Genomic DNA, 57,671 nt, shown 5'->3' on the forward strand with positions numbered 1-57,671 from the left:
GGCGGATACCCTGGAAATGATTTGATCACGCAGGCTTGCGGCTAGAGGGTCCCGCGGGAATTGCCCCGATGAACGATCCGATGTTGGAAGGAAACTTTCCAGATCCGGATGGCGGATGACAATGTTGCTTGCATCGATCCCTGCAATCGCTTCCTCGAATCAAGGCTAAGCCGTTGCTTTTGCTGTCGTTCCCTCCGATGGCCCGACCCTTGCTAACCGGTTGTTACGCAACGCTCGGCAATCAAGAACGAGGAGGCGTGCGATGGAAACGCCGAAGGTCCTGATCATCGGGATCGGAAATCTGCTGTGGGCCGATGAGGGCTTTGGTGTGCGGGCCGTCGAGGCCATGCACCGCCATTATGAGTGGCCCGGGAATGTCCGCCTGATGGATGGCGGCACGCAGGGCCTCTATCTCGTGCAGCATGTGCGCGAGGCCGATATCCTGATCGTGTTTGATGCGGTCGATTACGGCCTGCCGCCCGGTACGATCAAGCTGGTCGAGGGCGACGAGGTGCCCAAGTTTCTCGGCGCAAAAAAGATCAGCCTGCACCAGACCGGATTTCAGGAAGTACTGGCCACGGCCGAACTTCTCGGCGGCGCGACGCAGCACCTGTATCTGATCGGCGTGCAGCCGGTGGAACTCGACGACTTCGGCGGCTCGCTGCGCGACGAGATGAAGGCGCGTATCGGTCCGGCGATCCAGCACGCGATCGATTTCCTCGCCCGCTTCGGGATCGGCGGCCGTCTGCGCGACGTTCCGCTGCCGGAGACGGAGACGCTCGCCTGCGAACACATGGTGATGTCGCGCTATGAGGCGCAGCGGCCTTCCGCCGAGGATGCCTGTCGCTTCGGCGATCCGCGCGTGCTGGTCATGACGGAACAGACCGATGCTGCCGATCAACAGCCGCCGCAAATGCAGGGAGCGCGGTGATGTGCATCGGCGTGCCCATGAAAGTGATCAGGCCGGGATCCGGATACGCCGTCTGCGAAGCCGCGGGCGAGAGCCGCGAGGTCGACATGCGCCTTGTCGGCGACCAGCCGGAAGGGACCTGGGTTCTGGTTTTTCTCGACGCCGCGCGGGAGGTGGTGACATCAGAACAGGCGTCGCTCATCGGCAATGCGCTCGCTGCGCTCAGGCTGGCTCTCGCCGGGAACACCGAAGGCATCGACGAACTCTTTCCCGACCTTGCCGGCCGCGAGCCCGAACTTCCGCCCCATCTCCAAATTCACCTGCCGTCATCCTGAAAGGATATTGCCGATGTCGACGCCCCTCATTGACGCGCTGGTTGAAAGGCACGGGTTCAGCCTGGTCGGCGAGGCAAATGTGGACGCCTTTCTCGATGCCCACGAGCATTCCCTGCTGTTCTTTCCCGGCGATGCCGACCGCCTGGTCGAGAGCAACGATGCCGCCGTCATCGTTGCGGAGTTGATGAAGCCGTTCGACGGGCGCCTGGCGCCGGCATTGGTCGAGAAGGCCTCAGAGCGTGCGCTGCAGCGGCGCTTCCGCTTCAAGACCTTTCCGGCTTTCGTGTTTCTGCGGCGGCGCGGCTATCTCGGTGCGATCACCCGGCTGCTCGACTGGCAGGATTACTTTACCGAGATCGAGGCCATTCTGGCGTGCAGCCCCAGCGAGCCGCCGCCCTTCAATCTGCCCGAGAGTATCGCCGCGCATCTGAGGGCAACCGGACCGGACAGCCACGATCATTCGGGAGAAGTCGCATGAGCGGGATCAACATGGGGATCGTCGGACCCGGAACCCAGCCGGCCGACGCGGACGGCGCCGAACTCGCCTACATGGAAATGCCGAAGGCGATGCGGACTTACGCCATGCCCGCAGTGCCGGAGCCGGACGAAGTCGAGGACATCGATTCGGCGCTCGCCCTTCTGGCCGAAGTCCGCGATACGCTCGCCGAAGGGAAAAGCGCGAGCTTCGACCTCGGCGGCCTCGACAGGCAAAACCGGGCTTTCGTCGATCAGGTCCTCGGCGACGGCGAGGTCAGCATCGTCGCGGGCAGTACCATCCAGGCGCAGGAATCGGTTCTGGCTGGCGTGTGGCGCGTTCATGAGCTGGATGAGGTGGGCCGTCTGCAGAGGGACACGATCGAGGTCGGCGGCTTTCCCCGCTGCGTGCTGCTGTCAGCTCAGGATGTCACGGCGCCCGCCTTGAGGTCTCACGACGGACCGCTGCCCGCCATGGTCTACAATGCGCCGGCCTTGGTCACGGAAATGACCGACAAATTGGCCGCCTGGCGGCCGGGCGTCGACGCCCATGTCATCAATCTGAGCCTGCTGCCGCTCAGCGACGAGGACGTCAGCTACCTCGATGCGCGGCTCGGACCGGGCTCGGTGACGATCCTGTCGCGCGGCTACGGCAATTGCCGCATTTCATCGACGGCAACGCGCAATGGCTGGTATGTGCGCTACTTCAACTCCCGCGAGGCGGTCATCCTGAACACGATCGAGATCACCGAGATCCCGAGCGTGGCCTGCGCGGCGCCGGAGGATCTCGAGGACAGTGCGCAGCGGCTGAGTGAGATTCTGGACGTCTACCAGTGAGCGATCATTTTTTCGCAGGCTCGTTCGGCGGCGATAACGCCAAGATCGACGACGCCACGCGGCTGGAGTGCAAGATCTGCTGGTACGTTTACGATCCGGCGGAGGGAGACACCTATTGGCAGATCCCGGCCGGTACACCCTTCACCGAGTTGCCGGAGCACTGGACATGTCCCAACTGCGACGGCGCCAAGGACGGCTTTCTGGTACTCGACGATGAAGCGCATGGCTGACCTCAGGCTCGATCCCAGGCCGACGGACGCGGAGCTGCACGCGGTCGCCGCCGGGCTTGAGGCTGCCTTCGAACGGGTGCATCGCGAGCGGATGCATGACGTGCCAATTCTCAACGCCGCGCTTGGAATCAAGGCCGTCGGGACGCGCGCGGTGGAGGCTGGCTGGCTGTCGGCGCTGGTAACGCCGTGGTTCATCAATATGATGCTGCTGCCGCGCACGCCCGAACAGGCGCAAAACTACTGCACCCTGCAACTCGGCAGCACTGTCGCCCACAGCTTTCCCGCCGGATGTTTCGAATTCATCCTCGGCGAGGAGGGCGATCTGGGGCGCTATCAGATGTGCTCGCTGTTTTCGCCGGTGCTGGAGTTCGAAAGCCACGGTGCGGCCGTGATCACCGCGGAATCCGCGATCGCGGTGTTGTTCGACGCCGGTCTGGCGCCAGATGCGCCCCGGGCCACCGATGCCGGGTCGCCGGAACAGGCCGCTGCAGCGCGCTCCCGTCCCGGCGGGGAGGCGATCGAGGCTGGGAAGCTGTCGCGGCGCGGTCTATTGTTCGGCCGCAATCCTGAATCCGAGGTTGTCGAGCCATGACGATTGCGGGGCGCCTGGATATCAATCTCACGTGCCGGTCGGGCTCGTCGGCCTCGGCCCGAATTGCCTCGCGCCGCCCGCACGGGGTGACGCGGATGTTCCGCGGCCGCCGGCCGGCCGAAGTCACCAGCCTGGTGCCACTGGTGTTCAGCGTTTGCGGCATGGCGCAGGGCACGGCGGCGGCGACGGCGTGCGAGCGCGCGCTCGGCATCGCAACATCATTCGAAACCAGGCGGATACGCGACATTCTCATGCTGGCGGAAACCGCCCGTGAACATCTGTTGCGGGTGGTGATGGATTGGCCGCGCTGCATGGCGATGGCGACCGATTCGGCAATGTTGCGCCGGGTGATGGGGCTCGACCAGCGGTTCCGGCGGGCGTTGACGAGTGGCGGAAGGGTGTTTGAGCCCGGCAGCATGGCCACCTGCGATATCGCAGCGGTCGAAAGCGCAGTCGACGATCTCTGCGATCTCCTGGAGATAGCGGTATTAGGCGAACCGGCGGAGACCTGGCTCGCGCGGAGCACGTTGGCGGATATCGAAGACTGGGCGCAGGCGGGAATGTTACCCGCCCAGCTTCTGTTGCAGCAAATCCTCCGCTCCGACGCCCTGCAGGTAGGTTCGGTTTCCATTGATGCCGTGCCGGACATCGATGACGTGGAGCTCGCCGGCGCACTGTTTGGCGAAGACGCCGAACGCTTCATTGCGTTGCCGACCTGGGAGGGACGCCCGCGGGAGACCACGGCGCTGTCGCGGCAGGCCCGGCATCCGCTGATCCAGGCGCTTGGCTATGGCTGCGGACATGGCATCGGCGCGCGTCTCGTCGCGCGCCTCGTCGAGCTCGCGGGCCTCCCGGATCGGATGACCGTCCTGATCGAGGGGGAAAACACCGGGAGCGAAGGCGACGAGGCGGACGACGCATGCGGGGAGGGGGTCGGTATTGCGCGCAGCGAAGCGGCGCGCGGCCGGCTGATCCACGGAGTGGAGATCCAGCACGGTGTAGTGCAGCGCTATCTGATCGTGGCCCCGACCGAATGGAACTTTCACCCCGAGGGCGCTGCGGCGCAGGCCCTCGCGCTGATCGCGGGCAGCGGGCGCAGCGATGCGCGCGGCCTGGCGGATTTGATGATCACGGCATTCGACCCTTGCGTCGAATACAGTCTTGCGGTGCACTGATGCATGAGATGGCGCTGGCCGAAAGCATTCTGACCACGCTGCAGGAGCAGGCCCGCCGGCAGGATTACACGCGCGTCAGGACCGTCTGGCTGGAAATCGGCCCGCTGGCCAGCGTCGAGGAGCAATCGCTGCGGTTTTCGTTCGACGTCGTGGTCAAGGGAACGCTGGCGGACGGCGCGCGGCTGGAAATCGAGACAAGTCCCGCACAGGCCTGGTGTCTGCCGTGTTGCAAGAGTGTGGCGGTCGCCAGGCGTTTCGACGCCTGCCCCGAATGCGGAGGCCATCAATTGCAGATGACCTCGGGGGATGAACTGAGGATCAAGGAGCTGGAGGTCGACTGATGTGTACAGTTTGCGGATGCGCGACGGGCGAAACCACCATCGAAGGCGCGGCGAAGGCCAAGCCTCACCGGCACACCCATGCCGATGGCACCGTGCATAGCCACGAGCACCATGATGGGCACAGCCACGATGATGGTCACGGGCATCACCATCACGATGGTCCTCATCATGATCATCATCACGAACATCAGCATCACCATCACCATCACGGGCCCGCGGTGATCGATTTCGGCGCCGGCCCGGCCCGCGCCCACGCGCCCGGTCTCAGCCAGACCCGTATGGTGCAAATCGAACAGGATATCCTGGCGAAGAACGATGCCTATGCCGCCGCCAATCGGGCCCGCTTCGACGCTGGCGGTATCCTGGCTCTCAACGTCGTTTCCAGTCCGGGCTCCGGCAAGACCACGCTGCTCGTCGCCACGCTCGAACTGCTAAAGACTCAAGCGCCCGTCGCAGTGATCGAAGGCGACCAGCAGACCAGCAACGATGCCGAACGCATCCGCGCGACGGGCGTTCCGGCACTCCAGATCAACACCGGCAAGGGCTGTCATCTCGACGCCCACATGGTCGGTCATGCCGTCGAGACCTTGCAGCCCGCCAACGGCGCGGTGCTGTTCATCGAAAACGTCGGCAATCTGGTTTGTCCGGCGGCCTTCGGTCTCGGGGAAGCGCACCGCGTCGTCGTGCTGTCCGTGACCGAGGGCGAGGACAAGCCGCTGAAATATCCCGACATGTTCGCATCCGCCGACCTGATGCTGCTGTCGAAGGTCGATCTGCTGCCGCATCTCGATTTCGACGCCAAGGCCTGCGTAGCCAACGCCCGCAAGGTCAACCCGCGGATCAAGGTCATCGAGGTCTCGGCCAGGACCGGGACGGGCATGGCGGCGTGGATCGCGTGGCTGCAGGCCGCGCGCACGCTCGCCTTCCCCAATGGTGAGGTCAAGGCAGCGGCACTATAGGGAGTTTGACGCATGTGCCTGGCATTGCCCGCCGAGATCGTATCGATCGACGAGAGCCGCGAGATGGCGGTCGTCGCCCTTGGGCCGGTAAAGAAGGAAATCTCCGTCGCGCTGCTCGACGAGGTTTCGGTCGGCGACTTCGTGCTGGTCCATGTCGGGTTCGCATTGCATCGATTGTCGCCGGAAGAGGCCGATCGCACGCTTGCCCTGATGCGGGAAGCGGGCGAGAATCCGGAAGCCGAGTTCGCCGAAGGGAGCGCGCCATGAAATATGTCGATGAGTTCCGCGCCGGCGATCTCGCGCAGGGACTGGCCGCGGCCATCGCCCGTGAGGCCGATCCGTCACACACCTACAATGTCATGGAATTTTGCGGCGGGCATACCCATGCAATCTTTCGCTACGGTGTGCAGGATCTGATGCCGGCCAATCTGCGCTTCGTGCATGGTCCGGGCTGTCCGGTCTGCGTGCTGCCGATCGGCCGCGTCGACAACGCCCTCGAACTCGCCGGCGATCCGAGGGTGACGCTGTGTACCTATGGCGACATGATGCGGGTGCCGGCCACCGGGCGGCGCAGCCTGCTCAAGGCCAAAGCCGAAGGCGCCGACGTCCGGATGATCTATTCGACGCAGGATGCGCTACGCATCGCGGTCGAAAATCCCGATCGCGAAGTGGTTCTGTTCGCCATCGGATTTGAGACGACGACGCCGCCGACGGCTGTCGTGCTGAAGCAGGCCGCCGCGGCCGGCCTGAAGAACTTCTCGGTGTTCTGCAACCACGTGCTGACGCCAGCGGCGATCACGCATATCCTCGAAAGCCCCGAGGTGCGCGAAATCGGCACGGTGGCAATCGACGGTTTCCTCGGACCTTCGCATGTCAGCTCCGTGATCGGCAGTCAGCCCTACGAGTTCTTCGCGCAGGAGTATCAGCGTCCGGTGGTGATCGCCGGATTCGAGCCGCTCGACGTGATGCAGGCGACGTTGATGATCATCCGCCAGCTCAATGACGGCCGGCACGAGGTCGAGAATCAGTATGCCCGTGTCGTCACGCGCGAAGGCAACCGCAAGGCGCAGGCGCTGGTCGCCGAGGTCTTCGAGCTGCGGTCTTCGTTCGAGTGGCGCGGGCTTGGACTTGTACCCTACAGCGCGTTGCGCATCCGGCCGCAGTTTGCCGCATTCGACGCCGAGCTGCGGTTCGGCGTCGAGACCAAACCCGCCCGCGATGCCAAGAGCTGCGAGTGCCCGTCGATCCTGCGCGGCGCCAAGAAGCCCACTGACTGCAAGCTGTTCGGTACGGTCTGCGCGCCGGAGAGCCCGATCGGCTCGTGCATGGTCTCCTCCGAAGGAGCGTGTGCCGCCTATTGGACCTATGGCCGCTTCCGTCAACAGACCCGGCCGGCCGCACGCTCCACGGAGGCCGCCGCATGACCGCGCATGATGCTCGCTTTGTCGGGGGCGCGATCCCGCTCTCAGGATCCGTCGATATGATGCACGGCAGCGGCGGCCGGGCCACGGCCGAACTGGTGCAGGCCTTGTTCGTGCGACACTTCGACAACCCGATGCTTCGCGCCGGCAACGACCAGGCGGCGTTTCAGCCGCCTGCCGGCCGTCTGGTCATCAGTACCGACGGGCACGTGGTCTCGCCGATCTTCTTCCCCGGTGGAGATATCGGCTCGCTCGCCGTGCATGGCACCATCAACGACGTCGCCATGGCCGGCGCCCGTCCGCTCTATCTGTCCGCGGCATTCATCCTGGAGCAGGGCTTTCCGCTTGCCGATCTCGAGCGCATCGTCGTCTCCATGGCGGCGGCGTCGCGGCTCGCTGGCGTGCCGATCGTCACCGGTGACACCAAGGTGGTCGAGCGGGGCAAGGGCGACGGGGTGTTCATCACCACGACCGGGGTCGGCGTCGTTCCCGAAGGCGTCGATGTTTCGGGCGACAAGGCGCGACCGGGCGACGTCATCCTGCTCAATGGCAGCATCGGCGATCATGGCGTCGCCATCCTGTCGAAGCGCGAGAACCTGGCCTTCGAGACCGAAATCGTGTCGGACAGCGCCGCGCTGCATGGTCTCGTTGCCGACATGGTGGCGGCCGTGCCGGGCATCCGGGTGCTGCGCGACCCGACGCGGGGTGGGCTCGCCTCCACACTGAACGAGATCGCCCAGCAATCGCGCGTCGGATTGCGGCTCGACGAGGCGGCGATCCCGATGAAAGCCGACGTGCGGGCCGCATGCGAGCTGCTCGGCCTCGATCCGCTTTATATTGCCAACGAAGGCAAGCTCATCGCAATCTGCGCGCCGGCCGACGCCGATCGCCTGCTGGCCGTCATGCGCGCCCATCCTCTCGGGCAAGAGGCGGCGAAGATCGGCGAGGCCGTCGCCGACGATCTCGCTTTCGTCCAGATGCGGACTGCGTTCGGCGGCGAACGTAATGTCGACTGGCTCGCCGGCGAACAACTGCCAAGGATATGTTGACGCCATGCGCATCCTGCTCCTCACCCATGCTTTCAACAGCCTCGCGCAGCGGCTGTTCGTCGAGCTGCGGGAGCGGGGGCATGACGTCACGGTCGAGCTCGACATCAACGACGCCGTGACGCGCGAGGCCGTCGAGCTCGCCGGTCCCGATCTCGTCATCGCGCCGTTCCTGAAGCGGGCGATCGCCGAGAGTGTGTGGCGTCAGGTGCCGTGCTTCATCGTCCATCCGGGTATCAGGGGCGATCGCGGGCCCTCGTCGCTCGACTGGGCGATCCTCGACGCGGAGACCAGTTGGGGCGTCACGGTGTTGCAGGCCGAAGCGGAGATGGACGCTGGCCCCGTGTGGGCCTGGCGCGAGCTCCCGATGCGGGACGCAGCCAAGTCGAGCCTCTATCGCAACGAAGTGACGGAGGCGGCGGTTGCGGCCGTGCTCGAGGCGGTCGATCGCTTCGTGAAGGGCGGATTCACGTCGCAGCGCGTCGACCCCACGGCAGCAGGGGTACGCGGCCGCCAGCGCCCCGCAATGAGTCAGGCCGATCGCGCCATCGACTGGTCCTCCGATACGACGGCTCGCGTGCTGGCGAAGATCCGTAGCGGCGACGGCAATCCCGGCGTCCGGGACCGGCTGTTCGACCGCATTGTCCATCTCTACAACGCCAAGGCCGCGACGGGTTTGGGCGGGCCGCCCGGTTCGGTCGTGGCGCGGTCGGGTCCTGCCGTCGCGCGCGCGACGATCGACGGAGCGGTGTGGATCGGCCACCTTCGGGAGCCGGCCGGCGAACATCGTTTCAAGCTGCCCGCAACCCACGTGCTGGCGCGTGAGGTCGCAGGATTGCCCGCTGTCCCGGTTGATACGCCGGCCGGCTTCGGCGAGATCGCCTACCGTGAGGCCGGCGCTGTCGGCATGCTTCATTTCGACTTCTACAACGGGGCCATGGGCACCGAGGCGACTAGGCGCCTGCTGGCCGCCTATCTCATGGCGACCAGACGTCCTACCAAAGTCATCGTGCTGCTCGGCGGTACGGAGTTCTGGTCCAACGGCATGGACCTCAACCTGATCGAGGCGGCGCGCAGTCCGGCGGACGAGTCGTGGGCCAATATCAACGCGCTTGACGATCTGGCCGAGGCCATCGTGCGCACCCGGAGCCATCTGACCGTCGCCGCACTCGGCGGCAATGCCGGCGCCGGCGGCGTGTTTCTCGCGCGCACCGCCGATCTTGTATGGCTGCGCGACGGCGTGGTGCTCAATCCGCACTACAAGGACATGGGCAATCTGTTCGGGTCGGAATTGTGGACCTATCTCTTGCCGCGAAGGGCCGGGCTCGCCGCCGCCCGAAACGTAACCGAAGCGCGTTTGCCGATCGGGGTGTCCGAAGCGGTCGCGCTGGGTCTGGCCGATGACAGTATTGCGGCGGCGCGAGCGTCGTTCACCCGCGCGGTGATGGCGCGTGCCGAGGCGCTCGCCGCTGCGCCCGACTGGTCGGCTCGCATCGCCGGCAAGGTCCGCCTCCGTGACGCCGACGAGGCCGACAAGCCGCTCGCACTCTATCGCGCCGAGGAGCTCGAGCACATGCGCCGCAATTTCTACGGCTTCGATCCGAGCTACCATGTGGCGCGATCGAATTTCGTGCGCAAGGTTGCGAAATCCCGGACGCCGATAACCATCGCGCGTCATCGCGATCGACGATGTCTGTTCCCTCGGAGGATGGCGTCATGACCCAATTACCAACCGTCCTCGTCGTCGATGACGAGTTGCGCAGCGTCGAGGCATTGCAGCGCATCCTCGAGGAGGACTTCGACATCCGCACGGCGGTCACCGTTCATGACGCCGAGACCATCCTGGAAAACGAAATCGTCGAGGTCGTGCTGTGCGACCAGCGTATGCCGGATATGACGGGTGTGGAGTTTCTCAAATCCGTCCGCGCGCGCTGGCCGGACGCCGTGCGCATGATCATCTCCGGCTATACCGACGCCGACGACATCATCAGCGGCATCAACGATGCCGGTATCTACCAGTACGTAACAAAACCCTGGCAACCCGAGGCCCTGATCCTCACCATCCAGAATGCCGTTCGTCTGTACCGCCTGCAGCGCGAGAACGAACTGCTTGCCGTCGAATTGAAGATGTCGGCGACACGGGCGGAGAGAGTCGTCGCCTCTCGCCGGCAAGAGCTGAAAGCGCAGTATCATAGCGACGATGGTATCGTCCGGGCCGCCGACAGTCCGTTGAACGAGGTTTGCGAGCGGTTGTTGCGCGTCGCGCCCTTCGACGTCTCGGTGCTGGTGTCCGGCGAATCGGGTACCGGCAAGGAACTGGTCGCCCGCGCCCTGCACTACAACAGCCTGCGCTGGAACAAGCCGTTTGTCGTCGAGAACTGCGCCGCCATGCCGGATGAATTGCTCGAAAGCGAGCTGTTCGGTCACAAGCGTGGTGCGTTCACCGGTGCCGTCGAAGATCATACCGGGCTGTTCGAGCGCGCCGACGGCGGCACCGTGTTTCTCGACGAGATCGGTGAGATCTCGCCGGCGTTCCAGGCCAAGCTGCTGCGCGTGCTGCAGGAGGGCGAGATCCGCCCCGTCGGCCGCGGCGCGTCGCGCAAGGTCGATGTTCGTGTGATCGCCGCCACCAATCGTGTCCTGGAGCAGGAAGTGCGTGAGGGACGCTTTCGTGAGGACCTCTATTATCGTCTTGCGGCTGTCACCATTCATGTTCCGGCACTGCGCGACCGCCCGATGGACATCCCGATCATAGCGCGCATGCTGCTCGAGAAGGCACAGAAGCAATTTGGCAAGCACGTCGAGGGCCTCACCGATGAGGCGCTCGCCTGCATGGAGGCCTATCATTGGCCGGGGAATGTCCGGGAACTGCAGAACGAGATCCAGCATCTGCTGGTCATGGGGCCGGAGAACGGGCCGCTCGGTGCGGAGCTGCTATCCCGCAGGATACTGCGCGCGGCTCCCGAGGATGAGGCGGAGGATGTCGCGATGCTGGTTGGCCTCGATGGTCCCCTGAAAGAGCGCATCGAGCAACTCGAGGCCCGCATACTGAAGGAAACGCTGATCCGCCACAAATGGAACAAAAGCCGGGCAGCCAAGGAACTCGGCTTGTCTCGCGTCGGGCTTCGGGCCAAGCTCGAGCGTTACGGGCTGGAGAAGATCGAACCGATCGATCCGCGCTCCCGCAGCAAGGCGGCCTCCTGAGTGGCAGAGGAGTATCGGGACTTGTCCGTGTTGACGCCGCATGACAAGGACGGCCCGTCCGGGCTGATCGAGCGGGCCGGCGTGGCCGAGGCCATTGCGCTGTCGCCGGCGTCCGAGGACGCCTGGATCGACGTGATCCGCAAGATGGACGAGGTCTATTCCGAGCTCGTTCAATCCCAGGTCGAACTGGAGCAGAAAAACGCCGAGCTGGAGGAGGCGCGCCAGTTCATCGACAGCGTGGTCGCTGCCATGACCGACGTGCTGATCGTCTGCGACCGGGCGGGCCGCATCGAACAGGTCAATCGGGCGCTCGAGCGGCTCACAGGGCAAAGCGGCAAGTCGCTCACCGGGCAGCCGCTGGAGGTGCTGTTGGCTCCCGGCCAGGAGCCGCTGTTCGACGAGCTGCGCTCGAAGCTGCATGGCGGTGTGGGCCTCGGAGATTGCGAGGTTTCGTTCATCGACAGCACCGGGACGCCCACGCTGCTGTCGATGAGCTGCTCGTCACGATGCGATCACAAGGGGCGCTTCGTCGGTCTCGTGCTGATCGGCCGTCCGGTCGGCGAGCTGCGTCGCGCCTATACCGAACTCGCCGCCGCTCATCAGGATCTGCGTCAGGCGCAGAAGCAGCTGGTGTTCTCCGAGAAGATGGCTGCACTTGGCCGTCTCGTCGCCGGCGTCGCCCACGAACTCAACAATCCGATCAGTTTCGTGTTCGGCAATATGCATGCGCTGAAGCGTTATGGCGGGCGGCTCACCAAATATCTTCAGGCGATCGACCGGGGCGAAAGCCCGGACCAACTGCTCAAGTTGCGCAGTTCCCTGAAGATCGACCGCATCCTGCTCGACGTCGGCCCGCTCGTGGAAGGCACCCTCGAGGGCGCCGAACGCGTGAGCGAAATCGTCCAGGATCTGCGCCGATTCTCCAGTTCCCAGACTGAGCCGCTGGAGAACTTCAATGTCAGCCGCGTGGTTCGCACGGCGATCAGCTGGGTGGTGAAGACGACGCGGATCAAGCCGGAGGTCGTGCTCGATTTGCCTGACCGGCTCGAGGTCGTCAGCCGGCGCGGGCCGGTTCATCAGATCATGGTCAACCTCGTGCAAAACGCCATCGACGTCATGGCCGAACAGCCGGTACCGAAGCTGGTGGTCAGTGGCGCTCGCGAGGGCCAATGGGTGGTGGTGCGCGTGCGCGACTTTGGTCCCGGCATGTCGGCCGTCGTGATGAAGCGGCTGTTCGAGCCGTTCTTCACGACGAAGCCGATCGGCAAGGGAACCGGGCTTGGCCTTTATGTCAGCTATGGCCTCGCGGAGGAGTTGGGCGGGCAACTCGACGGCGCCAATCACGAGGACGGCGGCGCAGTCTTCACCTTGCGTTTGCCGGCGCAGGAGGTGCCCGATGCAGAACCTTCCTGGTAAGCCTCGCCGCCTGAACCTTTTGTGGTTGCAATCGGGCGGCTGCGGCGGCTGTACGCTCTCGCTGATCGGTGCGGAGTCCCCCGACCTGCTGACCGCGCTGGATATCGCCGGCATCGATCTGGCGTGGCACCCCTCGCTCAGCGAGGCTACCGGATTCGAACTGCACGAACTCCTCGCGCGCCTGATTTCGGGTGAGGAGCCGCTCGACATCCTCTGCCTCGAAGGTTCGGTAATCCGTGGCCCGCGCGGGACCGGGCGCTTTCACATGCTCTCGGGCAGCGAGCGTCCGATGAAGGATCTGATAGCCGATCTGGCGCCGCTGGCGAACCACGTCGTCGCTGTCGGAACGTGTGCGGCCTTCGGCGGCATCACGGCGGCGGGCGACAATCCTTCGGACGCCTGTGGGCTTGTCTACGACGGGCGCGAGCCTGGCGGGCTGCTCGGACCGCGCTTCCGTGCCCGATCCGGACTGCCGGTGATCAATGTTTCCGGCTGCCCCGTTCATCCGGGGTGGGTCGTCGAAACCTTCCTGCAACTGGCGGGTGGCACATTGACGGAAGCCGACCTCGACGGCATCGGCCGGCCGCGCTTCTATGCCGATCATCTCGTCCATCACGGCTGCACCCGCAACGAATTCTATGAGTTCAAGGCGAGCGCGCGAAATCTGAGCGAGATGGGATGCATGATGGAGCATCTCGGCTGCATGGGCACCCAGGTTCACGCCGACTGCAATATCCGGCTCTGGAACGGAGAGGGCTCGTGCACGCGCGGCGGCTATCCCTGCATCAGTTGCACGGAGCCCGGATTCGAGGAACTGGATCATCCCTTTACGCTAACGCCGAAGCGCGCCGGTATCCCGGTCGGTCTTCCGACCGACATGCCCAAAGCGTGGTTCGTGGCGCTGGCCTCCCTCTCCAAGGCCGCAACGCCGGAACGGCTCCGGAAGAATGCCGTCGCCGATCACATCGTGGTGCCGCCGGTGGGGCGCCAGGGAAAACACCAGAAATGACGCGCCGGGTCGTGGGGCCGTTCAACAGGGTTGAGGGCGATCTCGAGATCAAACTCGATATCGATGGGGGAGCGGTGCGCGCGGCCTTCATCAACTCTCCGCTGTTTCGCGGGTTCGAACAGATCCTGGTCGGCAAGAGCCCGAGCGATGCTCTGGTCTATACGCCGCGAATTTGCGGTATCTGCTCGGTATCGCAGTCGATGGCGGCGGCCAGCGCGCTGGCGGCGATGCAAGGGGTCGCGATACCGGACAATGGCGCACTGGTCCAGAACCTGGTGATGGCGGCCGAAAATACCGCCGATCACCTGACGCATTTCTACTTGTTCTTCATGCCGGATTTCGCGCGGGCGGTGTATCGGGCCGAGCCGTGGTTCGGCGCTGCCGAGGCCAGGTTCAAGGCGGTCAGCGGCACGGCGGCGCGCGAGGTTCTTCCGGCGCGTGCGGAGTTTCTGCATTTGATGGGGATACTTGCCGGACGCTGGCCGCATACGCTGGGGCTTCAGCCCGGTGGAACGACGCGGGCGGTCGGGGGCAGCGAGCAGGTGCGCCTCTTGGCTACCGTTGCGTCCCTGCGCAGGTTTCTCGAAACCTCGCTATTCGCCGATACGCTGGAGCAGGTAACTGCGCTCGACAGCGAAGCAGCTCTCGATGCGTGGATGGACGCGGCTCCGTCCGAGCGGGGCGACCTCCGCCATTTTCTGGTCGTGTCGAAGGTGATGGGGCTCGACAAGCTTGGACGCGGCACTGGGCGCTATCTGAGCTACGGCGCCTATGGCATGAACGGCGGACATGCTTTCAGACGTGGCATTGTCGAGGCGGGGCGTCCCCGTGCGTTTCGTTCCGCGGAGATTGCGGAGGATCATGCCTCGTCATGGCTGGCGCGGCCTGCGGCTCCCGCTCATCCCTCCCATGGTCTCACCTTGCCGGAGCCCGATGCGCCGGGCGGCTACACCTGGTGCAAGGCGCCGCGATTGGCCGGTTCCGTGGTCGAGGTCGGTGCCCTGGCCCGCCAGATCGTCGACGGTCATCCGCTGATCGTCGATCTCGTCGCCAGGGGCGGCGGCAATGCCCGCACCCGCATCATTGCCCGCATGCTGGAGATCGCCCGGATCGTGCCGCTGATGGAAGCGTGGGTGCGCACGATCCGTCCACGCGAGCCATTCTGCGCCCATGCCGCGATGCCGCCGGATGGCGAATGCGAAGGGCTGGTCGAGGCGGCGCGGGGCGCGCTTGGCCACTGGATGGAAGTGCGCGACGGGCGCATCGCCAATTACCAGATCGTCGCGCCGACCACCTGGAATTTTTCGCCCCGCGACGAAAACGGGGTTCCCGGCGTCTGCGAACAGGCTCTGGTCGACGCTCCGGTGCGCGAGGGCGAGATCGAACCGGTCGCCGTGCAGCATATCGTGCGCTCGTTCGATCCATGCATGGTCTGCACGGTGCATTGAATGGCGCGGGCCCGACCAGTATCGACGACGCAAGCGGGTGTCTCCTACCGCGTGCGCGGTCTGGTGCAGGGTGTCGGATTCCGCCCTGCGGTCTGGCGGCTCGCCACGTCGTTCGGGCTTCGTGGCGAGGTGCTGAACGACGGGGAGGGCGTGTTGATCCGCGCGTGGGGCCCGCCGGACGCGCTCGATGGCTTTTCGCGCTCGCTGCGTCGGGATGTGCCGCGGCTGGCGCGCATCGACGATATCGTGCGCCAGCCGTTGCCGGGCGGCCCGGAAGGCAACGATTTCCGTATTGTCGGGAGCAACACAGGCCCGGTCCGCACCGGCGTCGTTGCCGATGCGGCGACCTGTCCCGATTGCCTTGCGGAAGTATTCGATCCCGCCGGCCGGCGCTATCGCTACCCTTTCACCAATTGTACTCACTGCGGTCCGCGGCTTTCGATCATCCGCGCGATTCCCTACGATCGCGCCACCACGTCGATGGCCGCCTTTGCCATGTGTCCGACCTGTCTGGCCGAGTACGAAGATCCGGACGACCGGCGCTTCCACGCCCAGCCGAATGCCTGTCCCGATTGCGGTCCGCGCGTCTGGCTTGCGGATGCGAAAGGCAACGAACTGCCATCGGCCGGCGATGCCATTCGGACGACGGCTGCCGCCATTCGCGACGGGCGCATCGTCGCCGTCAAGGGCATTGGCGGTTTTCACCTGGCCTGCGATGCCACCAATGAGGATGCTGTTGCGAGGCTGAGGGCCCGCAAGCGCCGCTATGCGAAGCCATTCGCATTGATGGCGCGCGACATCGATATGGTCTCGCAATATGCCCGCATCGCGGACCACGACCGTGCCGTGCTAGCGAGTGCCGCGGCGCCGATTGTCATCCTCGATGCACACGATGGTATGGGCCGGCTCGCTCCGTCGATCGCGCCCGATCAGTCGAGTCTCGGATTCATGCTCGCCTATACGCCGTTGCATCACTTGCTGATGTCGGATCTCTGCGCGCCGATCGTGCTCACCTCCGGCAATCGCAGCGACGAGCCGCAGGTGATCGCCAACGACGAAGCACTCGCGAGCCTCGCCGGCATCGCCGATCTCTGGCTCCTGAACGACCGCGATATCGTCAGCCGTCTTGACGATTCCGTCGTGCGGTCGATGTCCTCTGCACCTCGATTGTTGCGCCGCGCCCGTGGTTACGCGCCAGAACCCATTCAGCTCGGCGATGGGTTCGCCGATGCGCCGTCGGTGATGGCGATGGGTGCGGAACTCAAATCGACGATCTGCCTCGTTCGCGAGGGCCGTGCGATCGTCTCCCAGCATATCGGCGACCTTGAGGACGCGGCCACGCATGCCGACTATCGCAAGGTGCTGGCGCATTATCGCGAACTACATTGCTTTTCGCCGGCGCTCGTCGCCGTGGATGCTCACCCGGGTTATCTCTCGACGCAATGGGGTGAGGCATGTGCGCGCCAGGATGGCGATTTACTGGTCCGCATCCCCCACCACCATGCCCACGTCGCAAGTTGCCTCGCCGAGCACCGCGTCGCGCTCGATGCGCCGCCCGCGCTGGCGATCATCCTCGATGGCCTTGGGCTCGGCGAGGACGGGACGCTGTGGGGCGGCGAGATCATGCTTGCCGACTACGTCTCAGCCCAGCGCCTGGCGAGTTTCATGCCGGTGCCGCTGCTCGGTGGTGCGCGCGCCATGCGTGAGCCATGGCGCAATGCTTTTACACATCTCTCACAGTTCATCGGCTGGGACGATGTTTGCAGTCGATATCCCGATCTAGCCATCACGCGGCAGCTCTCGGCAAAACCCGTCGCGACTTTGCAGGCCATGATGGACAGTGGTCTAAACGCACCGCCGGCCTCCTCGGCAGGGCGGCTGTTCGATGCGGTCGCGGCCGTACTCGGAATCGCGCCCGAAACCTGCTCCTACGAGGGCCAGGCAGCGATCGGGCTGGAGGCGCTCGCGGCGACGGAAGAACGTGAACCCGGCGACGAATATGTCGGCCAGATTGCCAATAGCCAAATCGAACTGATTTCGTGGACGGCGATGTGGCGCAACCTGCTCGCCGACCTGGCGCGGGGCGTCGAGACGCCGCGCATCGCCGCGCGGTTTCACGCGGGGCTTGCGCTGACCCTTTCATCCATGGCAGCGCGCCTTGCAGGCGTTCGCGGCATCGACACCATCGTCCTGGGCGGGGGAGTCTTCCAGAACCGTCTGTTGCTCGAAGCCGTAACGTCCAATCTCGAGGCGGGTGGTCTGAGGGTGCTGAGCCCCCGGCTTCTGCCCGCCAACGACGGCGGCATCTCGCTGGGACAGGGTGCAATCGCTGCGGCACGTGCGCTTTGCCGCTAACTGGCGGGTCACTTGGGCAGGGAAACATGGTCACGCGCGGGATTTCGGGCCAACCGCGGATGAGTCGCAGGGCAACTCCGTCACACCATCAGATCGTGCATCGCATGAGTAGCGCCAGCGCTCGCCGCCCGCCCCGGAACGAGATTGAAATGGTCAGCTGAGTGTGGCTCCAGCAGAGACGCCTCAATCGCTTGTGCTCCGTCTGACGCCGCATGGTATCCGCGGGTTCCTGCAGCATCTTCGCGATGGCTGATCGGCGAAGCGGCAAGATCCACATCGGCGAGATCGACGAGGTCTGAACCGTCCAAATCGGAAATTGCGTCATTGAAGTGGAATGAGTCTCCAAGACCGAGCGTGCCGGCTGCCCTCGCGCCAAACACCACATCGGCGGTTGAGGGGGCCTCGAAATCCAGTACGCTGGCGCCATGCATGGCGGCTGCGCCGTGTCCGCTTGCTTCGCCCAGTGGCGTCTCAGTGCGGTCGCCGCTCAACGGGACCGCCGAATTCGCGATCGAACTCGCAAGCATTAGCCCGTGATTCCCCGACGCTCCCAGGACTGCCGGGCGATGCAGGACGTCTGAGTCGGTATCGATCGTATGGACATGAGTGTTGGTGGCATGAATCGCGCGGTCGTTTGTCGGGATCAATCCGTCGTCGCTCAAATGGTCGCCTTGGGAATTCGTATGATCTTCGTTGTTCGACGTGGCGACGGAATGCGTGCCGGAATGGCTGTTCCAGTTGTGGTGCGATTGTGCGATCCAGCCAACTCCATCCGACGCCATGCCGTGCGCGTTGCGGTTCAACTCGGCAGCGTCGGCGATCGTCGTCGTACCGGCGATGTCGAGCACCGGCGCGTGATCGAACGCGAAGTCATTCTCCGTCGCCGCTGTAACGTGAACGCGCTCCAGTACGATTGATCGTCCATTTGCCGGAGTGATGGTGGTGTTACCGCTGGCATCGTCGGTCGCGTGCACCCGGGCTTCGGCGAAGCTGGCAGATATGGCGTAGCCGATCAATCCAATCGGGTCTTGATCGACATCGAAGCCGTAGCTAACGGCGGTTGTTTGCAACGACCAGCTCTGGTCGGTAAGGAGCGCGTCGTCATTGCCGGTCCAGTCGGACGGAATGTCGGCGCTGGTCATCGTGACGGCAGCCCCGTCGTTTTCTGCCGTTACGACCAATTCAAGATTGATCGGCTCGCCTGTTACCTCGGCCGACGCCGTCGGCGCCACGAAGACAAAATCCGACGACTCAACGGTAACGATCCCCTGCAAATGGATTTCCAGCAGAGCAGAGCTGCCGATACTCAGGGTTTGATCTGTCGGATTGACGTACACGATAGTCTGATTGCTCGTACTGTCATAGAGCCATGCGATGGTGTGGGCCGGTACGGAGGTGCTCGTCGAGGTCAATGCCAAGACAGCGAAGGCAAGCCCACCGAGCGCGGTTAAGTCGATCCTGTCAGATCCCGATTTGAAATCGGAGATGGTGTCGAACCGGGCCGCGTTGGAATCCGCTACGGACAAATAGACGAAGCGGTCGTCTCCATTGCTGCCTGTGAGATTGTCCGCCCCATATCCACCGACGATGATATCGCACCCGTTATTGCCGTTGATCGTGTCGCGTCCTGACCCGCCATAGATCGTGTCATCCCCGTCATTGCCTTTCAACGTATCGTTGCCGGACCCTCCGTAGAGAAGGTCACATTTGCCGGTGCCGTTGATGGTGTCATTACCGGCGCCCGCATAGACTATTTGGCCGTCGTTACCGCCTCCCGCGATGGTTTCACCTCCGGGAGTTCCATAGACGTGCGGCGGATCGGATATTACCTCCTTCCCGGTGGCCAACCAGTCGAAATCATTGGGGTCAGCGTCGCTGCTACCGTTGATGGTGATCGTTACCACCTGAGCGGTGCCGTCCACGGTCGTGACGGTGAAGGTGTCGGTCAGCGTGGCGCAGACATCGAGCGCTTGCACCGCGCTGTTGGCGTCGTCGAGCGTGTAGATCCACAGGCCAGCCGCCGTCATCGTAAAGGTGCCGTAGCCGCCGGTGCTTGCTTTCGGCGATGTAACCGCCGTGAAGGTGTTGGCTGTATTGTCGACGTCGGTATCAGTGAGTGTGCCGGTGGCGGTCGGCGTGCCGCACGTAGCACCGCCGGCCTCGATCACCGAGCCGGTCGTGGTGCCGGAAATGACGGCCGCATCGTTGCTGCCGTTGATGGTGATAAGCACCACCTGGGCGGTGCCGTCTACGGTGGTCACTGTGAAGGTGTCGGTCAGCGTGTCGCCGATATTGAGCGCCTGCACCGCGCAGTTGGCGTCATCGAGCGTGTAGGTCCACACGCCAGCCGCCGTCATCGTGAAGGTGCCGTAGCCGTCCGCGCTCGCCCTCGGCGATGTAACCGCCGTGAAGGCATTGGCTGTATTGTCGACGTCGGTGTCAGTGAGTGTGCCGGTCGCGGTTGTCGTGCCGCATGTCGCATCGCCAGCCTCGATCACCGAGCCGGCCATAGTGCCGGAAATGATGGCCGCATCGTTGCTGCCCTCGATGGTGATCACCACTACCTGGGCAGTGCCATCTACGGTGGTCACCGTAAAGGAGTCGGTCAGCGTGTCGCCGACATTGAGCGCCTGCACCGCGCCGTTGGCTTCGTTGAGCGTGTAGGTCCACAGGCCAGCCGCCGTCATCGTGAAGGTGCCGTAGCCGCCGGCGCTCGCGGCTGGCGCGCTAACCGCCGTGAAGGTATTGGGCGCATTGTCGACATCGATGTCGGTGAGCGTGCCGGTCGCGGTCGGTGTGCCGGGCGTGGCATGCGCGGCGCCACCGGCCTCGATCACTGCGCCGGTCGCGGTACCGGAGATGATGGCCGCATCGTTGGTGCCGTTGATGGCGATCGTGAAGGTCTGATCGGACGAGAGCGTGCCGTCCGACACCGTGACAATGAAACTCATGGTCGTGGGCGTCGTCAGCGCATTGATCGCGCCACTGTCCGGAACGAGAGTATAGGCTCCGGTCATGCTGTTGACGTAAAGCGTTCCGTAGGGACCGGTATTCGATACATCATATGTCACCCCACCCAGCACTGTAGTGCCGGAGGTCCCCCCGCTGATGCCGTAAATCAGTGTGGCGTCGCTATTGGGACTGCTGGCAACGAAAGTGCCGCTCGTCGCAGCGAAGACGTCAAATGCCACGGTGTCGATTTCGGTCGGCCCCGTCAAAGCAGTCAGTGTCGGCGGCGGGGGCGGCAGACGTCCGAAAATGATCTCGGGAACCGAGGCGAAGACCCACGGGAGCGGCGGGAGCGAATTTTGCGCCGGGGAGGAGCCGTCAGTCTGAATGAAATTGATTGGCTGCAGCGGCAGCGGATTGACGAAAGGGGGTGTGCTCGACCCGGTCGACCCCGGTCCTTTCGCGAAGGTGGCGAGCACTTCCTGCTGGGCCGCCTGCAATTCCGCCATTCGCGTGGCAGAATTTGTGATTTGGTTCACGCTGATTGTGGAACCCTGCGGGCGCAGGACGATTGTTGCACCAGGATCCTCAACGAAGAAGTGTCGCGGGATTGCCTCCTTGGTTACGAGCTCGAATGCGCCGTGCTCCAGATCCTTGTATGTTATGATGTCGTCATCCAGGAATGTGACGTTCGGGTCCGCGGCCTGAACTTCCTTCATCATTGAGAAGGTCAGCGCTGTGAGCGTCAGTATGCCGATCCCACCGGTATGGGCGCGGCCCCGAATGCTTCCAAAAGGGGTGTCGACCTTGAGGCAACCGGTCTTTGCTAGCTGGCCGGCAATGAAGGCGAAGGCTCCTCTGGCCACCCCGAACAGGGCCGAATGCGAAGTGCCGGTGGAGTCGCAGACGAATTCGTTCAGCACCACGCGAGTGCTGCAGGATAGGGTGAACACGGTGCCGTCGATGAAGCGAATTCCGATCCGCCCGCCGGCTGCAGTCTCGATCACGTCACCCTGGTAAACGGGATCGCCAACCATGACCTGAACGGCAATGCCGCTCGCACGTCTGAGGGTGCCACGGCCGATCGCCGTCTGAATATTGCCGATGACTTGGGGAAGGAGGGCCACAACGGCCTTACCTTCGTCCCCGGACTCGAGGCTGGACACAACAAGCATTGGCTTCGACCTCGCCTGCCGAGTACTCAGGTCTAGCGTGATGCCACAGTCTTTTGGTCTAGCTTTGCCCGCGCCAGGACGTCTAAATACTTGGCGCTGCCAGGCTAGCCGGCCGCAACGTCCTGATCCAAATAGTCCTGATCCAAATAATCCAATCCGATCAGAAAGGCGGCGCGTTCAACGCGATGTCGAGGTAGCAGGAATTACCATCGTCCCGTCGTGAGGCGCAGTACTTTCCTGTCAGAAATCGCTGGAGTTCATAAATATGTGAATGTGACGTTCTTCGGTGCTAGTGCGCCAGCCTCGCGAAAAAGGATTGTGTAGTCAATTTGCGATTTAGGGGTACTCAATTTGCGCCGCGTTTTCGTCCGTAACCGAGGGGCGTCAGTTTGCAATAGCTACTCATCTGTGTTTTGTAGTCCACGGTTCGCAGAACCAAATGGGCAGCCATGCTGACACGATCTTCTCAGAGAGGGGGGATCATGTGCACCACACATCCGATTGCCGTATTGGTGACGAGTTTCGTTCTGGCGGTAGCCGGTTTTTTCCCGGCTCCGGCTCAAGCGCAGCGCGCTTCCGCCGAACCCGCTGTGCAGGATCTTGCGTTGAAACCCATTGGAAGAGTTGTTGCCGCCACGGGCGCGGTGACAATTGAGCGTGCGAGTGCGAGGGTCATTCAGGCAAGTACCGCCAGTCAAGCCGGTCAGGCGAAGGCTGGTGATCTCGTCTATCTGGGCGACGTGGTCGCGACCGGCGCTGACGGCCGGGTCGGCATCAATTTCACCGATGGCTCTTCGTTCAATCTGTCGAACAGTGCTCGCATGGCTTTGGACGAGTTCGTGTACGACCCAAACGGGAAGTCGAACTCGACCTTGTTAAGTCTGACCAAGGGAACGCTTACTTTTGTTGCCGGAAAGATAGCCACGACTGGCGATATGAAGATCGATACCCCTGTCGCGACTGTGGGGGTTCGAGGTACTACGCCACACGTCGAAATTTTGGACGATGGGACGGTCAAATTTTCTACTCTTATCGAGGAAGGCAAGAGCAAGCTCACGAAAAGGCCCGGGACGCGTCCCGCGGCGCAGCAACCCGAGCAGAAGCCCGATCCCAAATCAAACTTGAACATCTGTCGGGGGTGCTAGGGCTGCCGTGGGACGCAAGCCGTTCTCGGTAGGGGCAATTTGTCAGTCAAAAAAATCCGGACTTGCAATGCTCAACCCGCCAGAGATCAACGACCGCAATTCCCCAATTCCAAAATCGGAAGCCTGATATGGAATTTTGTGCAAGCGGACGCATCATCCACAGCACGGCGCCCATACTCATCCTGCTGCTGCTCGGGCAGCCGGCGGCGGCGCAGAACGCGAAGAAGAATGACAATCTCGAGAACGTTGCGCTGTGCAATGGCTCGGATCGTACGTCGCTCGAGTCACGGATTAGTGCTTGCACGGCGCTCATTGATTCGGGTCAAGCCACGACGGCTGCCTTGGCTATCGCCCACAACAATCGTGGCAATGCCTATGTCACGAAGGGAGACCACGACCGCGCTATCCAGGATTTCGATCGATCGATCAAGCTCAATCCAGCTTACGCCAAGCCCTTCAACAACCGCGCTGCAGCTTACGTGAGTAAAGGCGAATACGACCTCGCGATCAAATCTCTCGATGAGGCGATCGGGCTCTATCCCGACTATGGCAGAGCTCTTGCCAACCGTGCCGGCATCTACCTGAAGAAGAACGAGTACGATCGTGCGGCGCGAGATTATGACGAGGCCATTCGCCTCGCGCCTGATCTGGAAGCCGTATGGAGCGGACGCTGTTGGACCCGCGCTATCCTCGGTGCGTTGCAGGCGGCGCTGGAGGACTGCAATAGGGCGCTTCAGTCGGGGCCGGACAACGCCGAGACGTATGACTCGCGTGGGCTGATCCGCCTGAAGATGGGTCAATTCGACGCGGCTATCGATGACTATGATTCTGCGCTGCGATCCGACCCGAAGCTCGCGAGCGCGCTCTATGGACGTGGGCTGGCCAAGCTCAAGAGGAGCGACAAGGTAGGCAGCGAAACCGATATCTCAGCGGCAAAGACAATTCAGGCCAGAATCGGCGATGACTTTATGCGCTATGGGGTACAGTGAGAAGACCGAACGCAGAGGTTCGGATGCAGCCACATCCGGCTAGAGTCGGGTCCGGGAGTGCCCCGCTCGACATCCCGCACCACGTCTACTCAAGCCGCTGCCGTTCAATTCCGACAACGAAACCAGCGCCAATGCGTCCGTCAGATATCTGCGGAGACCGCGGCTTGTCGCGCCTGTTCGGCAAGCTGTGGCGCAGTCAATAGGTCCTTGAGCCACGTCTCGCCGCGGAATTTACGGTACTGCTCTGCCCGCAGCTGATCCGCCAGGCGTCCGGCCGGCAGCACAACGTCGTCATAGGTGATCACGGCGTCCTTGGCGATGCCGCGCTTCAACCGGCAACCCTGCACCAGGCCTTCCGGCAAGTAGCGGCCGGCGCTCATCTCATCGGCATTCACGGCCTCCCCATATGTCATGTACATGCCGTAGTCGTCGAGCACCTCGCCGGCCTTGAGATCGCGCTTGGCGACAGCGCAGACTTCGACCACGGGACCGCCGAGCGGCCTGGTGGTGGGATCGCGGAACAATACAGCGCGTGCAATCGCGTTCGGCGCTTCAAAATGCACCAGATGATAGGGGATGAAGAACGAATAGAGCGGCCCTGATCCCATCTTGTACAGGCTTAGATAGTGCCGCTGCTTGGGGTCGGGATGCTCAGCCAGGCAATAGACCTTGGTCAGCGGCGTCCCCACCACGTAGTCGATCGCGCCGCCAAGCTTGCGCAGTTCTTCGACGTCGTATAACTCGCCGATCTTGAGCACGTCGCCCGTGTATTGCAGGCCGCGCGACATGCCGCGCGAGCGCACCTTGAATCCCGTCGCGTTGGCTACGATGCTCTGCTCGAAGCTGATCTTGGAGCCATCGGCGAAGCTGGTCACCATCGCGGCGTTCTGTCCCCAACGCTCGGCAAAGCCCTGTTGCGTGGTCGGGTTACGGTAAGGATCCTGAAGGCCCTTCACGTTCCCCATCAGGCGCGGCGTGAGGCCAAGGCCTTTGACCCAGCGATAAAGGTTCATCTGCACGCCAGGCTCGTCGCCCTCACACCCGGTGAGGATCACGCCATGCTGGTCGGCATAGGTCTGAAGGATCGGGCCGATAGTGGCATCGAGCTCGGCGTTCATCAGCACGACGTCCTTCCGGTACCTGAAGGCCTCAAGCACGACGTGGGCGCCGTATTCGACCGAACCGGTAACATCGACGAGCACGTCGATATGCGGGGAGCGTGCGAGGAGCATCGGGTCCCCGGTTGCGATCGGCCGCGCGCGTGCGGCGGCATTGTCGAATTTGGACTGCGATTCGGTGACGACCGTATCCTCGCGGCCCGCATACTTGAACACCGCGACGGCCCTCTCGGGACGCCGGTTGGATATCGCGACGACCCGCATTCCGGGTGTGCTGTTGACGATCTGATTGGTCAGGCCCTGGCACATGAATCCGGCGCCGACGATGCCGACGCGGATGGGCCTGTTCTGATCTGCGCGAGCCTTCAATGCCGTATCGACGATCCACATGTCCGTTCTCCGCCGCGCTCAACCCGCCCGCCAGGCTCCTCTGCAAGAATCGTCATGCAGCCGCCATTGCGAGCGACATCCGGCGCTTCACTTCGTCTTCGATCTCATACAACGGGCGGAACGCCTGATCCTTCGATGAGATCACCGAGACCGGTAGCGGCCATTTGAGCCCCAGCCGTGGATCGTCGTGACGGAGGCCGCTTTCGGCGCTCGGTGTGTAGAACTCACCCACTTGGTAACTTGTGTCCGTGTTGTCGCACAGCGCCTGATAGCCGTGCGCGAAACGCTCCGGCACGTAAAGCGCGCTCATATTGTCCGCGTTGAGTTCGACGGAGACGTGCTCGAGGTAGGTCGGGCTCTCGGGCCGTAGATCGACAATGATGTCGAGGATAGCGCCGCGCGTGCATCGCACTAGCTTGCTCTCGGCGGCCGGTGGATACTGGAAATGCATGCCGCGTAGCGTGCCTTTCTTTGCGTTCGAGGCGATGTTCGCCTGCGCGATCACGGGTCTCAGCCCATGGTCGCGGAACTCGTTCTGACAGAAGGCACGCGCGAAGAAACCTCGTTCGTCCGTCTTGCGGTCGAGATCGATAATAAAGGCGGATCCAAGCTTCGTTTCGGTGAAGATCATCGTTCGCCTCCGGTCTACCCCTTGACGGCAGAAAGCGTCCGGGCCGCTCCCGGCTCGGCGGCCCGGCGATGTCTGAGGTCGTCAGCGAGAATGCCGTCGGCGATCAGCTTCTGGATGTGGCCAATGCGCTGGTAACGCGGTCCCTCGAACTCCTCAAGCGTCAGTTTCGACTGGCGAAAAGCATTGTAGAGTTGCTCGGCACCGCGCCGCGCATCCCATTGCGGCCTGAACGCGGGCAGCACGCGTGCGATCTTATCGAAGTTGACGCGATAGGAGCGCGTGTCGGGGCTCGCATCAGGAGCGATCTCGAGTCGGCAGCGCGGAACCACATCGGCGACGATCGCGGCGATATCACGGATGCGGTAATTATGCGCAGTCTGGCCGACGTTGAAGGCTTGATTGAAGACGATGTCCATTGGTGCTTCGAGCGCCGCGACGAAGGCGCGCGAGATGTCTTCAATGTGAACGATCGGCCTCCAGGGCGACCCGTCCGACTTCAGATAGATGAGACCCGTGGTGACCGCCCATGCCACCAAATTATTGAGCACGATATCGAAACGGATGCGTGGCGAGACGCCGTAGGCGGTCGCCGGGCGCATGTAGGTCGGGCAGAAGCCGTTGCCGGCGAGAGCGGAAATGTCGTGTTCCGACCGGACTTTGGATTCGCCGTACGCTGTAACCGGGTTCAGCGCCCCGGTTTCATCGAGCATAGCCTCGCCGGCCCGCCCGTAATTGCTGCATGAGGAAGCCAGCAGGAACCGCTTGACGCCCGCCTCCTTGGCAAGGACGGCGAGGCGCACGCTGCCGCGGTGATTGATCTCGTAGGTGAGGGTGGGGCGGAAGTTTCCGAGGGGGTCGTTCGACAGGGCCGCCAGATGAATGATGGCGTCGAGCCCTTCGAGATCTTCGCGCGCGACGTCGCGGATGTCCTTGCGGATATGCGGCACTGGCGCGATGTTGCCTCCAGCGCCAAATGTGCAGCGCTCATAGAGATTGCTGTCGAGCCCGATCACTTCGTGGCCCGACCGCAGCAGCATCGGGACCATCACGGTTCCGATGTAGCCCAAATGTCCTGTCACCATTACACGCATGACTGTTCACCCCGTTCAGTGCACCACCATCTTCCTTGCGTGGAAGGCTTCCGCGAAGCCGTCCGGCGCCCGGCATTCCGCGCCGCGCAGCCGCGCCAGGCCCATGAAGGTTTGCGCGTCGAACCAGTCCTTTGAGCGCTGCGTGCCGAAATGGTCGAAAAGCAGCTTCGCCTTGCGCTCCATCAGTGTCTTGCTGGCCGGGATGAAGACGTTTGGCTGGCTCAGATCGCCGTCCCATTTCGGGATCTCGTATTCTAGGATTGCGTGGTCGCGAAACGTGTTCCACGTCAACATCGATACCTCGCGATGATCCTGGTGCGCATCGTTACGTGAGTGGCACAGGATCACGTCGGGCGATGTGCGTCGTTTCAACGCCTCGAACCAGGTCTTGATGTCGGCTCCCTGGTAAGGGAAGAAGCCATCCTTGAACTCCGCCAGCTCGATGACCGACCGCGCGGCGTCTGCAAGAAATGCTTCGGCGGATGCACGCGCCTCGTCGGCACGTGGGCCGCAGGCGCTCAGCACCGCCCAGTGCACGTCCAGACGCACGCCGCGCCCGATCCAGCCCAGGATCGTTGCGCCAGCGCCGATCTCGATGTCGTCCGAATGCGCGCCAATGCAAAGAATCGAGAGGCGCTCACCCGAACCTGCAAGCTCAACGAGCTTCATCCAATTTTCCTTTCGGTCTCGACTGAGCCGGCCCGGGAGGCCGGATTGAGGAGCCAAGGCATCGTGCCCTTCTCGACGAGATCCTCGAGTATCTGCTTGTCCTTCAGCGTATCCATCGGACGCCAGAAGCCTTCGTGCTGGAAGGCCATGAGCTGATCAGCTTCAATCAGGCGTCTGAACGGTGCCTCGACGAGTTCATCGCCCTCGCGCATGTAGTCGAATATTTCCTTGCGGAAGACGAAGAAGCCGCCGTTGATCCAGAGATTGGCCTCCTGGCTGGCGCGGATGCGCTCGACCTTGCCGCCAGGCCGCATGTCGACCAGATGCAGGCTGAACGACGGCCGCACTGCGGTAAAGCACGCGATCTTTCCGCTCGCGCGGAAGGCCTTGACCATTTCAGCCAGATTGACGTTGGAAAGGCCGTCGCTGTAGTTGGCGAGGAACATGTCCTCGCCCGCGACGTGTTCGCGTACGGCCCACAGCCGCTCGCCGATATTGCGCCAGATGCCGGTGTCGATCATTGCAATGCGCCAGTCCTGCTGCGGATCGCCCAGAATCTCGACCTGGTTGCCAAAACCCTTGACGACGCAGTCGGCGTAGGTCTGCGGCTTGTAGTTCAGGAAGTATTCTTTGATGACGTTTGCCTTGTAGCCAAGGCACAGGACGAAGTCGTTGTGGCCGAACTGGCTGTAGTAGTGCATCAGGTGCCAGAGGATCGGCTTGTCCCCGATCGGAATCATTGGCTTCGGGATGCTTTCGGAGACGTCTCGAATGCGCGTGCCGAGACCGCCGCAGAACAGAACTGTCTTCATCTCAGCGGCCTCATGTTCGGGTGTGTCGCCTGTCAGCTTGCAGCCATTTCAACTTAACGCCGCATCGCGGGCAAAGAAGCCTGTCGGTCGCGGTGTGCGGAGTCAACGAACCGTCGGGGGTACCCCCTTGGGGGCCGTTACCTCGCCGGCGCAACGGGGAGCCGGGCGCCGCGCCTTTCGAGGTAGCCACTTTGCCGCGCAAACGTCGCCCAAAGCGCTGCCCGCTGCGCGTTTCAATCAGATATTGAATTAATGATGAACACACCGCTCAAGTTCATTCATGAGAAACGGCCTGATTTTCGGTTCGCGCGCTCGGATTATCGTGCCCACTATGAAGATTTGGTCGCCCGCATACCGCCGGCGATTGTGCGGGACGGAAGGATCATCGTATCGTTGGTCGCGGTCGCTCTCGTGCTCGCGTGCATCGCCATACCGCTGATGCCGCGCAAGTACTCGGCGGAGGCTCTCATCTATCCGAATTTGATCTCCCGTGAGCAAGAGAAAGTCGTAGCCCTGGCCAACGTCGACGGCGCGGCCCTTGTCACCGGTGAGGCTCGTCTGATCCGCTCTGATGCGATCCTGCGGGCGGTGGCAAAGCGACTCGGGCAGGATCCCAAGGCCAGCACGCCGCGCTCGTGGGCGACGCGGGGCCTTGACTGGTTTCGGGCTGCGTTTCTACCGGAAACCCGTAACCAGTCGCCATTCGATCGCACGGTCGCGATGTTGCGCAACAAAGTGGTGGTGACGAACGATACACGTTCATACCTCATCTCCCTTTCCTTCACGGCGTCCTCCGCCGACGAGGCCGCGCAGGTCGTCAACGCCTTCGTCACCGAGTACCTCCGCGATAAGATCAGGCAACGCGGGCTGAACAAAGTAAACTCTGCCGAGGCCGAACTGCGACAGCAACTGGCGGTTTACGGCGAGAAGCATCCGAAGACCCTGCACGCCGTGGCCGAGCTTGACGCGGAGCGCGCCTCGTTGAAGGCTGCGATGAACCTGCAGGATGGCGATAAAGTGGAGGTCGCCAACGACCAGAGCGTCAAGCTGGCGGTGCCAAATCATACGCCGACGAGTCCCAAGGGATTGGTGATCCTCGGACTGTCGTTGCTGTCGGCCTTGCTGGCCGGGATCGGCCTGGCCATTTGGCGCGATCGCAGGGAAACGGAACGGAAGTACACGGCATCGCGGCCTCCAACGAGGCGCGCTCCGCGTCAAGTGCGGCCACGGCCTGCAAGGTATTTGGATAACCCGCAGGAAGGCGATCGGGAGGAGGTCGCCAACGACCAGAGCGTCAAGCGGGCGGTACCAGATCATCTCGGCTACCAGCCGCATTCACAATAGCACGGACGTCATCCTGCCTCCCGCGAGGGACCGAGTCTGTCGAAGGCATTCCATGGGCGCCAAACTTCTCATCCAGAGAGCATTATGGACGCTCGTCGATCAGGGCGTAGTGAGCTTCGGTAATTTCCTGCTCAACGTGCTGCTTGCGCGCACGCTCAGCGAAGAGGATTATGGGAAGTTCGCGCTCTTCCTCGGCTCCATCTTCATTCTGCGGACGATCGATTATTCCCTCCTCTCCTATCCCCTGTCGGTGCGCCTGTGTGTCGCCGGCGACGAGGAGCGCGCCAGGCTGCTCGGGAACACGATCCTGCTCACCGCGGCCCTAAGTCTCGTGCTGGTCGTGGTCATGGCGCTTGGAACCACGGTGCTGGAGGTCGACAATATCGTGTTGCCGGCGTGCCTCTGCTATTTGTGCTGGCAGGCGCAGGAGACATCGCGGCGATGTTTGCTTGCCGATTTCCGCTACCGTGCGGCGGTGGCCGGCGACGGTATCGCTTATGTCGGCCAGGCCATGCTGATCTCCCTCCTGGCCTGGTTAGATACCATCTCGCTCCCGGCCGCGCTCTACCTGATGTCGGCGACCTTCGGCATCGGGACCATAATGCATGCGTCGAAGCTGCGATATGATTGGCCGAATGTCGCCGAAGCGCGGTTACTGGCCCGTGAATACTTTTCGGTCGGAAAGTGGTCACTCGTCAACTACCAGCTGGTGCTCGCTCGCGTCCAGCTCCTTCCGTGGATGCTGGCGGGCCTTGCGGGTACGGCGGCCACCGCATCGCTTCAGGCCGGCCTGAACATCGCAAATATGATGAACCCGATTATCTTCGGGATCGGCAACGCCATTCCGCAGGTCGCCGCTCACGCCTATCGCACCGGGGGCGCGATCGGCGCGTCGCGCGCGGCCTGTGGCTACGTCCTCGTCGGTTTGAGCCCGATCCTGTTGATTACTGCCGCAGGCATCCTGATGCCGCAGTTGCTTCTGCGGGCGGTCTATGGACCGTCATCGCCCTACCTCGCTGTCGCCGCGGCACTGCAGCTCCTCGTGATCGCCGGCGCGCTCGACTACATCGCGGAAATGATCAGCAAGACGCTGCTCGGCGTTGAAGCCGGTAGGCTCGCCTCTCTGGTCAATGTTGCTGCCGTCGGCGTAGCAGCGGTGCTGGCCCTCGCGCTCATTGGCCCGCTCGGCGTGTTCGGTGCATGCCTCGCTCTCCTGATCGCCAACTTGCTGCGAGCGATCGGCGCCTTGATCGCGATTGGCTGGTTGATCGCCAACGAACGATCTCGAGCGCCGGCGCCATCCAAAGCCGTCAGCCCGGTTCCGATCGACAAGATCCTCGGTGCTCCCGCGGAACAATGAGACAATTACAGCGATGCCGTACACGCAAGCGGTAACGACCAGCAGCTTGAAGAGAAGATCCCGGGGCGCGCTTTCCGAGGGTGACTGGTATCTCGCTCTGCTGGCGATCGTGTTGCTGGGTTATGCGCTGATGGGGAAGGGATTCGCCTATCTCGGCTACCCACCGCTATATGTGGGCGAGATCGCCTTTCTCGCCGGCATCGTGGTCTTTCTCCGGATCGGCGCATTTGCCGGCGCGCTCGCTACGTTGCCGGCCGTCTTGCTCATTGCGCTGATGGGCTGGGTGCTCGCGCGGACGCTTCCGTTCGTTGGCTGGTACGGGTTCGATGCCCTGCGCGACAGTGTCGTTGTGATCTACGGTTGTTTTGCTTTCTTCGTGATCGGACTGCTGCTGGAGGATGCGCGCCGGATCAACACGGTGCTTCGCTATTACGGGATCATGCTGGCGACTTTCCCAGCCATTCCGGTCGGCTTCTGGTTGACCAAATACTGGGCGGACTACATCCCGCGACTGTACGGTCCGGTGCCGATTGTCGAGATCGGGGCGAGCGCGGTCGGAACGCATCTCGCGGGTGCCATGGTTTTTGTCCTGATCGGTTTTCGCAGAGTCTCTTTCCTCTGGATTCTTGTCTGGTTCATCACGCTTGCGTTGGTCAGTGCGACCAATCGTGGCGCAACGCTTGCCGCCATCGTGCCAGTCACGATCGCGATGCTCGTGCTTGGACGGTACCGCCTGCTGCTCACCACTGTGGTGGCAGCCGTGGGCATATTCGCCGCTCTTCTCGCGCTGGAGTCTAGTTTCGGTGAATACGAGGAGGCCAAGGATTCGATCGAGCGTCCGGTCAGCGCTCATCAGATCGTCGAAAATGCCAAGAGCATCATCGGACAATCCGGCCAGCAAACGGAAGGCACCAAGCAGTGGCGTCTGAACTGGTGGGATATCATCGTTAGCGATACCATATATGGACCCAACTTCTGGACCGGCAGGGGATTCGGAGTTAATCTTGCCGCGGCCGACGGTTTCGCCGGCACAGAGGAACGCCAGAATCGTCCACCAACGCGGAGTCCGCATAGCGTGCACATGACCCTGTTGGCACGCGCCGGGGTTCCGGGCGCGGTGCTGTGGGTACTGGTCCTCGTGTCCTGGTTCGGCCTGCTCATCAGGGCGATGCTAACGGCGCGCGCGCGCCGGCAGCAGCGATGGCTGGAGCTCTTCCTGTTCGTCGCCTGCTACGCGATGGCGATACTCATCAACGCGTCGTTCGACGTCACGCTCGAAGGTCCAATGCAGGGCATCTGGTTCTGGTGCCTGTTTGGCTTCGGCATCGGATCGGTGATGGTCTATCGCGCTAGGCACTCTGAAAGAAATGGAGCCGCAGAGCGATGATGGCGTGGATACGAAGCGCGACCGCGCGAATTGGCACGTTGGCGATTTGCAGCCTGTCGATCAGCGCCGCCGCCGCCTTCGTGGGCGTCGACAGTTCATCCTGTCCACTCGATGCAATAGCCGTTGAGCCTGGCCAATCGATTCAGGCGGCGGTCGATCTCTCCGGCGAGGGCGCCGTGCTTTGCCTGAAGAAAGGGATTCACAGAGCGCAGGTCGTTCGGCCGCGGGCGGGGCAGCGCTTTCACGGGGAGGGCGAAACCGTTCTGAATGGTAGCTGGCGGATAGGCGGCTTCAGGCGGGAGGGGGGCTATTGGGTGGCGAACAGCCAACTCCAGCGTGTCCCCAAACACGGCGAATGCTTGCTGAGTGCGCCCGCCTGCGACCAGCCCCAAGCGGTGTTCATCGACGACAGGCCGTTGACCAGGGTGCCAAGCAGGGATGCGCTTGCAACGAATGAAGTCTACATCGATTACGCAGGCGGCAGAATCTATCTCGCCGACGACCCGACGAACCACAAGGTCGAGGCGACGATCGCCACACTTGCCTTCGCAGGCGATGCGCGCGATGTGCTGATTGGCAACCTCACAATCGAGAAATATGGGAGCCCGGCGCAAAAAGGCGCGATTCATGCTCGGGAGGGCATGCGATGGACGATCGAAAAGTGCGTGGTGCGGCTCAACAGTGGTGCCGGGATCAGCGTCGGGACCGGATCGAGCGTGCGCAATTGCGACATTCATCACAATGGCCAGATCGGCATCGAAGGCGACGGCAAGGATATCCTCATCGAAGGCAACCGCATCTGGTCGAACAACATCTATGGCTTCGATCCGGAATGGGAAGCTGGCGGGGCCAAGATCGCCGAGAGCAGTGACGTTACGTTCCGTGGCAATCATGTTCATGACAACAATGGTGCAGGCCTGTGGTGCGATATCGAATGTCGAAACGTCGTATACGAGGACAATCTCGTGGAGAACAATCAGCATGTCGGCATCTTCCACGAGATTTCGTTCAACGCGGTGATCCGGAGGAATGTGGTGCGGCGTAATGGCAGTGGAAGAAGCTGGTTTTGGCATGCCGATATCGTCGTTGCCGCGTCCCAGGACGTGGAAGTGACCGGCAATATCGTGACCGCCGGGTCCGGGGCGTGCGGGATCGTGCTGATCGATCAGGGACGCCGCAGCGGGGGCGGCGCAACATACAAAACGCGCAACAACGTTGTTCACGCCAACGAAATGACATTCGAGGGAGCTCCCTGCGCAGGGGGCGCCTCTGACACCAAGCCCAAGGATGAGAACTTTGCCATCATTACCAACGGCAACAACCGGTTCGACGCCAACACCTATCGAGTTCGGAGCACAAGCGGCCCGGCTCGCTTCGTTTGGGGGCACGACGTCACCGACTGGGAAGGATTCCGACGCAAGGGCCTCGAGCAGGGTGGCCGCCTGGTCTTGTACGACAAATGATGGCCAACGGCATGGGGACGGCAGCATCATGAGGGCGTCTCGGATCTTGCGTCTCGGTAGCGGCCCGGCTTGGCGTACCGAGCGCGATCAGTCGGTAATTCAGCGCGCTTCTCCGAGGCCGCGATTCAACGATCCTTCTGAAGGATTACCTCTAAAGCCGGTTCGCGATCCGGTGCTACCGATAAGTGCGGACAGTCTCGGCCGTTCGCCTGCGGCGCTCGGAAATCGGGGAGCTGAAGCTCTGCCCGCGTGGCCGCTGTCTGCCTGTCAAAAAGGAGTAACGCGCAGGCGCTTGTTGATCGATGTCACTGTGGACGACATAATCGGCGCGGATCAAAGCACGGGGCTCGAGCTCGATGCCTAAGGTCTCGATCGGAATCCCGGTGTTCAATGGGCAGGATTTTCTGCCCGCGCTGCTCGACAGCCTATTGGCGCAGACCTTCAGGGATTTCGAGATCCTGATCTGTGATAACGCTTCGAGTGATCGAACCCCGCAGATTTGCTGCGAATATGAGCGGCGCGATGCCCGCATCCACTGTTTTCGCAATAGCCGGAATCTGGGGGCTGTCGCAAACTTTAATCGGGTGTTCGAGCTCTCGACGGCGCCGTTATTCAAATGGGCTGCTCACGATGATCTCTACCATGAGGCCTACCTGGACGCCTGCGTCAGTTTGCTCGAAGCGAATCCAGACATCGTTCTGGCCCACACCGGTACGGCCTTTATTGACGAAAGAAGCGAAATCCTTCCCTTCGAACAGGAGACAGGAAGCTTCATCGATCCAAAGACCGGAAGGCGGTATTGGGCGGACGTCCCCGGCATAGGCGATACCCCTGTTGCCATCAACCGATTTTGGCAAGTGCTCGCGCGGGCCCGGTGGGGGACTCACATGTTTGGCGTTGTCCGTCGTGAAATGCTGCAGCAAACGTCGCTCCTGCCAAATTTCGCCGGCAGCGATCGTGCAATGCTGGCTGAACTGGCTCTGCTTGGCCGCTTTCGGTGCGCAAGCGAGCCACTGTTCTTAAAGCGTTTCCACTCCACCGTTTCCTGGGCTCTTGACCACAAGGAGCTGAAGAATTTTCTCAGTACAGATGGCAAGCGCTATTCACGACGACTGCGTCAGATCAGGGCTTTCTTCGGTGCGCCAGGAGGCAAGCCGATTGGCGTCGTCAGCAAGTTGGTGTGCTTCGTGCTGGTGGCTGCACATAGCGCCAAGGTCGTCGTCCAGCTCGTGGGCCAAGGTGATCCGCGCAGGGCGGCTCGTGGTTATGGGTGGCCGGGGGCGCGCGACCCGGCATCGCGCCAGAGGACACCCGGTTAGATGGCCACAGGACGGCCGCTCGGTGCTCAATTCCAGGCTCGTTTTCTTGCTCGACATGGGTGGCGTGCGTTTGGGGATTTTCACGTGCTGAGTGTTTCAACGTGCGGCCGCGAAACTCGAGGTCTTCGAGAAGCTTGGCCACGACCCCCATGGAAGAAGACCCGAAGGCCACCGCGGCCGCCGTTGCCGCCTTCCTGAAGCCGATCCCCATCCGGCCTGCGCCATTCCCTCCACTGCCGATCCACCGGAGAGCGATCGGCTCGCGGGTAGGCACTAGCTGGTGACGAGCCGGGGGGTGGCCGCCAACCACATGCGCTGATTGCGGAGTACGCTGATTTCTCGAGAATCCGCCCTGAGCTTAAATTGTCGGACGGACCTTTTTCCAAGCCCGCCCGCGCAGGATGTCCCATAGCCAATAAGACACGAATATAGAATGATATCGCAGGTAACGCGGGCCCAGTCGGAGCGGCTCCTTGCTTAACCGGTAAACCCAGGTCAACCCCATCCGTTGCATCCAGAACGGAGCGAACGACCGGCGGCCGCTGAGTAGTGTGAACGCATCGCCCACCGCGAGGAACACGCCCCTCTGATACCGCGCCTGATTGCCGATGATCCACTGCTCCATCCGCACGCCGGGTAACGCCACCCATACGAAATCCGGATCGGCGCGATTGATGGTATCGGCGAACAACGCCTCGTCAGCCTCAGTGAAGGACCGAAACGGCGGGCTCAGCATGCCGACAATTTCGATATCTGGTTGCAGTTGGACGAGGACGCGTCGCAGCTCGACGAGGCATTCCTCGGAATCGCCGAAAAAGAAATGGCGCCAGGGCCGCGGCGTGTTCCGCAATGCGTGTCGCATAAAGTAAGGACCATATACCCGGTCCTTGAGGCCGGCGCCGCGAAAATTGAGCGCCCAAACCACCGGCATCCCATCCGGCAACACGAGGTCGAACCGGGCCAGGACCCGGGCAAATTCAGGGTTGTGCCGGGCCTCGCCAAGGATGTGTGTGTTGGAGGGGCAGACCGCTGTGGCCCGCGGTTCACAAGCAAGCGCCTTGATTCGCTCCAGCGCGGAATCATAAGTGACACAAGCGACCGACGTTCCCAAGACCCCGATGGATTCGAATGATCCGTCGGTTGGATACGCGGTATCAGGTTGCGAGGAGCAGGAGGGACCAGCATCCATCGGATTTCCACTCACAAATGCCATGGCGTGAATACCCTGGTTCCCGCGGTAGAAGCCAAGTCCCGGTACTGGAGCCAGGGACAACAAATGACAGCGAGGCTCACACCGGGATTGTTCTTGAATTCCTCCCAGGAGGAAATCAGCTCGAACTCGTGGAGGCTCGGAGAATTGGCGGGGGTTGCCGCGAAATCATGGATGAGAACGCGGTAGCCGCGCCGCTTGAGCTGCTGCGCCAGAAAAAGTCCAGCCGCTTCCTCGGTAATGTAGGTGTTCGGCTTGTATGTAACGCCCAGGACCGCAACCAAGTCGCCGGGCTTGACCATTTGCTGTACTTTCTCGACCAGCTCTTGCTTGGTTCGCTCATTCACCCGGTCCGAAGCCTCGGCCAGCGGCGCTTCCAGGCCGACCTGCCGAGCCGTATACGCCAGGAGACGGTTGTCGCGCGGGAAACAGGGGCCTCCATAACTTAAGCCGGCGCGCAGGTATTTTTTTCCAATCCGGCTGTCGTTGCCGAGAGCGTCGAGTATGACATGGATATCGGCCTTTGGATGGCGCGCCGCAATCAGCCGTAACTGATTGGTAAAACTGATCTTCATGGTGATGTAACTGTTCAGCGAAATCTTCGTCAGTTCCGCGCTGATGATGGACATGCGGGCGATTCGCGGTGAATTGTGGTTGTATTTCTTGTAGAGTTGTTCGAGGGCCGCGCCGCTTCTTGGATCCGATTCGCCAATCAGCACCAGGTCCGGTTCCAGCAAGCCATTGACCACGTCGCCCAGCGCAATGAACTCGGGATTGTAACAGACGCTGAAATCACGACCGCAAACGCCACCGAGTTCGCGTTCCAACATGGGAATCAAGACCGTATCGATGGCGCCGGGCGTGGTAGTTGAACTGCAGACAAACAGATGATTCTTCTTGCCGGCGTCCTTCATGGCCCTGGCCACCGGCTGCATGGCCCTCAGCAAGAACTCGTTGGAAAAACTTCCGTCCGGTAGACTCGGGGAGGGGGGAATGAAGAAAGTGGCATCAGTCGCGACGGTTTCTCGGGGATCGAGGGTGGCACGAAGCCGTGAATGTCCAGCCCGGATAGTTTCGGCGAGCAGTGGTTCATCCAGCGGTGCCAAACCTTCGTTGATCTTGTCGACTTTCTCCCGATCAATGTCCACTCCCACGACTTCGAAGCCGCGGGCTGCCAGCGTCGCAGCTATGCACGAGCCCAGCTTTCCCAAGCCGCAAACCGAAACTGTTTCGATTGAGTTCATGTGGGGTGCACATGTTCCGCCGTCGCGCTCGCGCCGGCCTGGATTGAGGAGAGGGTGACTTTAGGGCGCGCCTCAACAGAGGCGCGTTCGAGCCAGATTTCGCGCCACCACAAATGGATGCTGCGAGGACAGAACATCCGCTGGCCGCTATAAAGCGCTTTGCAGCTGACGCCTTCCAAGATAACTGCCGGCGTATTCATCCGCCTCAACTTTCCGGTCTTTTCGTCCACGAAGCGCTCGACGCAGGTACTAACGCGGAAGACCTTGCCGCAGAATGGCACGAGCTCGGCGTCGAACGAGAGGCCTCTGTTCGAAAGTTTGACGTCCAGTGTCGCAAGAATTTCTTCATAGGATTTGACCCGCACCAAGTCGCCGGGCCGAAGTCCGAGATCGCGTCTGGGCGTAGGCTGGCCGACTGGGATCGTTCCCCTCAATCGGGGGAACGGAATGCCGCCGGTGATGGCCTGAATTCGATTGTATAACCAGCGAGCCGGGTGCCCCCATCTGTCACTGAAGGCCAGCGTTCCATAGTAGTAGAACAAATACAGGAAGCCGCGAGCTATCTCCGGCAAGGTTCTGTTGCCTGACCTATAGGAATCCACATACTGCCGGGCATCCCACCAACTGAGCGGCTTCGTATAGTTGAGCAGTTCGGTGGCCTGACAGGAGTACTTGGCATCTCCGCCGGCGCCATGGCGCTTTGTGGCGCCCAAGACGTCGCTCTCCGTGCAACGTGGCGGCGAAGCCGCCTCCGCGCTCGGCGAATGGACGCGTTTCGGCACGTACTGGACCTGCGCCGGCCCGTCGACGGGCTTGAGCCAAGCGCCCTTCCAGAATAAGAGGCAGCCGGCCTGACATCCCCCGTAGGCTTGGCCATCGCAGCGGAGGTTGAGATGGTATCCGTCTTGTAGGCGTCGCCCTGCATAATGCCCGCTGACCGTATCGCAGGTCTTGTACGCGCGCCGGTAAACACGAAAACGCTGACCGCAATATTTGAACATCTGCGGCATGAAGGGGAGTTCGTCGAGGCGGCCATTCTTGTCGAGCGTTCTGAGGATGTCTTCCTTGCTCAGGACCTCCACCCAGTCGCCTGCACACGCTTTCATGTTCAACGTCCTATCCAGTCCGGAAAGGTGGCCTGAACCATTGAGTGCGAACCGACAGACGCCGACATAAGGATCGTGTTCCTCTCCCACTGTCGGAAGGGGGAAGCCCACTAAGTCATTGCATATTGAGCCGATCTTGTTGACGAGCCAGCGTTCCAAAAGGGGCGCAATGACTGTTCTTAAGAGGTAATCCCTGGCCGTGCCGGGCGCATCTGCAAGACAACCAAGAGTATGCGGCGCGGCCAGGCAAATCCGCGCGATGGCGTTCGCGGATAACCAGCCAGTGACACGCACGAAAAGAAATGCCGGCGATTGGCGCGCCGCCTTGGCAGGCTCCCGTCAGCAGGCATCCTTGATTTGGTGGACTGGATGGCCATGCTCAAGCGCCCAAACAGCCGCCTGCGTCCGGTTCGCTACCTGGATCTTCCGTAGGATCGATTTCATGTGGACCTTGACCGTCGCCTCGGTAATGTCGCACGAGCGCGCGATCACCTTATTGGCGTGCCCTTGTACGAGACCGTCGAGAACCTGAGCCTCGCGCTCTGAGAGTCTGGGGTGATTCCGCAGGGGCGGCGTCCAATGTGTATCACCCTCGTGGCCGTCAAGATGCGCTACGCTGCAGTCATTTTCTGTAGACCGAGTCTGAGGCATGGGGACTACGTTGACCGATCTGGTCTCGTGTTCGGTGCCACCCGACGGGGTCTCGTCCGTCCCAGCCTCTGGCTGATGTGACTTGTCTTTCGGTGAGGGGCGGATGGCCGGGCTCTTCGTTCTGGCCATGACCACAACGCGGGCGTCTTCAATTGTAACGAAGTCCAGCGTTTTGATCAGCGTCTCGGGAGATGCGAACAATGGAACACAGCCGTCGACTTCCGATGTCAGCAGCTTCTGAAAGTCGGCGGCAGACGCATGCTCGAACAGCAGAACGATCTTGCTATTGGACCACAATTTTCGAATGCTGGCGGCTTCGGCGACCGCATCGTCGGTCGACTCCGCGCCCAGGATTACAAGCTTGGGACCATCACCCACCATTGCTGGGTTGCTGATATCTGCAGTGGACGCGCTACTGCAAACGACGCGATAGCGATAATTCTTTATCAACGACTCGAGTGCTTCGCGTACAAGCAAATGAGGTTCAATGATAATAGTCGCTGTTCTTCTCGCCATGACGATCCCTCGCGGGGTTCCTCTTGGTGGAGCCACATTTGCAGATGATCAAAAAGAACGCTTGATGCCTCTGCCTTGGACTGATCACCTTAAGGAGAACGTGAAAGGAGTAGCATGTCTGTGGTAGCTTCGTTTGCCATGGCGTTGCCGACGCTCTTGACTGAGGTCTCGATTTCCACAAGAGCATACCGTTCGCGATCGCAAGCACCGCACAGGAATTCCGGTGATCCATCGTCTAAGAAGGGGTACCTATCAAGAATCCAGCGTCCCCCGGCAGGTTTTGCCTATATTATGCAACAATAACTTGATGGCATGACGACTTGGCCGAGCTAGTCAACGAGCTGGTAGCGGGATGGCCTCAATCTTTATCTCTGGGAAGTCGCAGCACAGACAAGGACAATGGTGTTCCTTGGCCACCTGTGCCTGGGCACTGGCGCTGTCCGTCATCCTTCATGCATGGTCGATTGATCCTGCTACGGCACAGTCGGCGGCGGCACAGTCGGCGGCGCCGAAAGCATATCGGATTACGGCCGGCGACAAGATCGGCGTGACCGTTTTCGGTCAACCCGACCTATCGGGTGAATCAACTGTTGATCAAAGCGGCAGTATCCGACTGCCGTTGATTGGTGACATCTACGCAATCAATCTTACGCTGACCGAGCTCGAACAGAGCATCGCTCAAGCGCTGGCGCCGGGATATGTCCGTAACCCGACGGTCAGCATAAGAATAGCGGAGTTCAGTCCGATCTATGTACTGGGCTTGGTCCGGACGCCAGGCGTTTATCCATACCGCGAAGGGTTGTCGGTGCTTGGAGCCATAGCGCGCGCGGGCGGCATCGGCGTGTCGGAAATTCAGCAAAGCGGTATGCTCGGAGCCTTGTTGCAGGCGGAAGAGCGCGTTCGCCTGCTGGAAATAGGCCGCGTAATCTTTCTTGCAAAACGAGCGCGGCTAATCGCGCTGCAAAACGGCGATGACCGGATCGATTTTCCGGATATGTCAGGACTCGTTGCCGATCCGGCCCGCATGGCCCAGATCCGTGACGGCGAACAACTTGCGTTCACAGCAGAAAGGCAAGCTGTCCTGCAGGAGACCGAAGCTTTGCAGAAGCAGCTTCCGCGTTTGGAGGCCGAGATTGCTTCACTCAAGCGTCAGGCGGAACTCGAACTGCAACAGCGTAGCCTCAATCACGAACTGGTTGCAGACTACGAGCAGTTGGCCAAGACCGGACTTGCGCGCAAGTCAACGTACATTGAGGTAAGGCGCGAAGAGGCGCGCATAGATGGAAACATCGGGCGTCTGAATTCTGAGTCGCTGAAGGCGGAACTCGCGATTGGCGATCTGCAATTCAAGATCACAGAGCTGCGCAACGGCTATCAGCGTCGCATGTCGACCGAACTGCGGGAGACAGAGCGATCCCTCCTGGAACTGACCGTTACGCTTCCGGCAGCGCATCGCGTTCGCGCGGCTTACGCGCGGCAGGTCGGATGGCTGACTGCGGAACAATTGCAGCAGCCGGCCATAGCCGTGATCCGCGCCAAGGGTACCACGAATGTAAAGTACGACGCGATTGTCGACTTCCTGCTACAGCCAGGAGACGTCGTGCAGATCGGTTCTCTGTTTCCACCCGTGCCTGAATTGTCCCTGGATCGGCTGGACGTATCTGGAGAGAAGGCGGCCTCAGGCGAGACGTCATCCCGGACGGGAAACGCCGCTGCAGCGCAATGGGGCGCCACTGGATCGACTGCGACGGTCAATTGAGCAGACGGCCACTTCAGTCAATCGAACCGTCGGACCACTCGTGATTTTGGGCGGCTCCGGACTCTGGTCTTCGTCACGCGCTTCTCCGGGTTCCGATCATTGTGCCTGACGATCAGGTGGAGCGCTTCGTTCGATAGACCGTATTCGCGCCCTAGTGCGTCGAACGAAACCCCTCGAGCGCGCCGGGTACAAATCGCCCGGTTGAGCTCCAGGAGAATCGCCTCTCGCAGTCGGTCATATGGCAAATTCATGAGAGTCGCCCTTCGCTGGCAATTTTATTGCCGGTGTCACCCAAACCCTTAGTCCCCCTTGGACTCGCATGGCATCCGCGATGACCTCGCGAAAGAACTACGGCCGCAACACCTTGATAGTTGGATGCTACTGACTTCGCCGACATCTCGTCCGAGATATGAAGTCATTCCCGGACCCTGATCGCAGCTTCGGCAAATACCCCCTTGCCGCCCGGCGCAGCGCAATAGGTCCCGCACGCCGCGTCAGGTCCGCTTCAAAACGTGTAGCACGAGCCCGCGCGCATTTCCATAAGCGCAGCGCTCCCGTTGGTCGCGTTGTGGCAAACGGTGGAGGCCTTCAACAATCGGGCTACTCCTTCTTGGCGCTTGAGCACGCAACCGTCCGCCGTAACGTTACACACGGTGGCCGGTATGAACACCGAACGTCGGTGATGGAGGATTCAAGATGTCGAAAGCATTGAAGCCTTGGGCGTTGGTCACAGGAGCGGGCGGCTTCATCGGCCATCATCTGGTGTCGTACCTGAAGACGGCAGGCTATCGCGTGCGCGGCGTCGACATCAAGCGGCCCGAATATGGCGGCACCGACGCCGACGAATTCATGATGCTCGACCTTCGAGAGTTGAAGAATTGTCAGATCTGCACCACCGGGATGAATTTCGTCTATCACCTGGCGGCCGACATGGGCGGAATCGGATATATCACTGCGTCGCACGCCGGGATCGCCCACAACAATTCCCTGATGAATCTGTACATGCTCGAAGCAACGCGCAGTAATGACGTCGAGCGGTTGTTGTTTTCGTCGTCTGCGTGCGTCTATCCACACGGTTTGCAGACCTCCCCGGATGTAACACCGCTGCGCGAGGAGGACGCGTTTCCCGCAGAGCCTGAAGAAGGTTATGGTCTCGAGAAGCTCTATGCGGAAAAACTCTGCCAGTATTATACGGAGGACTACGGCCTCTGCACGCGTGTCGTGCGTTTTCACAACGTATATGGCCCGCTGGGCACCTATGATGGCGGCCGTGAAAAGGCGCCGGCGGCGATGTGCCGCAAGGTCGCATGCGCTCCAAATCCCGGCATGATCGAAGTATGGGGAGATGGCAGGCAGACACGCTCCTTCATGTATATTGATGATTGCGTCGAGGGCATTCATCGCATCATGCGATCGGACTACGCAAAGCCCCTCAACCTCGGTACGGATGAATTGGTTACGGTTGACGAGCTTGCCGAAATCGTGATCGGGGCGTCGGAAAAGAAGATCGCCCTCGTGCACGATCTCTCCAAACCGCAGGGAGTGCGAGGTCGGAATAGTGACAACACGCGGCTGCGGGAAGTGCTGCAGTGGGAACCGCGCATGACTTTGCGCAAGGGGATTGTTCCTACCTACAACTGGATCGCCGCGCAAACGGCAGCCGTAGCCGCGGTCGAAAAGGCCATGCCCGGCGCGGCAGTCGCGGCGGAATAGGTGTTCCGGATAGAAGAGGTTCGTTTCGCCAGCCATCGAACGGGTGATGAGGCATGTCAAACGTCGACGCACGCCGAGCCCGTACGTTGTCGCCGGCCGGTGGCAAGCGGTTCGGAGGTGGAGGCGAGTCGCGCCGCGGGCGGCTTTCGGAGAAGGGGATCAGACGCCGCCGAGTCTTCGCCGCGCTCCTCTTTGCAGGCGACATCGTATCGGGCTCCATGGCAGTCGTTACAGCCGCGGCGATCGTCGCCGTGGCGGCCGGCCAGATAGGTCTGGTCGGTCGGACGCAGGCGCAAATGTGCCTGCTACTGCTTCTGTTACTTGGCATCAACTGTTCGCTCGGCCTCTACCGGGCCAACATCAGAAGCCCGATGGAACGCTTTCGCCTGCGCGCGACAGCAACGTTGCTGTTTGTTTTCGCAGGAATGCTGATGTGGATTCGGGAGGGGCCGTTAGTCGAACTGGGGATCGTGCCGGTGGTTGGCGTGATCGCGCTTGTGCTCGGCGTGTGGACGGAGCACTTGGTCGGCGCCCTGCTCGTCAAGTCCGATCTTGATCGCGCTCCGACCGCTATCCTGGGCACCGGCGCAAGCAGCCGCGCGCTTGCTCGCCTGTTGCTGAGTCGACCGGCCTGTGGACTGCATCCCATAGGATTCATCGACGATGGCGCGTGCTCCGACGATGTTGTGGATGTAATCGTGCCGCGACAGGACGCTGACGGTACAAGCGCGGTCTTGCCTGTGCTCGGTACGCTTGATGGATGGTGTGCCGACGGCAGCGCGGAAGTCGTAATCGTGCCGGATTGTGAATGCCTCCCGCGGGATGCTACTGCGCTGTATCGGCTGGGTGCCCGTCAAGTCCTGGTAATCACGCGGCTGGGCGAATTTCCAACGTTTGGCCTGCAGGTTCGCAATGCGGACTGCTTCGTGGCCTTGGAACTGAACGGGCAGCCTACTGACTACAGCAGGGAGCTGAAGCGCGCCATCGATCTGGTCCTCGCGCTGGCGCTCCTGCTTCTCACCGCGCCAATTATCGGGCTGCTCGCACTCGCGATTAAACTCGCCGATCCGGGCCCCGCTTTCTATGGCCAGTGGCGCGTTGGCTGTTGCGGCAGGCCAATCCGAGTTCTGAAGATGCGCACCATGTATAGGGATGCTGAGCAGCGGCTCGAGCGAGTGCTCGTGAGCGATCCCGATTTGCGCAAGCAATGGCTGCGGTATTTCAAGCTGGTGCAGGATCCGCGCATCCTGCCGCATGTCGGCAGCCTGATGCGCCGTACCAGCCTTGATGAACTGCCTCAGCTCTGGAATGTCATTCGCGGCGATATGAGTCTGGTGGGGCCGCGACCGTTTCCCGCCTACCATATGGACGCCTTCGACCCGCAATTTAGGGCGCTGAGGGCAACCGTCCCGCCAGGACTGACCGGCTTGTGGCAAATCTCCTCGCGCAGCAACGGCGACCTCGACGTGCAGCGCGCAGAGGACTGTCTCTACATCAAGAACCGCTCTCTCTGGCTCGACCTGTATATTCTGATAGCGACGCTGCCGGCCGTAATTCGCGCGATGGGCGCAAAGTAATTGCGAACCGGCGCTAACGCTTTGGAATGTCGTGCCTGCTTCGGAAGAGCGGCGTCGCCATTGCTGGCTTGGTCGCGTGCGCTGGACCGTGGAGGGTTGCGTTGCAATCGGGTGACTGCGCAAAGGATGGGGTACTCCGTATGCGTCGCGAACAAGTGTCGTGGAAGCGCGTATCATTGATCAACAAATATTCTGGTCGCCAGTGGCAGCCGGAAAGCGGCTCTCGGAGTGACAAACCATGGATATGCCAGTCGGTTCCGATCAGATCATCACGCCAACCACTGCGATGGTGTCATCCCGGAACGCAATCCCGCAGCGGCGGCGCGTTCTCGTGACGGGCGGGGCAGGCTTCATAGGCTCTCATTTGTGCGAACGTCTGCTGGAAACCGGCTGCGAGCTGCTCTGCGTCGATAACTTCTTCACCGGGACCAGGCGCAATATTGAACACTTGCTTGACGATCCGCGGTTCGAGATCTTGCGGCACGACATAACCTTCCCCCTTTATGTCGAAGTCGACGAGATCTACAATCTCGCCTGTCCGGCGTCGCCGATTCACTATCAATGGGACCCCGTGCAGACGACCAAGACGAGCGTGCTGGGCGCCATCAACATGCTTGGTCTGGCCAAGCGGCTACGTGGCAAGATCCTTCAGGCGTCCACGTCTGAGGTCTACGGCGATCCTGAGGTTCACCCGCAGCAGGAATCCTACTGGGGTCATGTCAATCCCATTGGGCCGCGGTCCTGCTATGATGAGGGCAAGCGTTGCGCCGAAACGCTGTTTTTCGACTATGGTAGGCAGCACCATCTGAAAATCAAGGTACTGCGGATTTTCAATACTTACGGGCCGCGCATGCAGCCGAATGACGGCCGCGTCGTGTCGAATTTCATCGTCCAGGCCCTCAACAATCAGCCCCTAACTATCTATGGAGACGGTCTGCAGACGCGTTCGTTCTGCTTTGTCGATGATCTGGTCAGTGGAATGATCGGTCTGATGAATTCTCCGGACAGGATTACCGGACCGATCAATTGCGGAAATCCGAATGAGTTCACGATTCGTGACCTGGCCGAGATGGTGATCGCCATGACCGGTTCTCGCTCACGGATCGTCCATCGCCCTCTGCCGCAGGACGATCCAAGGCAGCGCCGTCCGGACATTAGCCAGGCACAAGAGTTGCTGAACTGGCGGCCGAAGGTGATGCTCACGGAGGGTCTACAGCGGACAATAGCGTACTTCGAAAAATCGCATTCGAAGGAGAGAAGCGTCGTTCGAGAGAGCCGATCGATCGCGCGCTCGCGATCCTCACCGAAGTCCAAAATGCGCGAATTGGCGCGAAACCGTGATGCCGCTTCTCAAGCAGCTGTACCAGTGTCTTCGGCCTCATATGGAGTGGGCGCAGATCGACGCTGACATGGGCGGCGGAGTACGGGCTCTTTCGACGTCTCCATAGGTGAGGAGCGACGCCCAATCGGGTGATCTTTCATCGCCGTCAGTTAATGACGTCGAGACTCTGCCGCCGGTGAACAAAGCCACCGGAACGCCGCTTGGTCGCCGGCTATTTGCCGAGTCGTGTCGTGCCAGGAGTCCTCCGGCCCTTGCGGACCAGTCGTTCAATGCGGGCCGCTCCGACGTGATATGCATTGTGATTAGCCGGATGTGTTGGTGCTGGCGCCTCAATCTGCTTGATTTCGCCGATTGCCTTTATGGGGTCTGCAAATCGCTTGCTCACATCGGAGATTAATGGCGGACGGCTGCCGTTTTCCGGTTGTGTCTGGGATCCATTGTTTATCCCCCAAATCGCCGCCTGCGTCCGGTTCTGAACTCGGATCTTGCGAAGGATCGCCTTGACGTGGACCTTCACGGTCGCCTCGGCGATATCGATTTTGCGCGCTATGCATTTGTTGGGGTCGCCTTCGATGATGCAGCGCAGAATCAATTTTTCCCTCGGGGAAAGCTGGGGCGCGATCGGATCTTCCGTCGCAACGAGGATTGGCTCACCATTTTGGTCGTTTGCGGCGGGCTCGACCAGGTGGGGGCCATTGGGATCGAGAATGAATGACAGGAATGCCGGCGGGAAGATTGTTTCCCCCATCATTACCAGCTCCACGGATTTGATGAATCTGTCGCAGGTGATGACATTGACGAAGTATCCGTTGGCGCCTGCGCGAAATGCCGAAACCAACTCGTTCAGCCGATAGTGATCGGCGACGACCGCAATGCGTCCGTCCGGGTTCCGGTTTCTGAAGAGTTCGATTTGTTCGAGTGCAGGGTCAAAATCGTCGCCGGTGTGGACAATGAGAAACAGCGGCGGGTGTAGGTTGGATCTGTTCGGGTGCAAATCATCGGCGCATGATACAGAAGCTAGGATGCGAAAATTTGCTGAGCGTAGAATTTTGGCAAGTCCTTCCCTGAGCAAAATGCTTTTCCCAACGAGGACGGCCGCAAGAACATGTTGCCTCCGCATGGTGGTACTCCCAGCCTGCCTGAACGTCATCCGGAGCCATTAGCCTGCGGCCCTCTTATTTCGCGATTGATCGTCGCGTTGATGATGTTTGCTTTGGTGCAAAATCTTCGTCTCAATAGTTGTTCGTCGGTGGGGTCTCCGCTTTCATGGGAAGATATCTCCCAGTTAAATTTCGAATAAATTTTAGATTCGAATTCCCGATATCCCTATATATCTTTCGTTATAGGATGCCGTTCATAATGGTAGGTAGTTACGGCGGTGCTCTGATTGGCGTAAGCGGCATTCTCTGATTGAGTGGAGTGTAGAAAGACGACCTGGTGTTGTGCTTTCGTTGGGCTCCAAGCAGGCCGCGGCACTACACCGCGTTTCGGGGAGACAAGGCTTTCAGCAGCAAATCACGCATCTATCTGTCTCTTGCTACCCAATTCGAGATGTTTCGCCGCTAAGGCTCTTGGCGAAGATTGAAAGTCGGCAAGCGTACCGACTTAGGACTCACAGTTATTTTACTATTGCTGCCAATCTATCTGTTTGCGATGCAGCAACCCGTGTTGCGTGTCCTTGAAAAGAATGCCTGCGCGGGGGATCCTTTTGGGAAGATGCTTGGGAGCGTAGGTTATACGTAAGGGGGCAGGCCTAGGACCGCCCATGCGCTGCACTCGTTTGGTGATCGCGGACCGCGATCCCGTCGTTCTGCAGGGTTTAACGTCCCTGTTCGCGGCTCAGTTTGACTTCAAGATCGTGGCGTCTTGCAGTGATGGCGCGAGCTGCATCAAAGCGATGCGGGATTTGGCACCCGACGTCGCGATTCTCGACTGGCGCGGAGGCCCGAACCGTCAATGGCGGCGTTCGGAGCGACCAAAGTTGCTCAAATGCCCCTCGCGCGCCGCCTGCGCTCGCGCGGACCTGGCGAGGGCACGCATCTTCCCTGGCAGCGCCGTGCGGGACGGCAGGCGTTCGAGTTTTTGGCTGCCGCAGGCAGGACAGACGGGCGTGTCAGAAAAGCCGATCAGCAACTCCACGTCCTTGTCGCATTTTCCGCAGTGATAACTATAGAGCGGCATGGCCTCGTGTTCCGTTCACGCTGGAGATCGTCAACGGCGACAGGAGTGCAGGAACCGGACCAGTTCGAGGCGCAGCCCGATCGTGCATGGATTCAGGTACTTTCCACCAGCGGGCGCATTGTTCTGAAGAATACAGAATGTCGGAACATCGACATTCCGAATCATCCGATGCTTCAAAATCGGATTGTCCTTCATCCAATCGGGCAGCTTCCGCGATAAAAAGTCGATTTCGGTCGCTTGGCCCGGATCGTGCAAACCCTCAACTCCAGATCCGACATTTGCACGTTGCGAACCCGCGCGACGCAGCCATGACTATCGATATGCGCGCCTACCCGACCGGTGATCCGAAACTGGGATCGGCCTTGGAGAATACTGTGCTCTGTCCGTTTCCCAGCGCGCCCTCCCGGATCGAGCGGCCGTCAGTCGAGCAAAAGACCATGGTGCTAACCGGTGCCTCGCGCGGCATCGGCCATGCAACGGTGAAACTGTTTTCGGAAGCCGGCTGGAGGATCATCACATGTTCGCGGCAACCTTTCGACAGCGGGCTCTGCCCCTGGGATGCCGGATCAGATGACCACATTCAAATAGACCTCGGCGATCACCGTTCCATGCCGCGCGCGCTGGCGGACATCAGGGCGCGGCTCGGCGGCATGCCGCTGCATGCGCTCGTCAACAATGCCGGATTCTCTCCGAAGGATTGCGACGGGGGCCGTCTTACGTCGCTGACGACACCGGTCGACATGTGGATGAACGTTTTCCACGTCAATTTTCTGGCGCCGATTCTTCTCGCGCGTGGCTTGTTCGACGAGTTGAAAGACGGCTCCGGCACAGTCGTCAACGTAACGTCCATCGTCGGCTCGCGCGTGCATCCGTTTGCGGGTACGGCATACGCAACGTCGAAAGCCGCTCTCGCCTGTCTTACCCGGGAGATGGCGCATGACTTTGCGCCCCACGGCATCCGGGTGAACGCGATAGCGCCGGGCGAGATCAAGACCGATATTCTGTCGCCGGAGACGGAAGCCCGGCTTGCTCCCGTCATTCCCATGGGCCGGATCGGCTCGCCGGACGAGGTGGCCAAGGTGATCTTCTTTCTATGCTCGGAAGCGGCAAGCTACGTGACCGGCGAGGAAATCAAGATCAACGGCGGTCAACACGTCTAGCGGTTCCGGTTCGGAGAAAAAGGAGCGAGCCGGTGCCGATAGTTTAATCGTCACGCATTGTTCCAGATTGATGCGGGCGCCGCCATGACGGCCGGAACGGCCGGATTCGTCAACAATTGCAGGGGCGGCCATGGTGCTGAGGCGGATGGAAGGCGGACAAATCCACGCTCGTTTGTTCGGCAGGATTGCGGTGAACTTGGGCACGACAATTCAATGAAGATGGGACAGGATATCAGGAATCCTTCAGAAAAGTCGGCGGGGAAAGTCCAGGACGTTGGAGAGACCGCCATGGCGCATGCTGATACATCTTTTGCCGAAAGCCTGGAAACACGGCCCAGCCCGCCGGTGATTCCGCTCAGTGAGATAGCGCTGACCGGAATCTACGAGATCTCCAAAATCCTGAACGCGCCGAACAGGCTCGAGACGACTCTTTCGAACGTCCTCAACGTTCTGTCGTCGTTCCTGCAGATGCGGCACGGCGTCATTTCGCTGCTCGCGGACGACGATGTCCCGGACGTCACGGTCGGTGTTGGCTGGAATGAGGGAACCGACGAACGCTACCGCGCGCGCCTGCCGGAAACGGCGATCGGGCAGATCGTAGCGACCGCGGTTCCGCTGGTTGCGGAGGATGTCGCCACGCATCCGTTGTTCAAGACCGATGCGGCCGCGCTGGGAGCGGACGGGGATGTCAGGGTATCGTTCATCGGAGTGCCGATCCGGATCGGCGCGAAGGTCGTCGGCACATTGACCATCGATCGCGTCTGGGACGGTCGATCGGTATTTCGGCTCGACACCGATGTGCGCTTCCTGACGATGATTGCCAATCTGATTGGACAGACGGTGCAGCTCTACCGCGTGGTCTCGCGCGACCGAGACCGGCTGATGGCCGAGAGTTACCGTTTGCAGAAGGAGCTGTCAGAGCTGAAGCCGGCGCGGGAGCGCCGGAAGGTTCACATCAAGGGCATCGTCGGAGACAGTCCGGCTCTGCGTTCGCTGCTCGAGCAGATCACGATCGTGGCGAAATCCAATTCTACCGTGCTGTTGCGCGGCGAATCCGGCACCGGCAAGGAACTGATCGCCAAGGCCATTCACGAGCTGTCGCCGCGCGCGAAAGGCCCGTTCATCAAGATCAATTGCGCCGCATTGCCGGAATCGGTCCTGGAGTCCGAGCTGTTCGGTCATGAAAAGGGAGCGTTTACCGGCGCGCTCAATGCGCGCAAGGGGCGCTTCGAACTCGCCGACAAGGGTACGCTTTTCCTCGACGAAATCGGGGAGATCTCGCCCGCTTTCCAGGCCAAGCTTCTGCGCGTGCTTCAGGAACAGGAATTCGAGCGGGTTGGCGGCAATCACACCATCAAGGTCGACGTGCGCGTGGTCACGGCTACCAACAGGAATCTCGAGGAAGCGGTCGCCCGCAAGGAATTCCGCGCCGACCTTTATTATCGCATCAGCGTGGTGCCGATCCTGATGCCGCCGCTGCGCGAGCGGCGCAGCGACATCCCGCAGCTTGCCGGCGAATTCCTGAGGCGCTTTAACGGCGAGAACGGCCGGACCCTGACCTTCGACGCGACGGCGATGGAAGTGCTGATGGGCTGCGGCTTTCCAGGCAATGTCCGCGAACTTGAGAATTGCGTCCAGCGGACCGCGACATTGGCGCATGGTCCTTCGATCGTGATGGAGGATTTCGCCTGCCGCCGAAACGAATGCCTGTCCGCCATGTTGTGGAAAGGCCATTCGGAAGTAGCGCCGCAGCGGTTGCGGCCCGCGATCCCGCTTCCGGTGTTGCCGGTCGCCACTGCGGCCAGCGCCGCGAGCAGCTCGACATCGTCAAGTCAGCCCGCGACGGCCTTCGTTGCAAGGCCTGCGGGTTCGACGGAAGCGAATTGGGAACAGATGTCCGAAAGGGATCGTTTCATTGCGGCGATGGAGAAGTCCGGCTGGGTCCAGGCCAAGGCCGCCCGCATTCTCGGATTGACGCCGCGCCAGATCGGCTATGCTTTGAAGAAGCATGGCATTGAGGTCAAGCACCTCTAGCTAGCGCCTTCGTCGCGATAGATCGATACGGGATTCCGGATCCCCGGCTTGTCGCATTTTCTTGATGCGAACGACTACCCACACCGGATCGAATCCGGGGCAGGCTTTCGCTTGAAATGCTCTAACCCTGACTGTCGTAGTTGCGACAGCCTGTCGTGGGCGCGACAGGGCGCTGATCGGCGCCAACCGCAAATATCGGTTGCAAATCAAGGACCTGACTTCTGGCACGCTGCTTGAAAGGGAGATGCCGTCCGGCATCGACGCGCCTTCGGAGTCACGAGATGGCCTACAAAATCATCGCCTCGCAATGCACGGTATGCGGCGCTTGCGAATTCGAGTGTCCCAACGCCGCCATCCGTCTCAAGAACGATATGTACATTATCGATCCGAAGAAATGCACCGAATGCGTCGGGCATTTCGACACGCCGCAATGCGCGGTGGTTTGTCCGGTCGAAAATACCTGCGTGCCCGCGTAAGGAGTGGCCGCGATGGCAAACCACAGCAGCAACGCCAGGGTATCGAGCGGGGTCATTGCGTGGTTTGGACGAGTTCTGATGGCGCTGGTCGCTGGTGAGGAGTTGCGCGTGCGCCGGGTGATTGCGGGCGTAGTGACACGGACGCGCCGAGGTCACGTCCTGGATTTGAATGCGAATTGGCATGCCGGGCACGATCCGGCAGCCAATCCGCGGGTGGAGTGACGAATGGCAGCCGTGCAGGAAACCGTCGAGCGGGTTCGCAGCGTCGACGTCGAGCAATACAAATACGGGTTCGTCACCGAGATCGAGTCCGATAAGGCCCCCAAGGGGCTATCGGAAGATATCGTCCGCTTCATCTCGGCGAAAAAGAACGAACCGGCCTGGATGCTGGAGTGGCGGCTCGGAGCCTACCGGCGCTGGCTGACCATGACCGAGCCGAAATGGGCCCGCGTCGACTATCCCAAGATCGATTACCAGGATCTCTACTACTACTCGGCGCCGAAGCCGAAGAAGACGATCGGCTCTCTCGACGAGCTCGATCCGGAAATCCTGAAGACCTACGAGAAGCTCGGTATTCCCTTGCGCGAAGTCGAGATGCTCGAAGGCGTAGTGCGCAAGGAGGGCGAGAGCGCCTCCGGCGAACGCCGTATCGCGGTCGACGCGGTATTCGATTCAGTGTCGGTTGCCACCACCTTCCAGAAGGAATTGAAGCAGGCCGGCGTGATCTTCATGCCGATCTCGGAGGCGATCCGCGAGTATCCCGAGCTGGTACAGAAATATCTCGGCACGGTGGTGCCGACCTCGGACAACTATTTCGCCACGCTGAACTCGGCGGTGTTCTCCGACGGCTCGTTCGTCTATGTGCCGCCGGGCGTGCGCTGCCCGATGGAGCTGTCGACGTATTTTCGCATCAACGAGCGCAACACCGGCCAGTTCGAGCGCACCCTGATCATCGCCGACAAGGGCGCTTATGTCAGCTACCTCGAAGGCTGCACCGCGCCGCAGCGCGACGAGAACCAGTTGCACGCCGCCGTGGTCGAGCTGGTGACGCTCGACGACGCCGAGATCAAATATTCGACGGTGCAGAACTGGTACCCCGGCAATTCCGAAGGGGTCGGCGGCATCTACAATTTCGTCACCAAGCGGGGCGACTGCCGCGGCAACAATTCGAAGATCTCCTGGACCCAGGTCGAGACCGGCTCGGCCATCACCTGGAAATATCCGAGCTGCCTCCTGCGCGGCGATAATTCCCGTGGTGAATTCTATTCGATCGCGATTTCGAACGGCCACCAGCAGATCGATTCCGGCACCAAGATGATCCATCTCGGCAAGAACACGACCAGCCGGATCATCAGCAAGGGCATCGCCGCCGGTGTGTCGCAGAATACCTATCGCGGCCTCGTCACCGCCCATCGCAAGGCCACCGGCGCGCGCAATTTTACGGCGTGCGATTCCTTGTTGATCGGCGACAAATGCGGTGCGCACACCGTGCCCTATATCGAGGCCAAGAATTCTTCCGCGCTATTCGAGCACGAAGCCACCACGTCGAAGATATCCGAGGATGTGCTGTTTTACTGCGTGCAGCGCGGGCTGTCGCAGGAAGAGGCCGTCGGCCTCGTCGTCAACGGCTTCGTCAGAGACGTGCTGCAGCAGCTGCCGATGGAATTCGCGGTGGAAGCACAGAAGCTGATCTCGATCTCGCTGGAAGGATCGGTCGGATGATGGTGCCGGTTCAAACAGGCAACGGAGGCATTTCGCGATGACGCCACTGCTCGAAATCCGCAATCTTCAGGCCAAAATCGGCGGCCGGAAGATTCTCAACGGTCTGGACCTCACGGTGAACGCCGGCGAGATCCACGCCATCATGGGACCGAACGGGGCGGGCAAGTCGACGCTGTCCTATGTGCTCGCCGGCAAGCCCGGCTACGAGATCACCGGCGGCGAAATCCTGTTCAAGGGCGAGAACCTGCTGGAGATGTCGCCGGACGAGCGCGCTGCCAAGGGCGTGTTCCTGGCGTTCCAGTATCCGCTGGAAATCCCCGGCGTTGCCACCGTCACGTTTCTGCGCACCGCGCTCAACGCCCAGCGCCGCAAGCGCGGCGAAGAAGAGCTGTCGTCGCCGGACCTGCTCAAGCGCGTCCGCGAGATCGCCAGGAAGCTCGGCATCGATGCCGAGATGCTGCGTCGGCCGCTCAATGTCGGGTTTTCCGGGGGCGAGAAGAAGCGCAACGAGACGCTGCAGATGGCGCTGCTGGAGCCGCTGCTCTGCGTGCTCGACGAGACCGACTCCGGTCTCGACATCGACGCCTTGAAAATCGTCGCCAACGGCGTCAACCAGTTGCGATCGAGCGAACGTGGCATGATCGTGATCACGCATTACCAGCGGCTATTGGACTATATCGTGCCCGATGTCGTTCACGTGCTCTCTGCCGGACGGATCGTGAGGACCGGCGGCAAGGAGCTCGCGCTCGAGCTCGAAGCGACAGGGTATGCGCAGTATCAGGGCGAGGCGGCGTGACGGTCATGAACGCTGGAATCCGCCCCGTCAGGACGCAGGCCGAACTCGGTCTTGTCGATGTTTACACGACGTCGCGACAGGGCCTGCCCGGCGGCAGCGATATATCGGCGGTGCGCGCCGCCGCGTTCAATCATTTTGTGCTCTCCGGGCTGCCGCACCCCCGGGTGGAAGCCTGGAAATACACGGATCTGCGGCGGTTGATGCGGGATGCCAAGCCGCTGGCTGCTCCACCGGATGCCGAGGCAAAAGCGCGTGCGCATGATGCGGGCGGTTTGTTTGCGGCACTCGGCTTCAGGCGCTTGGTCGTCCTCAACGGCTCGTTCGTGCCGCAACTATCCGATCTCGACGGTCTCGAAACCGGTCTCCTTGTTCGTTCCATGGCAGACGCGCTGGCTCTGGATGAGCCTCTGTTGTCGCAGGGCCTGGGTCCGATGGTTCCGGCCGACGATCCGGCGCTCGCGCTCAACACCGCGCTGGCCGGCGACGGCGTCGTGATCACGGTTTCGCCCAATGTCACCATCGAAAGGCCGGTCCACCTCGTCTTCATCAATACCGGCGCAGCGCCGGCCGCGATGGTCACGCGATCGCTGGTAGTGGTCGGCGGCGGCGCCCGCGCCACCTTTGTCGAGACCCATGAAGGTCGCGACCAATCGGACTATCAGGTCAACACCGTGCTTCAGCTGGTGGTCGGCGACGAGGCGCAGGTCGATCATATCAAGATCACGCGCGAGGGAAGCGCCGCCATCCACGTCGCGACGCTGCTGGCCAATATCGGTGCCCGGGCAAAGTTCAATGAGCTCGGTTTCACGTCCGGCGGTGCCGTGGTTCGCAATCAACAGTTCGTGCTGCTGGCCGGAGAGGGCACCGAAGCGAACTTGCGCGGCCTGAGCCTGCTGGCTGACCGGCAGCATGTCGACACCACGCTTGCCGTCGACCACGCCGCCGCTGGCTCCCAGAGCCGCGAGGTCTTCAAGGCGGTCGTCGACGATGAGGCCCGCGCCGTGTTCCAGGGCAAGATCAGGGTCCGGCCAAAGGCGCAAAAGACGGACGCCAAGATGATGACCCGCGCGCTGCTATTGTCCGACAGCGCGGAAGCCGACGGTAAACCCGAGCTCGAGATCTTTGCCGACGATGTCCAGTGCGGTCACGGCGCCACGACGGGCTCCCTCGACGACCAGCTCAAATTCTACCTGATGGCCCGCGGCATCCCGCAAAAGGAGGCGGAGGCGTTGCTGATCCAGGCGTTTGCCGCCGAGGTGGTCGAGGCGATCGAGCATGACGGCCTTCGCGAGGCGTTGATGGAGGCCATGGTGGCCTGGCTGGGGCAACGAGGATGACGCCATGCATCCGGCGGTAAGGAATGGCAGCTATGACGTCGGCCGGGTCCGCGAGGATTTTCCGATTCTCGGGATGCAGGTCCACGGCAAGCCGCTGGTTTACCTCGACAATGCCGCTTCCGCCCAAAAGCCGAAGGCGGTTCTGGACCGCCTGACGCAGGCCTATACATCCGAATACGCGAACGTCCACCGCGGTCTGCATTATCTCGCCAACGCCGCAACCGAGGGCTACGAGGGCGCCCGGGAAAAGGTTGCCGGCTTCCTGAATGCCGGGCGCAGCGATGAAATCGTCTTCACCCGGGGCGCGACCGAGGCGATCAACCTCGTCGCCCAGACCTTCGGGCGCGAGCGGATCGGGCCGGGCGATGAAATCGTGCTCTCCATCATGGAGCACCACGCCAATATCGTTCCCTGGCATTTCCTGCGGGAACGCCAGGGCGCAGTCATCAAATGGGCGCCGGTGGATGAAGACGGCAATTTCCTGATCGACGAATTCGAGAAGCTGTTGACCGAGCGCACCAAGATGGTCGCCGTCACGCAGATGTCGAACGTTCTAGGCACCGTCGTGCCGGTCAAGGAGGTCGTGCGGATCGCGCATGCGCGGGGAATCCCGGTGCTCGTCGATGGCGCGCAGTCTTCCGTGCACCTGGATGTCGACGTCCGCGACATCGATTGCGATTTCTATGTCATCACTGGTCACAAATTGTACGGGCCGACCGGTATCGGCGCGCTCTACGGCAAGCACGAGCATCTCTCGGCGATGCCGCCCTTCAACGGCGGCGGCGAGATGATTCGCGAGGTGCACCGGGACCGCGTCAGCTACGGTGAACCGCCGCACCGGTTCGAGGCCGGGACGCCCCCGATCGTGCAGGCGATCGGGCTTGGCGCCGCCATCGACTACATCAACTCCATCGGTAAGAGCCGGATCAGGGCGCATGAAAGCTCACTCCTTGCCTATGCTCAGGACAGGCTGCGGGAGATCAATTCGCTGCGTATCATCGGAACTGCGGCCGAGAAGGGCGCCATCGTTTCGTTCGAAATGAAGAGCGCCCACGCGCATGATTTCGCGACCGTGATCGATCGCGCCGGCATCGCGGTCCGCGCCGGAACGCATTGCGCCATGCCGCTATTGGAACGCTTCGGCGTCACCGCGACCTGCCGGGCATCGTTCGCTCTCTATAACACCCACGACGAGGTCGACGTTCTGGCGCGTGCCCTCGCCAAGGCGCAGGAGTTCTTCGCATGAGCTTCCA

General features: G+C 61.6%; 50 protein-coding genes (1 of these 50 running past the window's edge). 38 read left to right on the forward strand and 12 right to left on the reverse strand.

Going from position 1 to position 57,671, the window contains the following annotated elements:
• The first annotated feature begins 262 nt into the window (after window positions 1–262).
• From KMZ29_RS07980 to hypF, 18 genes are read left to right on the forward strand one after another with little or no spacing between them, the layout of a single operon-like run.
• Entirely contained in the window at window positions 263–931 is a 669-nt protein-coding gene (locus KMZ29_RS07980) for a HyaD/HybD family hydrogenase maturation endopeptidase (protein WP_215623200.1), read from the forward strand.
• Window positions 931–1,245, forward strand: a complete 315-nt coding sequence (locus KMZ29_RS07985) for a HypC/HybG/HupF family hydrogenase formation chaperone (protein ID WP_215623201.1) — start codon at window positions 931–933, stop codon at window positions 1,243–1,245. The genes KMZ29_RS07980 and KMZ29_RS07985 overlap by 1 nt, the downstream gene beginning before the upstream one ends.
• Before the next feature lie 13 nt (window positions 1,246–1,258).
• Complete coding sequence (locus KMZ29_RS07990; protein WP_215623202.1) at window positions 1,259–1,723, forward strand: thioredoxin domain-containing protein; 465 nt, start codon at window positions 1,259–1,261, stop codon at window positions 1,721–1,723.
• Window positions 1,720–2,556 (forward strand): hydrogenase expression/formation protein, encoded by an 837-nt coding sequence (locus KMZ29_RS07995; protein WP_215623203.1) that lies wholly within the window; start codon window positions 1,720–1,722, stop codon window positions 2,554–2,556. Before KMZ29_RS07990 ends, KMZ29_RS07995 begins: the two co-directional genes overlap by 4 nt.
• The gene (locus KMZ29_RS08000; protein ID WP_215623204.1) at window positions 2,553–2,786 is read left to right on the forward strand and encodes a rubredoxin; all 234 of its coding nucleotides are present in this window, start codon (window positions 2,553–2,555) and stop codon (window positions 2,784–2,786) included. Before KMZ29_RS07995 ends, KMZ29_RS08000 begins: the two co-directional genes overlap by 4 nt.
• Window positions 2,779–3,378 carry a [NiFe]-hydrogenase assembly chaperone HybE gene (hybE, locus tag KMZ29_RS08005; RefSeq protein WP_215623205.1) on the forward strand — a complete coding sequence of 200 codons (600 nt, stop codon included), beginning with the start codon at window positions 2,779–2,781 and terminating at the stop codon, window positions 3,376–3,378. Before KMZ29_RS08000 ends, hybE begins: the two co-directional genes overlap by 8 nt.
• Window positions 3,375–4,553, forward strand: a complete 1,179-nt coding sequence (locus KMZ29_RS08010; RefSeq protein ID WP_215623206.1) for a nickel-dependent hydrogenase large subunit — start codon at window positions 3,375–3,377, stop codon at window positions 4,551–4,553. The genes hybE and KMZ29_RS08010 overlap by 4 nt, the downstream gene beginning before the upstream one ends.
• Window positions 4,553–4,894 (forward strand): hydrogenase maturation nickel metallochaperone HypA, encoded by a 342-nt coding sequence (gene hypA / locus KMZ29_RS08015; protein WP_215623207.1) that lies wholly within the window; start codon window positions 4,553–4,555, stop codon window positions 4,892–4,894. The genes KMZ29_RS08010 and hypA overlap by 1 nt, the downstream gene beginning before the upstream one ends.
• A complete protein-coding gene (gene hypB, locus KMZ29_RS08020; RefSeq protein ID WP_215623208.1) occupies window positions 4,894–5,853 on the forward strand; it encodes a hydrogenase nickel incorporation protein HypB in 960 nt (319 codons plus the stop codon). Before hypA ends, hypB begins: the two co-directional genes overlap by 1 nt.
• A gap of 12 nt (window positions 5,854–5,865) precedes the next feature.
• Window positions 5,866–6,120 carry a HypC/HybG/HupF family hydrogenase formation chaperone gene (locus KMZ29_RS08025; protein WP_215612934.1) on the forward strand — a complete coding sequence of 85 codons (255 nt, stop codon included), beginning with the start codon at window positions 5,866–5,868 and terminating at the stop codon, window positions 6,118–6,120.
• A complete protein-coding gene (gene hypD, locus KMZ29_RS08030) occupies window positions 6,117–7,277 on the forward strand; it encodes a hydrogenase formation protein HypD (RefSeq protein ID WP_215623209.1) in 1,161 nt (386 codons plus the stop codon). The genes KMZ29_RS08025 and hypD overlap by 4 nt, the downstream gene beginning before the upstream one ends.
• Complete coding sequence (hypE, locus tag KMZ29_RS08035) at window positions 7,274–8,323, forward strand: hydrogenase expression/formation protein HypE (protein WP_215623210.1); 1,050 nt, start codon at window positions 7,274–7,276, stop codon at window positions 8,321–8,323. Before hypD ends, hypE begins: the two co-directional genes overlap by 4 nt.
• 4 nt (window positions 8,324–8,327) lie before the next feature.
• Window positions 8,328–10,040 carry an enoyl-CoA hydratase-related protein gene (locus KMZ29_RS08040; protein WP_215623211.1) on the forward strand — a complete coding sequence of 571 codons (1,713 nt, stop codon included), beginning with the start codon at window positions 8,328–8,330 and terminating at the stop codon, window positions 10,038–10,040.
• On the forward strand, window positions 10,037–11,524 hold the full coding sequence (locus KMZ29_RS08045; RefSeq protein WP_215623212.1) for a sigma-54-dependent transcriptional regulator: 1,488 nt from the start codon (window positions 10,037–10,039) through the stop codon (window positions 11,522–11,524). The genes KMZ29_RS08040 and KMZ29_RS08045 overlap by 4 nt, the downstream gene beginning before the upstream one ends.
• A gap of 27 nt (window positions 11,525–11,551) precedes the next feature.
• A complete protein-coding gene (locus tag KMZ29_RS08050) occupies window positions 11,552–12,940 on the forward strand; it encodes a sensor histidine kinase (RefSeq protein WP_249779931.1) in 1,389 nt (462 codons plus the stop codon).
• Window positions 12,921–13,949: an NADH-quinone oxidoreductase subunit B family protein gene (locus KMZ29_RS08055; protein WP_215623213.1), complete on the forward strand. Its 1,029-nt coding sequence runs from the start codon at window positions 12,921–12,923 to the stop codon at window positions 13,947–13,949. The genes KMZ29_RS08050 and KMZ29_RS08055 overlap by 20 nt, the downstream gene beginning before the upstream one ends.
• Window positions 13,946–15,397: a nickel-dependent hydrogenase large subunit gene (locus tag KMZ29_RS08060; protein ID WP_215623214.1), complete on the forward strand. Its 1,452-nt coding sequence runs from the start codon at window positions 13,946–13,948 to the stop codon at window positions 15,395–15,397. The genes KMZ29_RS08055 and KMZ29_RS08060 overlap by 4 nt, the downstream gene beginning before the upstream one ends.
• Complete coding sequence (gene hypF / locus KMZ29_RS08065; protein ID WP_215623215.1) at window positions 15,398–17,752, forward strand: carbamoyltransferase HypF; 2,355 nt, start codon at window positions 15,398–15,400, stop codon at window positions 17,750–17,752.
• 80 nt (window positions 17,753–17,832) lie between these two features.
• On the opposite strand, the gene KMZ29_RS08070 is transcribed toward hypF, so the two are convergent.
• A complete protein-coding gene (locus KMZ29_RS08070) occupies window positions 17,833–21,876 on the reverse strand; it encodes a VCBS domain-containing protein (protein WP_249779856.1) in 4,044 nt (1,347 codons plus the stop codon).
• 482 nt (window positions 21,877–22,358) lie between these two features.
• On the opposite strand from KMZ29_RS08070, the gene KMZ29_RS08075 reads away from it, so the two are divergent.
• Window positions 22,359–23,021, forward strand: coding sequence for a FecR family protein (locus tag KMZ29_RS08075; RefSeq protein WP_215623216.1), 663 nt, complete (start codon window positions 22,359–22,361; stop codon window positions 23,019–23,021).
• 128 nt (window positions 23,022–23,149) lie between these two features.
• Window positions 23,150–24,010, forward strand: coding sequence for a tetratricopeptide repeat protein (locus tag KMZ29_RS08080; RefSeq protein ID WP_215623217.1), 861 nt, complete (start codon window positions 23,150–23,152; stop codon window positions 24,008–24,010).
• A gap of 140 nt (window positions 24,011–24,150) precedes the next feature.
• Here KMZ29_RS08080 and KMZ29_RS08085 read toward each other — a convergent pair whose 3' ends face one another.
• Genes KMZ29_RS08085 through KMZ29_RS08105 form a run of 5 tightly spaced genes read right to left on the reverse strand, consistent with a single transcriptional unit; the run spans window position 24,151 to window position 28,721 of the window.
• On the reverse strand, window positions 24,151–25,518 hold the full coding sequence (locus KMZ29_RS08085; RefSeq protein WP_215623218.1) for an NAD(P)H-dependent oxidoreductase: 1,368 nt from the start codon (window positions 25,516–25,518) through the stop codon (window positions 24,151–24,153).
• Window positions 25,519–25,570: 52 nt separating this feature from the next.
• Window positions 25,571–26,149 (reverse strand): dTDP-4-dehydrorhamnose 3,5-epimerase, encoded by a 579-nt coding sequence (gene rfbC / locus KMZ29_RS08090; RefSeq protein WP_215623219.1) that lies wholly within the window; start codon window positions 26,147–26,149, stop codon window positions 25,571–25,573.
• Between the two features lie 14 nt (window positions 26,150–26,163).
• The gene (locus tag KMZ29_RS08095; RefSeq protein WP_215623220.1) at window positions 26,164–27,240 is read right to left on the reverse strand and encodes an NAD-dependent epimerase/dehydratase family protein; all 1,077 of its coding nucleotides are present in this window, start codon (window positions 27,238–27,240) and stop codon (window positions 26,164–26,166) included.
• Window positions 27,241–27,255: 15 nt separating this feature from the next.
• Window positions 27,256–27,909: a PIG-L deacetylase family protein gene (locus KMZ29_RS08100; RefSeq protein ID WP_215605543.1), complete on the reverse strand. Its 654-nt coding sequence runs from the start codon at window positions 27,907–27,909 to the stop codon at window positions 27,256–27,258.
• Complete coding sequence (locus KMZ29_RS08105; RefSeq protein WP_215623221.1) at window positions 27,906–28,721, reverse strand: glucose-1-phosphate cytidylyltransferase; 816 nt, start codon at window positions 28,719–28,721, stop codon at window positions 27,906–27,908. The genes KMZ29_RS08100 and KMZ29_RS08105 overlap by 4 nt, the downstream gene beginning before the upstream one ends.
• Window positions 28,722–28,976: 255 nt before the next feature.
• On the opposite strand from KMZ29_RS08105, the gene KMZ29_RS08110 reads away from it, so the two are divergent.
• From KMZ29_RS08110 to KMZ29_RS08130, 5 genes are all read left to right on the forward strand, one after another.
• Window positions 28,977–30,065 carry a GumC domain-containing protein gene (locus KMZ29_RS08110; RefSeq protein WP_215623222.1) on the forward strand — a complete coding sequence of 363 codons (1,089 nt, stop codon included), beginning with the start codon at window positions 28,977–28,979 and terminating at the stop codon, window positions 30,063–30,065.
• A 52-nt stretch (window positions 30,066–30,117) separates the two neighbouring features.
• On the forward strand, window positions 30,118–31,425 hold the full coding sequence (locus tag KMZ29_RS08115) for an MATE family efflux transporter (protein ID WP_215623223.1): 1,308 nt from the start codon (window positions 30,118–30,120) through the stop codon (window positions 31,423–31,425).
• 13 nt (window positions 31,426–31,438) lie between these two features.
• Window positions 31,439–32,812, forward strand: coding sequence for an O-antigen ligase family protein (locus tag KMZ29_RS08120; protein ID WP_215623224.1), 1,374 nt, complete (start codon window positions 31,439–31,441; stop codon window positions 32,810–32,812).
• Complete coding sequence (locus tag KMZ29_RS08125) at window positions 32,809–34,275, forward strand: right-handed parallel beta-helix repeat-containing protein (RefSeq protein ID WP_215623225.1); 1,467 nt, start codon at window positions 32,809–32,811, stop codon at window positions 34,273–34,275. The genes KMZ29_RS08120 and KMZ29_RS08125 overlap by 4 nt, the downstream gene beginning before the upstream one ends.
• A 356-nt stretch (window positions 34,276–34,631) precedes the next feature.
• Window positions 34,632–35,594 carry a glycosyltransferase family 2 protein gene (locus tag KMZ29_RS08130; protein WP_215623226.1) on the forward strand — a complete coding sequence of 321 codons (963 nt, stop codon included), beginning with the start codon at window positions 34,632–34,634 and terminating at the stop codon, window positions 35,592–35,594.
• Between the two features lie 358 nt (window positions 35,595–35,952).
• Here KMZ29_RS08130 and KMZ29_RS08135 read toward each other — a convergent pair whose 3' ends face one another.
• The 4 genes from KMZ29_RS08135 to KMZ29_RS26655 all read right to left on the reverse strand — a co-directional run bounded on the left by KMZ29_RS08135 (window position 35,953) and on the right by KMZ29_RS26655 (window position 40,321).
• Window positions 35,953–36,807 carry a WecB/TagA/CpsF family glycosyltransferase gene (locus KMZ29_RS08135; RefSeq protein ID WP_215623227.1) on the reverse strand — a complete coding sequence of 285 codons (855 nt, stop codon included), beginning with the start codon at window positions 36,805–36,807 and terminating at the stop codon, window positions 35,953–35,955.
• The gene (locus KMZ29_RS08140; RefSeq protein ID WP_215623228.1) at window positions 36,795–38,048 is read right to left on the reverse strand and encodes a nucleotide sugar dehydrogenase; all 1,254 of its coding nucleotides are present in this window, start codon (window positions 38,046–38,048) and stop codon (window positions 36,795–36,797) included. Before KMZ29_RS08140 ends, KMZ29_RS08135 begins: the two co-directional genes overlap by 13 nt.
• The gene (locus KMZ29_RS08145) at window positions 38,045–39,154 is read right to left on the reverse strand and encodes a hypothetical protein (RefSeq protein WP_215624187.1); all 1,110 of its coding nucleotides are present in this window, start codon (window positions 39,152–39,154) and stop codon (window positions 38,045–38,047) included. The genes KMZ29_RS08140 and KMZ29_RS08145 overlap by 4 nt, the downstream gene beginning before the upstream one ends.
• Window positions 39,155–39,493: 339 nt before the next feature.
• Window positions 39,494–40,321, reverse strand: a complete 828-nt coding sequence (locus tag KMZ29_RS26655) for a helix-turn-helix domain-containing protein (protein WP_249779857.1) — start codon at window positions 40,319–40,321, stop codon at window positions 39,494–39,496.
• A 409-nt stretch (window positions 40,322–40,730) separates the two neighbouring features.
• Here KMZ29_RS26655 and KMZ29_RS08155 point away from each other — a divergent pair, with 409 nt between their 5' ends.
• The 4 genes from KMZ29_RS08155 to KMZ29_RS08170 all read left to right on the forward strand — a co-directional run bounded on the left by KMZ29_RS08155 (window position 40,731) and on the right by KMZ29_RS08170 (window position 46,778).
• Complete coding sequence (locus KMZ29_RS08155; RefSeq protein WP_215623229.1) at window positions 40,731–42,080, forward strand: polysaccharide biosynthesis/export family protein; 1,350 nt, start codon at window positions 40,731–40,733, stop codon at window positions 42,078–42,080.
• Window positions 42,081–42,776: 696 nt separating this feature from the next.
• Entirely contained in the window at window positions 42,777–43,793 is a 1,017-nt protein-coding gene (locus KMZ29_RS08160) for an NAD-dependent epimerase/dehydratase family protein (protein WP_215623230.1), read from the forward strand.
• A gap of 53 nt (window positions 43,794–43,846) precedes the next feature.
• Window positions 43,847–45,370 carry a sugar transferase gene (locus KMZ29_RS08165; RefSeq protein WP_215623231.1) on the forward strand — a complete coding sequence of 508 codons (1,524 nt, stop codon included), beginning with the start codon at window positions 43,847–43,849 and terminating at the stop codon, window positions 45,368–45,370.
• 286 nt (window positions 45,371–45,656) lie between these two features.
• On the forward strand, window positions 45,657–46,778 hold the full coding sequence (locus KMZ29_RS08170; RefSeq protein WP_215624189.1) for a UDP-glucuronic acid decarboxylase family protein: 1,122 nt from the start codon (window positions 45,657–45,659) through the stop codon (window positions 46,776–46,778).
• 145 nt (window positions 46,779–46,923) lie between these two features.
• Here the strand turns inward: KMZ29_RS08170 and KMZ29_RS08175 are convergent, their stop codons facing one another.
• Both KMZ29_RS08175 and KMZ29_RS08180 read right to left on the reverse strand, forming a co-directional pair.
• Window positions 46,924–47,832, reverse strand: coding sequence for a LuxR C-terminal-related transcriptional regulator (locus tag KMZ29_RS08175; RefSeq protein ID WP_215623232.1), 909 nt, complete (start codon window positions 47,830–47,832; stop codon window positions 46,924–46,926).
• Between the two features lie 833 nt (window positions 47,833–48,665).
• Window positions 48,666–48,893, reverse strand: a complete 228-nt coding sequence (locus KMZ29_RS08180) for an FmdB family zinc ribbon protein (RefSeq protein ID WP_215623233.1) — start codon at window positions 48,891–48,893, stop codon at window positions 48,666–48,668.
• A 320-nt stretch (window positions 48,894–49,213) separates the two neighbouring features.
• On the opposite strand from KMZ29_RS08180, the gene KMZ29_RS08185 reads away from it, so the two are divergent.
• From KMZ29_RS08185 to KMZ29_RS08225, 9 genes are all read left to right on the forward strand, one after another.
• Window positions 49,214–50,053, forward strand: coding sequence for an SDR family NAD(P)-dependent oxidoreductase (locus tag KMZ29_RS08185; protein WP_215624190.1), 840 nt, complete (start codon window positions 49,214–49,216; stop codon window positions 50,051–50,053).
• A 288-nt stretch (window positions 50,054–50,341) separates the two neighbouring features.
• Window positions 50,342–52,087, forward strand: a complete 1,746-nt coding sequence (gene nifA, locus KMZ29_RS08190; RefSeq protein WP_215623234.1) for a nif-specific transcriptional activator NifA — start codon at window positions 50,342–50,344, stop codon at window positions 52,085–52,087.
• 281 nt (window positions 52,088–52,368) lie between these two features.
• Window positions 52,369–52,563, forward strand: coding sequence for a 4Fe-4S binding protein (locus KMZ29_RS08195; protein WP_212423320.1), 195 nt, complete (start codon window positions 52,369–52,371; stop codon window positions 52,561–52,563).
• Window positions 52,564–52,575: 12 nt separating this feature from the next.
• Window positions 52,576–52,785, forward strand: coding sequence for a hypothetical protein (locus tag KMZ29_RS08200; RefSeq protein ID WP_215623235.1), 210 nt, complete (start codon window positions 52,576–52,578; stop codon window positions 52,783–52,785).
• A gap of 3 nt (window positions 52,786–52,788) precedes the next feature.
• A complete protein-coding gene (sufB, locus tag KMZ29_RS08205; protein WP_215623236.1) occupies window positions 52,789–54,285 on the forward strand; it encodes a Fe-S cluster assembly protein SufB in 1,497 nt (498 codons plus the stop codon).
• A 37-nt stretch (window positions 54,286–54,322) separates the two neighbouring features.
• Window positions 54,323–55,081: a Fe-S cluster assembly ATPase SufC gene (gene sufC / locus KMZ29_RS08210; protein ID WP_215623237.1), complete on the forward strand. Its 759-nt coding sequence runs from the start codon at window positions 54,323–54,325 to the stop codon at window positions 55,079–55,081.
• A gap of 5 nt (window positions 55,082–55,086) precedes the next feature.
• A complete protein-coding gene (sufD, locus tag KMZ29_RS08215) occupies window positions 55,087–56,418 on the forward strand; it encodes a Fe-S cluster assembly protein SufD (protein ID WP_215623238.1) in 1,332 nt (443 codons plus the stop codon).
• A 4-nt stretch (window positions 56,419–56,422) separates the two neighbouring features.
• Window positions 56,423–57,664, forward strand: coding sequence for a cysteine desulfurase (locus KMZ29_RS08220; RefSeq protein WP_215623239.1), 1,242 nt, complete (start codon window positions 56,423–56,425; stop codon window positions 57,662–57,664).
• Window positions 57,661–57,671, forward strand: the 5' end (the start) of a protein-coding gene (locus KMZ29_RS08225) for a nitrogen fixation protein NifZ (RefSeq protein WP_215623240.1). Its footprint extends 337 nt past the window's final position; 11 of the gene's 348 nt are visible here — the first part of the coding sequence; its start codon is at window positions 57,661–57,663; its stop codon lies off the right edge, out of view. Before KMZ29_RS08220 ends, KMZ29_RS08225 begins: the two co-directional genes overlap by 4 nt.

It is taken from the genome of Bradyrhizobium sediminis (assembly GCF_018736085.1).
Taxonomy (GTDB): Bacteria; Pseudomonadota; Alphaproteobacteria; order Rhizobiales; family Xanthobacteraceae; genus Bradyrhizobium; species Bradyrhizobium sediminis.

Coding starts and splice junctions, on each gene's coding strand:
- KMZ29_RS07980 (WP_215623200.1), top strand. CDS start 263: ATGGAAACGCCGAAGGTCCTGATCATCGGGATCGGAAATCTGCTGTGG.
- KMZ29_RS07985 (WP_215623201.1), top strand. CDS start 931: ATGTGCATCGGCGTGCCCATGAAAGTGATCAGGCCGGGATCCGGATAC.
- KMZ29_RS07990 (WP_215623202.1), top strand. CDS start 1,259: ATGTCGACGCCCCTCATTGACGCGCTGGTTGAAAGGCACGGGTTCAGC.
- KMZ29_RS07995 (WP_215623203.1), top strand. CDS start 1,720: ATGAGCGGGATCAACATGGGGATCGTCGGACCCGGAACCCAGCCGGCC.
- hybE (WP_215623205.1), top strand. CDS start 2,779: ATGGCTGACCTCAGGCTCGATCCCAGGCCGACGGACGCGGAGCTGCAC.
- KMZ29_RS08010 (WP_215623206.1), top strand. CDS start 3,375: ATGACGATTGCGGGGCGCCTGGATATCAATCTCACGTGCCGGTCGGGC.
- hypA (WP_215623207.1), top strand. CDS start 4,553: ATGCATGAGATGGCGCTGGCCGAAAGCATTCTGACCACGCTGCAGGAG.
- hypB (WP_215623208.1), top strand. CDS start 4,894: ATGTGTACAGTTTGCGGATGCGCGACGGGCGAAACCACCATCGAAGGC.
- KMZ29_RS08025 (WP_215612934.1), top strand. CDS start 5,866: ATGTGCCTGGCATTGCCCGCCGAGATCGTATCGATCGACGAGAGCCGC.
- hypD (WP_215623209.1), top strand. CDS start 6,117: ATGAAATATGTCGATGAGTTCCGCGCCGGCGATCTCGCGCAGGGACTG.
- hypE (WP_215623210.1), top strand. CDS start 7,274: ATGACCGCGCATGATGCTCGCTTTGTCGGGGGCGCGATCCCGCTCTCA.
- KMZ29_RS08040 (WP_215623211.1), top strand. CDS start 8,328: ATGCGCATCCTGCTCCTCACCCATGCTTTCAACAGCCTCGCGCAGCGG.
- KMZ29_RS08045 (WP_215623212.1), top strand. CDS start 10,037: ATGACCCAATTACCAACCGTCCTCGTCGTCGATGACGAGTTGCGCAGC.
- KMZ29_RS08055 (WP_215623213.1), top strand. CDS start 12,921: ATGCAGAACCTTCCTGGTAAGCCTCGCCGCCTGAACCTTTTGTGGTTG.
- KMZ29_RS08060 (WP_215623214.1), top strand. CDS start 13,946: ATGACGCGCCGGGTCGTGGGGCCGTTCAACAGGGTTGAGGGCGATCTC.
- hypF (WP_215623215.1), top strand. CDS start 15,398: ATGGCGCGGGCCCGACCAGTATCGACGACGCAAGCGGGTGTCTCCTAC.
- KMZ29_RS08070 (WP_249779856.1), bottom strand. CDS start 21,876: ATGCTTGTTGTGTCCAGCCTCGAGTCCGGGGACGAAGGTAAGGCCGTT.
- KMZ29_RS08075 (WP_215623216.1), top strand. CDS start 22,359: ATGTGCACCACACATCCGATTGCCGTATTGGTGACGAGTTTCGTTCTG.
- KMZ29_RS08080 (WP_215623217.1), top strand. CDS start 23,150: ATGGAATTTTGTGCAAGCGGACGCATCATCCACAGCACGGCGCCCATA.
- KMZ29_RS08085 (WP_215623218.1), bottom strand. CDS start 25,518: ATGTGGATCGTCGATACGGCATTGAAGGCTCGCGCAGATCAGAACAGG.
- rfbC (WP_215623219.1), bottom strand. CDS start 26,149: ATGATCTTCACCGAAACGAAGCTTGGATCCGCCTTTATTATCGATCTC.
- KMZ29_RS08095 (WP_215623220.1), bottom strand. CDS start 27,240: ATGCGTGTAATGGTGACAGGACATTTGGGCTACATCGGAACCGTGATG.
- KMZ29_RS08100 (WP_215605543.1), bottom strand. CDS start 27,909: ATGAAGCTCGTTGAGCTTGCAGGTTCGGGTGAGCGCCTCTCGATTCTT.
- KMZ29_RS08105 (WP_215623221.1), bottom strand. CDS start 28,721: ATGAAGACAGTTCTGTTCTGCGGCGGTCTCGGCACGCGCATTCGAGAC.
- KMZ29_RS08110 (WP_215623222.1), top strand. CDS start 28,977: ATGAACACACCGCTCAAGTTCATTCATGAGAAACGGCCTGATTTTCGG.
- KMZ29_RS08115 (WP_215623223.1), top strand. CDS start 30,118: ATGGGCGCCAAACTTCTCATCCAGAGAGCATTATGGACGCTCGTCGAT.
- KMZ29_RS08120 (WP_215623224.1), top strand. CDS start 31,439: ATGCCGTACACGCAAGCGGTAACGACCAGCAGCTTGAAGAGAAGATCC.
- KMZ29_RS08125 (WP_215623225.1), top strand. CDS start 32,809: ATGATGGCGTGGATACGAAGCGCGACCGCGCGAATTGGCACGTTGGCG.
- KMZ29_RS08130 (WP_215623226.1), top strand. CDS start 34,632: ATGCCTAAGGTCTCGATCGGAATCCCGGTGTTCAATGGGCAGGATTTT.
- KMZ29_RS08135 (WP_215623227.1), bottom strand. CDS start 36,807: ATGGCATTTGTGAGTGGAAATCCGATGGATGCTGGTCCCTCCTGCTCC.
- KMZ29_RS08140 (WP_215623228.1), bottom strand. CDS start 38,048: ATGAACTCAATCGAAACAGTTTCGGTTTGCGGCTTGGGAAAGCTGGGC.
- KMZ29_RS08145 (WP_215624187.1), bottom strand. CDS start 39,154: ATGAAAGCGTGTGCAGGCGACTGGGTGGAGGTCCTGAGCAAGGAAGAC.
- KMZ29_RS26655 (WP_249779857.1), bottom strand. CDS start 40,321: ATGGCGAGAAGAACAGCGACTATTATCATTGAACCTCATTTGCTTGTA.
- KMZ29_RS08160 (WP_215623230.1), top strand. CDS start 42,777: ATGTCGAAAGCATTGAAGCCTTGGGCGTTGGTCACAGGAGCGGGCGGC.
- KMZ29_RS08165 (WP_215623231.1), top strand. CDS start 43,847: ATGTCAAACGTCGACGCACGCCGAGCCCGTACGTTGTCGCCGGCCGGT.
- KMZ29_RS08170 (WP_215624189.1), top strand. CDS start 45,657: ATGGTGTCATCCCGGAACGCAATCCCGCAGCGGCGGCGCGTTCTCGTG.
- KMZ29_RS08175 (WP_215623232.1), bottom strand. CDS start 47,832: ATGCGGAGGCAACATGTTCTTGCGGCCGTCCTCGTTGGGAAAAGCATT.
- KMZ29_RS08180 (WP_215623233.1), bottom strand. CDS start 48,893: ATGCCGCTCTATAGTTATCACTGCGGAAAATGCGACAAGGACGTGGAG.
- KMZ29_RS08185 (WP_215624190.1), top strand. CDS start 49,214: ATGCGCGCCTACCCGACCGGTGATCCGAAACTGGGATCGGCCTTGGAG.
- nifA (WP_215623234.1), top strand. CDS start 50,342: ATGGCGCATGCTGATACATCTTTTGCCGAAAGCCTGGAAACACGGCCC.
- KMZ29_RS08195 (WP_212423320.1), top strand. CDS start 52,369: ATGGCCTACAAAATCATCGCCTCGCAATGCACGGTATGCGGCGCTTGC.
- KMZ29_RS08200 (WP_215623235.1), top strand. CDS start 52,576: ATGGCAAACCACAGCAGCAACGCCAGGGTATCGAGCGGGGTCATTGCG.
- sufB (WP_215623236.1), top strand. CDS start 52,789: ATGGCAGCCGTGCAGGAAACCGTCGAGCGGGTTCGCAGCGTCGACGTC.
- sufC (WP_215623237.1), top strand. CDS start 54,323: ATGACGCCACTGCTCGAAATCCGCAATCTTCAGGCCAAAATCGGCGGC.
- sufD (WP_215623238.1), top strand. CDS start 55,087: ATGAACGCTGGAATCCGCCCCGTCAGGACGCAGGCCGAACTCGGTCTT.
- KMZ29_RS08220 (WP_215623239.1), top strand. CDS start 56,423: ATGCATCCGGCGGTAAGGAATGGCAGCTATGACGTCGGCCGGGTCCGC.